Annotated in this window: 56 protein-coding genes and 1 pseudogene (2 of these 57 only partly in view); 10 read left to right on the top strand and 47 right to left on the bottom strand. The window is 68.3% G+C overall.

Annotated elements, in window-relative coordinates; translation table 11 throughout:
* The 4 genes in view from D9V41_RS10110 to D9V41_RS10095 are tightly spaced (at most 26 nt apart) and all read right to left on the bottom strand, a layout consistent with a single transcriptional unit that may run on beyond the window.
* Positions 1-427 carry the 5' portion of a DctP family TRAP transporter solute-binding subunit gene (locus tag D9V41_RS10110; RefSeq protein ID WP_121794437.1) on the bottom strand. The gene continues 587 nt to the left of window position 1, outside the view, so the window shows 427 of its 1014 coding nt (coding positions 1-427); the start codon lies at positions 425-427; the stop codon falls past the left edge of the window.
* A 26-nt stretch (positions 428-453) separates the two neighbouring features.
* The gene (locus D9V41_RS10105; protein WP_121794436.1) at positions 454-1728 is read right to left on the bottom strand and encodes a TRAP transporter large permease; all 1275 of its coding nucleotides are present in this window, start codon (positions 1726-1728) and stop codon (positions 454-456) included.
* Complete coding sequence (locus D9V41_RS10100; RefSeq protein WP_121794435.1) at positions 1725-2276, bottom strand: TRAP transporter small permease; 552 nt, start codon at positions 2274-2276, stop codon at positions 1725-1727. Before D9V41_RS10100 ends, D9V41_RS10105 begins: the two co-directional genes overlap by 4 nt.
* On the bottom strand, positions 2260-3336 hold the full coding sequence (locus D9V41_RS10095; RefSeq protein ID WP_121794434.1) for a Gfo/Idh/MocA family protein: 1077 nt from the start codon (positions 3334-3336) through the stop codon (positions 2260-2262). The genes D9V41_RS10100 and D9V41_RS10095 overlap by 17 nt, the downstream gene beginning before the upstream one ends.
* Before the next feature lie 102 nt (positions 3337-3438).
* Between D9V41_RS10095 and D9V41_RS10090 the strand changes: the two genes are divergently transcribed.
* Positions 3439-4197: an IclR family transcriptional regulator gene (locus D9V41_RS10090; protein WP_121794433.1), complete on the top strand. Its 759-nt coding sequence runs from the start codon at positions 3439-3441 to the stop codon at positions 4195-4197.
* A 6-nt stretch (positions 4198-4203) separates the two neighbouring features.
* Here D9V41_RS10090 and D9V41_RS10085 read toward each other — a convergent pair whose 3' ends face one another.
* Together D9V41_RS10085 and D9V41_RS18340 are read right to left on the bottom strand one after the other, a co-directional pair.
* The gene (locus tag D9V41_RS10085) at positions 4204-4500 is read right to left on the bottom strand and encodes a hypothetical protein (RefSeq protein WP_121794432.1); all 297 of its coding nucleotides are present in this window, start codon (positions 4498-4500) and stop codon (positions 4204-4206) included.
* A gap of 64 nt (positions 4501-4564) precedes the next feature.
* Complete coding sequence (locus D9V41_RS18340) at positions 4565-8809, bottom strand: lamin tail domain-containing protein (protein ID WP_208006817.1); 4245 nt, start codon at positions 8807-8809, stop codon at positions 4565-4567.
* A 316-nt stretch (positions 8810-9125) separates the two neighbouring features.
* On the opposite strand from D9V41_RS18340, the gene D9V41_RS10075 reads away from it, so the two are divergent.
* Entirely contained in the window at positions 9126-10706 is a 1581-nt protein-coding gene (locus D9V41_RS10075) for an ABC-F family ATP-binding cassette domain-containing protein (RefSeq protein ID WP_121794430.1), read from the top strand.
* A gap of 1 nt (position 10707) precedes the next feature.
* Here the strand turns inward: D9V41_RS10075 and D9V41_RS10070 are convergent, their stop codons facing one another.
* The 3 genes from D9V41_RS10070 to D9V41_RS10060 form a co-directional block, all read right to left on the bottom strand.
* Positions 10708-11646: a bile acid:sodium symporter family protein gene (locus D9V41_RS10070; RefSeq protein WP_121794429.1), complete on the bottom strand. Its 939-nt coding sequence runs from the start codon at positions 11644-11646 to the stop codon at positions 10708-10710.
* 494 nt (positions 11647-12140) lie between these two features.
* Positions 12141-12917, bottom strand: a complete 777-nt coding sequence (locus D9V41_RS10065) for a phosphotransferase (RefSeq protein ID WP_121794428.1) — start codon at positions 12915-12917, stop codon at positions 12141-12143.
* Between the two features lie 23 nt (positions 12918-12940).
* A complete protein-coding gene (locus D9V41_RS10060; protein WP_121794427.1) occupies positions 12941-13330 on the bottom strand; it encodes a VOC family protein in 390 nt (129 codons plus the stop codon).
* A 68-nt stretch (positions 13331-13398) separates the two neighbouring features.
* Between D9V41_RS10060 and D9V41_RS10055 the strand changes: the two genes are divergently transcribed.
* Positions 13399-14103, top strand: a complete 705-nt coding sequence (locus tag D9V41_RS10055) for a YwaF family protein (RefSeq protein WP_121794426.1) — start codon at positions 13399-13401, stop codon at positions 14101-14103.
* A gap of 47 nt (positions 14104-14150) precedes the next feature.
* Complete coding sequence (locus tag D9V41_RS10050) at positions 14151-15428, top strand: YibE/F family protein (RefSeq protein WP_121794425.1); 1278 nt, start codon at positions 14151-14153, stop codon at positions 15426-15428.
* Here D9V41_RS10050 and D9V41_RS10045 read toward each other — a convergent pair.
* Positions 15418-15825, bottom strand: a complete 408-nt coding sequence (locus D9V41_RS10045; protein WP_121794424.1) for a hypothetical protein — start codon at positions 15823-15825, stop codon at positions 15418-15420. The genes D9V41_RS10050 and D9V41_RS10045 overlap by 11 nt on opposite strands.
* Before the next feature lie 125 nt (positions 15826-15950).
* On the opposite strand from D9V41_RS10045, the gene D9V41_RS10040 reads away from it, so the two are divergent.
* Positions 15951-17345 (top strand): amino acid permease, encoded by a 1395-nt coding sequence (locus D9V41_RS10040; RefSeq protein WP_121794423.1) that lies wholly within the window; start codon positions 15951-15953, stop codon positions 17343-17345.
* A 39-nt stretch (positions 17346-17384) separates the two neighbouring features.
* Here D9V41_RS10040 and D9V41_RS10035 read toward each other — a convergent pair whose 3' ends face one another.
* The 17 genes from D9V41_RS10035 to thiO all read right to left on the bottom strand — a co-directional run bounded on the left by D9V41_RS10035 (position 17385) and on the right by thiO (position 31664).
* Complete coding sequence (locus tag D9V41_RS10035; protein WP_121794422.1) at positions 17385-18620, bottom strand: cation:proton antiporter domain-containing protein; 1236 nt, start codon at positions 18618-18620, stop codon at positions 17385-17387.
* A gap of 139 nt (positions 18621-18759) precedes the next feature.
* Positions 18760-20058 carry an MFS transporter gene (locus D9V41_RS10030; protein WP_208006816.1) on the bottom strand — a complete coding sequence of 433 codons (1299 nt, stop codon included), beginning with the start codon at positions 20056-20058 and terminating at the stop codon, positions 18760-18762.
* Between the two features lie 73 nt (positions 20059-20131).
* Complete coding sequence (locus D9V41_RS10025) at positions 20132-20734, bottom strand: TetR/AcrR family transcriptional regulator (protein ID WP_121794421.1); 603 nt, start codon at positions 20732-20734, stop codon at positions 20132-20134.
* Between the two features lie 133 nt (positions 20735-20867).
* Positions 20868-21533: a class I SAM-dependent methyltransferase gene (locus tag D9V41_RS10020; RefSeq protein WP_121794420.1), complete on the bottom strand. Its 666-nt coding sequence runs from the start codon at positions 21531-21533 to the stop codon at positions 20868-20870.
* Positions 21530-22402: an alpha/beta fold hydrolase gene (locus tag D9V41_RS10015; RefSeq protein WP_121794419.1), complete on the bottom strand. Its 873-nt coding sequence runs from the start codon at positions 22400-22402 to the stop codon at positions 21530-21532. The genes D9V41_RS10020 and D9V41_RS10015 overlap by 4 nt, the downstream gene beginning before the upstream one ends.
* 141 nt (positions 22403-22543) lie before the next feature.
* Positions 22544-23188 carry a DedA family protein gene (locus D9V41_RS10010; RefSeq protein ID WP_166375992.1) on the bottom strand — a complete coding sequence of 215 codons (645 nt, stop codon included), beginning with the start codon at positions 23186-23188 and terminating at the stop codon, positions 22544-22546.
* Positions 23189-23435: 247 nt separating this feature from the next.
* Positions 23436-24254, bottom strand: coding sequence for an ABC transporter permease (locus D9V41_RS10005; RefSeq protein WP_121794417.1), 819 nt, complete (start codon positions 24252-24254; stop codon positions 23436-23438).
* 2 nt (positions 24255-24256) lie between these two features.
* Positions 24257-25228, bottom strand: coding sequence for an ATP-binding cassette domain-containing protein (locus D9V41_RS10000; protein ID WP_121794416.1), 972 nt, complete (start codon positions 25226-25228; stop codon positions 24257-24259).
* Complete coding sequence (locus tag D9V41_RS09995; RefSeq protein ID WP_243697225.1) at positions 25225-26055, bottom strand: alpha/beta hydrolase; 831 nt, start codon at positions 26053-26055, stop codon at positions 25225-25227. The genes D9V41_RS10000 and D9V41_RS09995 overlap by 4 nt, the downstream gene beginning before the upstream one ends.
* A gap of 148 nt (positions 26056-26203) precedes the next feature.
* On the bottom strand, positions 26204-26866 hold the full coding sequence (locus D9V41_RS09990) for a response regulator (RefSeq protein WP_121794415.1): 663 nt from the start codon (positions 26864-26866) through the stop codon (positions 26204-26206).
* Complete coding sequence (locus D9V41_RS09985; RefSeq protein ID WP_121794414.1) at positions 26863-28050, bottom strand: sensor histidine kinase; 1188 nt, start codon at positions 28048-28050, stop codon at positions 26863-26865. The genes D9V41_RS09990 and D9V41_RS09985 overlap by 4 nt, the downstream gene beginning before the upstream one ends.
* A 140-nt stretch (positions 28051-28190) precedes the next feature.
* A complete protein-coding gene (locus D9V41_RS09980) occupies positions 28191-28616 on the bottom strand; it encodes a magnetosome magnetite crystal formation protein family (RefSeq protein ID WP_166375991.1) in 426 nt (141 codons plus the stop codon).
* 34 nt (positions 28617-28650) lie between these two features.
* On the bottom strand, positions 28651-28968 hold the full coding sequence (locus D9V41_RS09975; RefSeq protein ID WP_243697224.1) for a YchJ family protein: 318 nt from the start codon (positions 28966-28968) through the stop codon (positions 28651-28653).
* Positions 28969-28994: 26 nt separating this feature from the next.
* Positions 28995-29486, bottom strand: a complete 492-nt coding sequence (locus D9V41_RS09970; RefSeq protein ID WP_133434165.1) for a hypothetical protein — start codon at positions 29484-29486, stop codon at positions 28995-28997.
* Between the two features lie 12 nt (positions 29487-29498).
* Positions 29499-30287 (bottom strand): thiazole synthase, encoded by a 789-nt coding sequence (locus D9V41_RS09965; protein WP_166375990.1) that lies wholly within the window; start codon positions 30285-30287, stop codon positions 29499-29501.
* 1 nt (position 30288) lies between these two features.
* Complete coding sequence (gene thiS, locus D9V41_RS09960; protein ID WP_121794410.1) at positions 30289-30543, bottom strand: sulfur carrier protein ThiS; 255 nt, start codon at positions 30541-30543, stop codon at positions 30289-30291.
* Entirely contained in the window at positions 30540-31664 is a 1125-nt protein-coding gene (gene thiO, locus D9V41_RS09955; RefSeq protein WP_121794470.1) for a glycine oxidase ThiO, read from the bottom strand. Before thiO ends, thiS begins: the two co-directional genes overlap by 4 nt.
* 104 nt (positions 31665-31768) lie before the next feature.
* Between thiO and thiE the strand changes: the two genes are divergently transcribed.
* Complete coding sequence (gene thiE, locus D9V41_RS09950; protein WP_121794409.1) at positions 31769-32443, top strand: thiamine phosphate synthase; 675 nt, start codon at positions 31769-31771, stop codon at positions 32441-32443.
* Positions 32444-32464: 21 nt separating this feature from the next.
* Here thiE and D9V41_RS09945 read toward each other — a convergent pair whose 3' ends face one another.
* The 6 genes and pseudogenes from D9V41_RS09945 to D9V41_RS18675 form a co-directional block, all read right to left on the bottom strand.
* The gene (locus D9V41_RS09945) at positions 32465-32776 is read right to left on the bottom strand and encodes a HigA family addiction module antitoxin (protein WP_121794408.1); all 312 of its coding nucleotides are present in this window, start codon (positions 32774-32776) and stop codon (positions 32465-32467) included.
* A gap of 156 nt (positions 32777-32932) precedes the next feature.
* Positions 32933-33289 carry a type II toxin-antitoxin system PemK/MazF family toxin gene (locus D9V41_RS09935; RefSeq protein WP_121794407.1) on the bottom strand — a complete coding sequence of 119 codons (357 nt, stop codon included), beginning with the start codon at positions 33287-33289 and terminating at the stop codon, positions 32933-32935.
* The gene (locus D9V41_RS09930; RefSeq protein WP_121794406.1) at positions 33270-33497 is read right to left on the bottom strand and encodes a ribbon-helix-helix protein; all 228 of its coding nucleotides are present in this window, start codon (positions 33495-33497) and stop codon (positions 33270-33272) included. The genes D9V41_RS09935 and D9V41_RS09930 overlap by 20 nt, the downstream gene beginning before the upstream one ends.
* Before the next feature lie 207 nt (positions 33498-33704).
* Positions 33705-34406 carry a TIGR02391 family protein gene (locus D9V41_RS09925; protein ID WP_121794405.1) on the bottom strand — a complete coding sequence of 234 codons (702 nt, stop codon included), beginning with the start codon at positions 34404-34406 and terminating at the stop codon, positions 33705-33707.
* Between the two features lie 54 nt (positions 34407-34460).
* Positions 34461-35030: a DUF2314 domain-containing protein gene (locus D9V41_RS18335; protein ID WP_208006815.1), complete on the bottom strand. Its 570-nt coding sequence runs from the start codon at positions 35028-35030 to the stop codon at positions 34461-34463.
* Between the two features lie 16 nt (positions 35031-35046).
* Positions 35047-35217, bottom strand: a pseudogene (locus tag D9V41_RS18675) (hypothetical protein); the annotation flags it as partial.
* Between the two features lie 197 nt (positions 35218-35414).
* Between D9V41_RS18675 and D9V41_RS09910 the strand changes: the two are divergent.
* Positions 35415-36350: a toll/interleukin-1 receptor domain-containing protein gene (locus D9V41_RS09910; RefSeq protein ID WP_166375989.1), complete on the top strand. Its 936-nt coding sequence runs from the start codon at positions 35415-35417 to the stop codon at positions 36348-36350.
* 264 nt (positions 36351-36614) lie between these two features.
* Here D9V41_RS09910 and D9V41_RS09905 read toward each other — a convergent pair whose 3' ends face one another.
* From D9V41_RS09905 to D9V41_RS09890, 4 genes are all read right to left on the bottom strand, one after another.
* A complete protein-coding gene (locus D9V41_RS09905) occupies positions 36615-38435 on the bottom strand; it encodes a DUF4209 domain-containing protein (RefSeq protein ID WP_166375988.1) in 1821 nt (606 codons plus the stop codon).
* A gap of 121 nt (positions 38436-38556) precedes the next feature.
* On the bottom strand, positions 38557-39603 hold the full coding sequence (locus D9V41_RS09900; protein ID WP_121794402.1) for a DUF4238 domain-containing protein: 1047 nt from the start codon (positions 39601-39603) through the stop codon (positions 38557-38559).
* 586 nt (positions 39604-40189) lie between these two features.
* Positions 40190-41278 (bottom strand): redox-regulated ATPase YchF, encoded by a 1089-nt coding sequence (gene ychF, locus D9V41_RS09895; RefSeq protein ID WP_121794401.1) that lies wholly within the window; start codon positions 41276-41278, stop codon positions 40190-40192.
* Positions 41279-41289: 11 nt separating this feature from the next.
* On the bottom strand, positions 41290-41838 hold the full coding sequence (locus D9V41_RS09890; protein WP_121794400.1) for a GNAT family N-acetyltransferase: 549 nt from the start codon (positions 41836-41838) through the stop codon (positions 41290-41292).
* 18 nt (positions 41839-41856) lie between these two features.
* Between D9V41_RS09890 and D9V41_RS09885 the strand changes: the two genes are divergently transcribed.
* On the top strand, positions 41857-42606 hold the full coding sequence (locus tag D9V41_RS09885; RefSeq protein ID WP_121794399.1) for a methyltransferase domain-containing protein: 750 nt from the start codon (positions 41857-41859) through the stop codon (positions 42604-42606).
* 89 nt (positions 42607-42695) lie between these two features.
* Here D9V41_RS09885 and D9V41_RS09880 read toward each other — a convergent pair whose 3' ends face one another.
* Positions 42696-43253 carry a GNAT family N-acetyltransferase gene (locus D9V41_RS09880; protein WP_166375987.1) on the bottom strand — a complete coding sequence of 186 codons (558 nt, stop codon included), beginning with the start codon at positions 43251-43253 and terminating at the stop codon, positions 42696-42698.
* A 125-nt stretch (positions 43254-43378) separates the two neighbouring features.
* Between D9V41_RS09880 and D9V41_RS09875 the strand changes: the two genes are divergently transcribed.
* Positions 43379-43705 carry an antibiotic biosynthesis monooxygenase family protein gene (locus D9V41_RS09875; RefSeq protein ID WP_121794397.1) on the top strand — a complete coding sequence of 109 codons (327 nt, stop codon included), beginning with the start codon at positions 43379-43381 and terminating at the stop codon, positions 43703-43705.
* 30 nt (positions 43706-43735) lie between these two features.
* On the opposite strand, the gene D9V41_RS09870 is transcribed toward D9V41_RS09875, so the two are convergent.
* The 9 genes from D9V41_RS09870 to D9V41_RS09830 are packed head-to-tail and all read right to left on the bottom strand — an operon-like array spanning position 43736 to position 54759.
* Positions 43736-46675, bottom strand: a complete 2940-nt coding sequence (locus D9V41_RS09870) for a PQQ-dependent sugar dehydrogenase (protein ID WP_243697223.1) — start codon at positions 46673-46675, stop codon at positions 43736-43738.
* A gap of 37 nt (positions 46676-46712) precedes the next feature.
* The gene (locus tag D9V41_RS09865) at positions 46713-47645 is read right to left on the bottom strand and encodes a sugar phosphate isomerase/epimerase family protein (RefSeq protein ID WP_121794396.1); all 933 of its coding nucleotides are present in this window, start codon (positions 47643-47645) and stop codon (positions 46713-46715) included.
* On the bottom strand, positions 47642-48799 hold the full coding sequence (locus tag D9V41_RS09860) for a dihydrodipicolinate synthase family protein (RefSeq protein WP_121794395.1): 1158 nt from the start codon (positions 48797-48799) through the stop codon (positions 47642-47644). Before D9V41_RS09860 ends, D9V41_RS09865 begins: the two co-directional genes overlap by 4 nt.
* Positions 48796-49968, bottom strand: a complete 1173-nt coding sequence (locus D9V41_RS09855) for a Gfo/Idh/MocA family protein (protein WP_208006813.1) — start codon at positions 49966-49968, stop codon at positions 48796-48798. Before D9V41_RS09855 ends, D9V41_RS09860 begins: the two co-directional genes overlap by 4 nt.
* Positions 49961-50749 (bottom strand): ABC transporter ATP-binding protein, encoded by a 789-nt coding sequence (locus D9V41_RS09850; RefSeq protein ID WP_121794394.1) that lies wholly within the window; start codon positions 50747-50749, stop codon positions 49961-49963. The genes D9V41_RS09855 and D9V41_RS09850 overlap by 8 nt, the downstream gene beginning before the upstream one ends.
* Complete coding sequence (locus tag D9V41_RS09845) at positions 50739-51512, bottom strand: ABC transporter ATP-binding protein (RefSeq protein ID WP_121794393.1); 774 nt, start codon at positions 51510-51512, stop codon at positions 50739-50741. The genes D9V41_RS09850 and D9V41_RS09845 overlap by 11 nt, the downstream gene beginning before the upstream one ends.
* Positions 51509-52597 (bottom strand): branched-chain amino acid ABC transporter permease, encoded by a 1089-nt coding sequence (locus D9V41_RS09840; protein WP_121794392.1) that lies wholly within the window; start codon positions 52595-52597, stop codon positions 51509-51511. Before D9V41_RS09840 ends, D9V41_RS09845 begins: the two co-directional genes overlap by 4 nt.
* A 1-nt stretch (position 52598) precedes the next feature.
* A complete protein-coding gene (locus D9V41_RS09835; protein WP_121794391.1) occupies positions 52599-53483 on the bottom strand; it encodes a branched-chain amino acid ABC transporter permease in 885 nt (294 codons plus the stop codon).
* 4 nt (positions 53484-53487) lie between these two features.
* Entirely contained in the window at positions 53488-54759 is a 1272-nt protein-coding gene (locus D9V41_RS09830) for an amino acid ABC transporter substrate-binding protein (protein WP_243697222.1), read from the bottom strand.
* Between the two features lie 127 nt (positions 54760-54886).
* On the opposite strand from D9V41_RS09830, the gene D9V41_RS09825 reads away from it, so the two are divergent.
* Positions 54887-55839, top strand: the 5' portion of a protein-coding gene (locus D9V41_RS09825) for a LacI family DNA-binding transcriptional regulator (RefSeq protein ID WP_121794390.1). 76 nt of this gene lie beyond the right edge of the window; the window shows 953 of its 1029 coding nt (coding positions 1-953); it begins with the start codon at positions 54887-54889; the stop codon falls past the right edge of the window.

Raw genomic sequence — 55839 nt, 5'->3', positions numbered from 1 at the left:
CCTGCTCGAACTCCTCACGCAGCGCCTGGGCCTCCTCGGACTCGTCGAACCACGCGAAGAGGTGATCGGCGTCCTCGAACGCGTAGGCCATGTCCATGACGCCGATGGGTTCGAAGGTCCCCGCGAGCCCGGAGGCTCCCTGCAGATCGATGTCGATGTCGCCGGACATGACCGAGGTGAACCGGTCGACGTCGCCGCCGAGCTGGCTCGAGGGGAAGATCTCGATCTCGATGCCCTCGTCGGCAACGGCGTCGCGCACGACCTCCGCGCCGCACGTGTTGTGCGGATGGTTGTCGGGGTAGCTGTTGGCGAAGCTCAGCGTGGCCTCGCCGTCGCCGCCGGACTCACCTTGGGGGCCGGCGCAGGCGGCCAGCGCCATGGTCAGCGGAAGTGTGGTGGCGAGAGCGCACAGGTTGCGGATTTTCATGTTTCTCCTTCGGGGGTGACGCGGGCTCAGAGCCCGAGCAAGCGGGGAAGCGTGGTGACGATCTGGGGGAACGCGGTGATGAGCAGCTGGACGCCGAGCAGCGGGAGCAGGAAGGGCACCACGCCGCGGAAGACCTCGTCCACGCCGCGCCGGGTCACCGAGCTCATGACGTAGAGCACGCTGCCGACCGGTGGCGTGAGCAGACCGATCATGAGGTTGACGATCATGATGACGCCGAGATGCACCGGGTCGACCCCGAACTCGAGCGCGATCGGCATGATCACCGGAACGACGATCATGATCACGGCGGTGGCGTCGATGACCATGCCGAGCACGATCAGCAGCACGTTGATCATCAGCAGGAAGATCAGCTGATTGTCGGTGATCGAGGTGACGGCTTCGGCGACCGCCTGGGGCACGCGCTCGCGCGCGAGGATCCAGCCGAGCAGCACCGCCGAGGCGAGGATCAGCGAGATCGAGGCGGTCGTGTGGGCCGTCTCCCGCACCGCATCGACCAGGGATCGCCAGGTCAAGGCGCGGTAGCAGAAGCCGAGGATCGCCATGTAGGCAGCGCCCACGGCGGCGGCCTCGGTGGGCGTGAACAGTCCGGACAGGATGCCCCCGAGGATGATGACCGGGGCGACCGCCGGACCGACCATCCGCACCGCCGCGCGACGCACCCGCGGCCAGCTGAACGGCGTCGTCTCCAGGTCCTCGTTCTTGCGTGTCAGGAAGAACACCGTGAGCACGAGGCTGCCGGCCATCATCAGCGCCGGGATCACCGAGCCGGCGAACAGCGCGCCGGTGGACAGCGCCGCGACCGAGGCGTAGATGACCGCAGGGATCGACGGCGGCATGACGGCCGCGATGAGCGAGGAGCTCGCGGTCAGACCGGAGGCGAAGCGGAACGGGTAGCCGGCCTTCTCCATGGCGTTGACCTGGATCTTGCCCATCGCGGCAGCGTCGGCGAGAGCCGATCCGCTCATCCAGGAGAAGCCGACGCTGGTGCCCACGTTGACGTAGCCGAGATTGCCGCGCACCCGGCTGAGCAGCGCCAAGGCGAACTCGAAGATCCGGTCCGCGACGCCGCTTCGGTTCGCGATCGATCCGAGCAGGAAGAACAACGGGACGGCCAGGAGCGGGAAGGACGCCACGCCGTTGAAGGCCTGGCGGAACCCCAGACCCACCGAGTGCCCCTCGAGGAACATGTACAGCAGGCTCGGGCCGAGGAAGGCGAGTCCGACGGGAACGCGGATCGCGATGAGCGCCACGATGAGCGCTGCGAGCAGCCACAGGCTCATGCCTGCACCTCCGTCTCGTTGTCGTGCTGGGGATCGGGCGCGGTCGAACCGGGCCACACCACCGCCAGGACCGCGCGGACGAGCAGCAGGGCGACACCGATGAGCGGAAGCAGGTAGATCCACGTCATGGGAAGTCCCAGGGCCGGCGTGCTCTGGTTGCCCGAGGACTGGAACAGCAACCATGCCTCGTTGAGCAGCAGGATCGCGGTGAACGCGACCACCACGTGCGTGACGACGGCCAGCACGCGTGCGGCTCGCCCGCGGACGTAGCGTTCGATGACCCGCACCACGATGTGGCTGCTGCGGCCGTAGAGGAGGCCGACGAGCGCGAAGGTCACCACGGCCATGGCGAAGCGCGCCAGCTCACCGGCGCCCACCCACGTGGGGCCCGGCAGGTAGCGCTGCACGGCCTGCAACAGCACGAAGACGAAGATCACGAGGATGAGGAGTCCGCCGATGACCTCCTCCGCCAGAGCGATGTAGCGCAGCGGACCGCGTTCGGGCGGCGGCCCCTGCTGCGCCACGGCGGGTTCACTGGGCTGCGACATCGGGGCTCCTCCCTGCGGCGGAGAGACCGGCGGGCGCTCCCAGATCCACCGGCATCCCGGTCAGGGCGCTCTCCTCGACGGCCGCGACGACGCGCACGGACTCCAGTCCGTCGGCGGCCGTGACCTTCGGCTGAGCCGTGCCCGCGATGACCTCGGCGAAATGATCGAGCTGGCGGCGCAGCGGGTCATGGCGTTCCTGCGCCAGCTCCGTCACGGCGAAGGGCTCCCACCAGGAGCGCTTCTCGGGGTAGTAGCGCAAGCGCAGGGTGGGAACGGAGATCGATCCGCGGGTACCGGCGATGTGGTAGCAGTCCTCGTCCGGCGCGGAGTGGTACCGGGGGTTCTCCCCGGACGTCTGCTCCCAGGACCGGGCGGACGCCGCGACGTCCGAGAGCAGGAAGGTGCCGAGCGCGCCGTTGGCGAACTCCAGGATCACCGCGGCGGTGTCCTCGACCTCGAAGCCGCGGCGCGCCGAGCTGGTCACGGAACGTACCCGCGTGATGTCACCGCAGAGAGCTCGCAGGTTGTCGACGTCGTGGATGAGGTTGATGAGGATCGGGCCGCCGCCGGGACGGGTCGTCCGCCAGGGTCCGACGTCGAAGTAGTCGTCGGGCTTGTGGAAGAGCGCGAGGCCGTTGACGGCGACGATCTCGCCGAGCTCGCCGGCCGCGATGGTCTCGACGGCCTTGGCGAGCAGCGGCGAGTGGCGTCGGTGATGGCCCACGAGAACGGGGGTGCCTGTCCGATCGACGGCGTCGACGATCTCGCGGGCGGACTCGATGCTCTCCGCGAGCGGCTTCTCGACGAGCGCCGGGACACCGGCCTCCAGCGCGAGCAGCGCGTACTCGCGATGCAAGGCGTTCGGAGTGGCCACGAGCACGCCCTCGACGTCGTTGAGCACCGGCTCGAGTCGGTCCACGACGGCGCCGATCGGGACGTCGAGGTCCTCGGCGCGCACGAAGGGATCCACCACGTACGCGAGCTCGAGTCGGGGGTGGTCGGCGATCAGCCGGGCGTGCTGCCGGCCGATGAGCCCCGCCCCTACGACGGCTATGCGCATCACATCTCGCTTTCAAATAATGGAAACTGGTTTCTAATAGTGACAATGGAGTATGGTGACGGTCACACGCCGATGTCAACTGCGACGTGTAGAAAGGTCCTCATGGCTCCGGATTCGGCCGGCACGGTCGGCAAAGCACTCGAGCTGCTCACGTGCCTCGGGTCGTTTCCGCACGGCGCCAGCGCCTCTCAGCTCGCGCAGCGGGTCGACTATCCGTTCAGCACCGTGTACCGGCTGCTCAACACGTTGGTGAGCACCGGTTATGCGAGCTTCGAGCCGGAGACGAAGCACTACCGGCTCGGCCTGCGGGTGTTCCAGCTGAGTCACCAGGTTGCCAACGCGCGGGGGCTGAACGGGCTCGCGCTCCCCGTGCTGGAGACCCTCACGGCCGCGACCGGCGAAAGCTCGCTGTTGTCGGTGCTCGACGGTGAGCGCCACCTGACCGTTCACAAGGTCGACGGACCGCAGTTCCGCATCACCACCGACCCCGGCGATCACGGCCCTCTCCACACCACCGCCCTGGGCAAGACACTCGTCGCGTTCAGCGCCCCGGCACATCGCGAGCACCTGGTGACCACCCTGGCGCTGCCAGCGCAGACGCCTCGCTCGATCACCGACCGCGCAACGTTCGTGGCGGAGATCGAGCGGGTGAGGGAACGCGGATGGGCGACGCAGGACGAGGAGAACGACGTCGGGATGGCAGCCCTCGCCGTGCCCGTCGTCGCTCCCGGAGGACGCCTGCTCGCGGCGCTGGCGGTTGCGGCCCCGGTGTTCAGACGCAGCGCACAGGAGCTCGAGGAGTTCCTTCCGGCGCTGCGCGACGCCGCCCGCCAGCTCGCGTTGCAACTTCCGCCTCGCTGAGTCGGGTCAACGCCGTCCGCTCGGGGAGTGTCCGCGAGCGTCCTTGAGCCGTCGCGGCGCCCGTGGCAGGTCCATCGGCGCCGTCGCAGCCGGGGGTGCGACGGGCTCGGGCACCCAACCGCCATGGCTGTCCGCCAGGTACACGACGGCCTGATCGGCGGCCGGGAGCAGGACGACCCAGGCGTGGTCCTCGTCGTCTTCCTCCCCCGCGAACCCGACCCGCCGAACGTCGGCCTCGCGCTGCAGCTCCTCGAGGAACGCCTCGGCGTCGTCACGTTCGTCGAACCAGATCTCGACGCTCATGATCGGGCATCCTAATGCCGCGAGGGCGGGTGGTCTTGACCACCCGCCCTCGTATCGGGACTTCTCAGGCCCGGCGGCGCCGCCAGATCACCCATCCGGCCACCGTCGCCGCGGCTCCGGCGAGGAGCAGTAGCGGCCCGGCGTCGGAGCCGGCATCGGGCAAGTTCCCGCCCATGGCCGTCGCTCGATCCGCCGCATCCCGCGAGGGCCGTTCGGGATCCCCCGGCGTCGGGTTCGGCCCGTCCGGTCCGACTGGTCCACCGGGCCCGCCCGGTCCGCCAGGCCCGCCCGGTCCGCCAGGCCCGCCCGGTCCGCCCGGTCCGCCCGGTCCGCCCGGTCTGCCGGGGCCAGGGTCCACGGGGGGCTCGGGGTTCCCGGGGTCTCCTGGATCTGTCGGCTCGCCCGGCAGGCTCTCGGTGCCGATCATCCGGGGGAAGGTCGCCACCGTGGCACCGGTGACCGCCAGCGGCTCGACCATCGCTCGCATCTGCGGTTCCGTCGTGGGCTGCGGCGTCGGTTCCGCGGTGGGCTCGCTTTCCACCGGCTCCGCAGTCGGCTCAGCCGGCTCGACCGTCGGTTCTGCGGCCGCCTCATCTTCCGCCGGCCCCGCGGTGGGTTGATCCGGCCCGGCCGTCGGCTCGGTGCTCGATGGTTCCTCCGCAGCCGAGGGCTCGGGCGCCGGACGCTCAACCGTTCCGCTCGGGTACGGCTCCGCCTCGGCGCGTTCGATCGACTGCTGCTGGACGAGTTCCTCGAGCAAGGCGCCCTCGGCCGCACGATCCCGAACGTCCTCGGCCAACTCCTCGGCGGCCGGGGCCGCCGAGGAGATCACCGCGTACCAGTTGAGACCCTCGTCCTCCGGCGCCCAGCGATGCTCGGCGACCTCACCGGACGTCACACGCACCGCCGCAGCCTCGCTGGCCGTGCCCTGCACCGTCCAGGCATGCGTCGCGAACGATGTCGGGCGCTGGAGTGAGAGCTGGACGACGAACTCGTCGTCCTCGGGGCCGTACCGAGCGTCCGGGCCGCGGAAACCGGGCTCGTCATACTTCCACGCCTCGAAGGAGTCGAGCGTGGGCGAGTAGGCATTGACCGCCATGAGTCCCGCGTCGAGGTCGAGCTGCAACAGTCGCTGGAACCCGGTGTCGCGGTCGTGGAAATCACCGCGAGGATCGGGTTGGGTCGAGCGATAACCCTGGTAGTCGGCGAGCATCTCGACGACGCGACGACCCGAAGCACCCACGTTGTCGATCACGACGGTGCTGTCGTTCAGCTGTGTCGCGTCGACCCGCTCGCCGGTCACCGGGTCGGCGTAGTTGGTGGCCACCCCGTGGTAGTGGCCACCGAGCACGAGGAACACGTTGTCGTTCGGCGCCACCACGCGCTCCCAGATCTGTCGTCCGAGCGCGGTGTAGCGCCGGTCGACGTCCTCGACCGTGCCGTCCGTGTACAGGTACGAGTGGGCGGCGAGCACGACGTTGAACGACGGGTTCGCCTCCGCGACGGACGACGCCCACGCCATCTGCGCCTCCGACGGACGGTAGGGAAGGTTCACGACGAGGAACTTGGCGCCGTCGTGGACGAAGTAGTCGTAGTGGGCGCTGTTGTCACCCGGCTGCCAGGAGTTGCCCCACCACGGCTGGCCCTCGAACATCTCCGGACCGAAGTACTCGTTGTACATGTCGTTGTTGCGGCCCCAGAAGTTGTCGTGATTGCCCGGCAAGACCCCGTTCGGGACGCCCGCTTCATTGAGCAGATTCACGATCTTCTTCGCATCGGAGAACTCCCGGCGTGCCCGCAGCGGATCGGAGTTGCCGCCGATCCAGTTCTCGATGATGTCGCCGGTCAGCGAGTTGTAGGCGATGTTGCGGCCCTGCGCGTTGGCCACCACCCACGCCACCATGTCGGTGAAGACGCTCACGAAGCCCTCGGAGTAGAACTGCGTGTCAGTCATGTGGTTGATCGCGAAGTCGTACTCGCCCGGGTTCGCGAACGCGCCGTCGGTCATGCCGACCTCGTCGAACAGACCACCGGTGGTACGCGGTCCGTCGAGCACGAGGACGTTGACGACGCCCTCGGTGAGCATCGACGACGTGACCCGGCCGGCGAGGGTGAGCTCGCCGTCCGCCGACGGTTGCCCCGCCGCGATGGCCAGCCAGCTGCCCTGCTCGGCGTCCCAGCCGTAGAGCTGGATCTCGTTGCGAGGCTGGGTGGCGCCCGTCCACACGACCTCGACGCCTTCCTCGGGCACCTCCGCCATCGTGATCTCGTAGCGCTGGAACGGGTACGCACCCGTACCACCCTCGCTGACCAGGCTCTCGTCACCGCCGAGAAGTCGCTCGCCTTCGATGGCGAGGCTCGCCGGCGGCACCGTCGCGGTCGTACCGGACCAGATCCGCGTCGCCTCGCGGTCGATGCTGATCGGCGTCGCGGACCGGAAGCTCACGTCGAGCTCCGCGTCGCCGGCGTGCTCGGTGCGCACCTGCGTGACGAAGCTGCCGTCTTCCTCGGCCTCCTCGCCGTCACGCTCCACGATCGGCGTGCCGGGGCGGTAGGAACGCTCGACCGTCGCGGGGTCGAGTTGGCCGTCCCGCGGCGTCGCCTCGTCCCGCCAGGTGTGGGCGACGTACTGCCCGGGCGACCGGTCGGCCTTGACGAAGTCGTCGTAGCTGCTGCCCGTGGAACGGGCACGCTGATAGCTGACGCCGAGATCGCTCTTGGTGTTGTTCTGCAGCGTCAGACCGCGGCCGCAGTGATCGAGCGGAATCGTGTCGTACACGGAGACGCCGTCCACGCGGGCGCCGTCGGCGTCGAAGACCACGGCGCCGTAGCCGTCGGTCTGGTTCAAGCCGACCGGGTAGGTCGCCTGCGCGACGTTCAGCACCGCCATCGATGCGCTAGCGTGCGCCGCGACGTAGGTCGCTCCCGGGGCGAGGACTCCGCCGAGGTCCGCCACCTGGGGTTCTGCCGTTCGCCGGCCGGTCCCTTCACAGCGGTAGAGCGACCAGCCGGTCAGGTCGACAGGGGCATCGCCGAGATTGGTGATCTCGACGAACTCGTCGTTGCCGCCCGCCGGTCCGCCTCCCATGATCTCGGTGACCTGCACACTGCCAGCGAACGCCGAGTCGGTAATTTCGACCGGTTCGAGCTGATCAGCCGGCAGCCACTCGCCCGGGGTGCGCTTCGCGGCCTGGAAGTCGGCCGCGTTGTCACCCGTCCGCGAGACGCGCTGGTAGCTCTCTCCGTCGACCACCGAGAGGTCCATGACCTTCGCGTTGCCGTCGGTGCAGGGGCTGACGCGATTGGAGTACATGCTCATCCGGTCGACGATCGCGTTGTCGGGCGTGAGCACCATCGCGCCGGAGTTGATCCAGTGCACACTCGTGCGATAGCGCAGGTCGGCGGCCGTCGGCGAGGCGTTGCTGGCCAGGGTGAAGGTCTGTCCGGGCGCGAGCACGGTGCCGGCGGGCAGGCCGTTGGACTGCACGTACGTCTGCGCGTTGTCGCCGCAGCGCCAGACCTTCCAGCCGCTGATGTCGACCGGGGCGTCCCCGGCGTTCGCGAGCTCGATGAAGTCGTCGTTGTACCCGGCAGGCCCACCTGGAGCGAACTCGCTGATGACGATGTCGCCCGCCGCCGTGATGTCCTGCGGTTCGCTCGCATTCGCGGCGCCTGGGGTGCGCTCGGCCACGATCCAGTCCGCCCTGACATCGCCGGTCAGGGAAACGCGCTGGTGTGACTGGCCGTGCGCCCAGCTCGCCTGGTTCTGAAGGGTGACCGGATTCCTGCAGTCGCTGTCGACCGACTCGTGATAGAACCCGACGCGGTCGATCAGCTGGCCCTCGGCGTTCTGCAGGAAGGCGCCGAAGCCGAAGGAGTGCAGGCTCGTGGTGTACGTGGCGTCGGCGGTGCCGTCATCGAGGCCTCCCCCTTGGCGGACGGCCGTGAACTGCGCCCCCGGAGCAAGCGTCGTGCCCTCAGGCACGATCGCCTGCGGCCCGTAGCCGTCGCCGGTCTGACCACAACGGTAGATCTTCCAGCCGGAGATATCGGCCGGGTCGTCGCCGTAGTTCGTGATCTCGATGAAGTTCTCCGAGCTGCCGGCGGGACCGCCGGACGCGACCTCGCTGACGAGGACGCCGCTGAGCGGGCCGGTTGGTGCGGGCGGGGGCAGTTCGACGGCCGGAGGCGCCGGCGGTTCGAAGGGGTCGGGGGCCGCGGCGGCCGCGGCTCCCGTCACCGGCAGAAGACCGGTGAGGAGCGAGGCTGACGCGAGGGCGAGAACCGCCCGGCGACGTGAGGATGACACGAGTCGAGGACTCCGTTTCGATGAAGTAGTACGACAAAGGACGCCTCGGAGCGTCTCGATCCCTGATGACCAATCGCCTGCTTCTCGGCAGCGGCCAGGTGAACAGCAGACAACTGCCGGACTCGCCTCGTGATGCGCTACCATGGTCGCCACCGTTCCCCGATCACGAGGTATTCATCACCGTGAAGCTCTAGGTCCCGAGACCTGCGCCGCGATGCCGCCGGCGCGCTTGTGACCTCTGCTCGCGAACGGTTCGTGCACTCTGCGCAGCGTCTCCACGCGTCCTCTCCTTCTTTCTGGACCCCTGGAGGTGCCTATGCGCCCATCGACGTCGCTCACCACATCACACCTGACCTTCCGCTGGCCCGACGGCGATCTCGTCCTCGACGACCTCACGATCGGCGTCGGTCCCGGCCGGCACGGTCTCGTCGGCCGCAACGGCACGGGCAAGTCGACGTTGCTGCGCCTGCTCGCCGGCGAACTGAGCCCCACGAGCGGGAGCATCAACGTCGACGGAACCCTCGGATACCTGCCACAGGATCCGGCCGCGGACCCCGAAGCCACCGTCGCCGACGTGTTGGGCGTGAGCCCGGTGCTCGCGGCCATCGCCCGCATCGAAGCGGGTTCGGTCGATCCGCTCGACTTCGACGTCGTGGGTGACGACTGGGACGTCAGCGAACGCGTCGAAGCGGCGCTCGCCCGTGTCGGCCTGTCCGCAGTCGGCCTGGAGCGCCCAGTCGGGTCGCTGTCCGGCGGCGAGCTCGTCCTCCTGTCGCTGACCGCGTTGCTGCTGCAACGGCCGAAGGTCCTGCTGCTGGACGAGCCGACCAACAATCTCGACCACCAGGCCCGGCGACGGCTCTACGACCTCGTCACCGGCTTCGGGGGAACGCTGCTGGTCGTCAGCCATGACCGGGCGCTGCTCGACCTCATGGACGACATCGGCGACCTGCGTGAGGGCGGCATCCGGTGGTACGGCGGCGGTTTCAGTGCCTACGAGGAGGCCGTCGCGATCGAACAGGAAGCGGCAGAGCGGGCGGTCGCCGCAGCCAACGCCGACGTCAGGAAGGAGAGGCGGCAGCTCATCGCCAGCCAGCAGATCCTTGCGCGGCGAGAGCGCTACGGCCGCAAGATGTACGCCACGAAACGCGAACCCAAGATCGTCATGGGGGCGCGCAAGCGGGCGGCGCAGGAATCGGCGGGCAAGCTCCGCGGCTTGCACGAGGAACGCCTGGCCGAGGCGCGGTCCGCGTTGGCCGAGGCTGAGGAGCGTGTCCGCGACGACCGGGAGATCCGGGTGGACCTTCCGCAGACCCGGGTGCCGCCGAAACGGCAGGTACTCAGCGCGATCGGTCTTGCGGCCGCGCACGGCGAGGCGATGCTCGATCTGGACCTGCGGGGCCCGGAACGGGTCGCGCTCACCGGGCGCAACGGCATCGGCAAGACCTCGTTGCTGCGCGCGATCACGGGCAGCGAGGAGCCCAGCGGCGGGACGGTCGAGGTGTTCGTGCCGTGGCGCTATCTCCCGCAGAACCTGCGGCTACTCGAGCCGGAGCTGACCGTGGTCGAGAACGTGCGGCGGTTCGCTCCCGACGCCGACCCGACGACGATCCGGGGCCAGCTGGCGCGCTTCCTGTTCCGGGGTCGTGCGGCCGACCAGCCGGCATCGACGCTGTCGGGCGGCGAGCGATGGCGCGCCACGCTGGCGTGCCTGCTGCTGGCCGAACCGGCGCCACAGTTGCTGATCCTCGACGAGCCGACGAACAACCTCGATCTGGCGAGCATCGCGCACCTCGTCGAGGCGCTCGAGTCCTACGAGGGGGCGCTCCTGGTGGTCAGCCACGACGAGCGGTTTCTCGACGACCTCGGCCTGGATCGTCGCCTCGACCTAGGGTGAGTCAGTTCGCCCGGTGCCGCGGAGGAGCCGGTTCCGTCCCGCCGGCGGAACCGGTCTCCGCGGGCCCGGCCGCGACCCGCGTGCCGCTCGGCAGGATCCAGCGGGTCAGCAGCAGGCCCCAGAGCGCGGCCAACACGAACATGATCAGCCCGTAGACGGCTCCGGGTACCGACATCTCCACGCTGCCGAGCACTTCGACCGCGACGTAGATCGCGAGTGTGGCGTTGTGCACGCCGATCTCGAAGGACGAGGCGATCGCCTTCCGGTCCGTCACTCCGACGGCGCGCGGCACGAAGAACCCGACCGCGAGGCTGGCGATGCAGAACAGCGTCGCGACCAGACCGACCTGCGCCAGGTAGTCGAGCGCATTGTCGCGCTGATCGATCAGGACGCCCATCACCAGCACGAACAGGATGACCGCCGAGGCGATCCGTACCGGCCGATCCATCCGGGCGGCGAAGTCCTGCCGCCGGGACCGCACGAGCATGCCGAGCACGACGGGACCGAGGACGACGACGAACACCTCGACGACCTTGCGGAACTGCAGGTCGACGCTGTCGCTGAGTCCGAAGTACGCGATCGAGAGGTTGGTGATGAGCGGCAGCGTCACGATCGCCACGATCGAGTTCAGGGCGGTCAGCGAGACGTTGAGCGCGACGTCGCCGCGGAAGAGATGACTGTACAGATTGGCGCTCGTCCCACCTGGCGAGGCGGCGAGCAGCATCATGCCGACGGCGAGCAGCGGCGGGAGATCGAGCAGCAGCACGAGGCCGAAGCACAGCGCCGGCAGCAGAAGCAGCTGGCACGCCAGGGCGACGACGACGGCGCGCGGATGGCGCTGCACGTCACGGAAGTCGTCGACGGTCAGGGAGAGTCCGAGCCCGAACATGATGATGCCGAGTGCGACCGGCAGTCCGACGGTCGTCAGAGCGGAGTCCATGGCTCACCGTACCGTGACACGCCTCACAGCCGCGGCCCTTTCACCAGTGTCGCGACCACATAGCCGGTCGAGTAGCGGCGTCTTTTTTAGGTGGTCGAGTAGCGACCGAGGAACGAGGGAGCGTATCGAGACCACCCAACTCGACCGCCCCGGCTTAGGTGATCGAGTAGCGGCGAGCTCTGCGAGCCGCGTATCGAGATCGCCCCACCCAACCTGGTCTCGATACGATCGGTCGCTGAGCGCCCTCCCTACTCGACCACCAACCCCCGGCTTAGGTGGTCGAGTAGCGGCGAGCTCTGCGAGCCGCGTATCGAGATCGCCTCACGCAACCTGGTCTCGATACGATCGGTCGCTGAGCGCCCTCCCTACTCGACCGCCCCGGCTTAGGTGATCGAGTAGCGGCGAGCTCTGCGAGCCGCGTATCGAGATCGCCTCACCCAACCTGGTCTCGATACGATCGGTCGCTGAGCGACCTCCCTACTCGACCGGCTGGCTTAGTCGAGGGCGGCGAGGATGGCGGGCATCCGCTCGACGAAGGCCGCGACGCGGTTGCGGGTGCGCTCGGGTTCGCCCTTACGGGCGAGGTTCAGCATGCCCGGGTCGCCCCGTTCGATCCCTGCGGCGATGCGCTCAGTCGCCGTGGTCATGCGAGCGACGACGGCATCGAGCAGGGTTCGCGGGCCCCACTCGCCGTACGCGTCGACGACGAGGTCGATGCGGCGGGCGACGTCCTCGACCGGAATCTCGCGGTACAGAGGTATCCCGGTCCAGCAGAGGAAGGCGAGGTCGTCGATGCGCTCCCCCGGGCCCGCGAGATCCCAATCGATCATCGCCACGAAGTGCCCGCTCTGCACGATCCAGTTGTAGGCGCCGGGGTCGTTGTGGCAGATGATCTGCCCCGGTTCGAGTTCCACCTCGCCAGCCTGGCGCCAGGTGCGCGGGCCGTCGGGGCGGAAGTCCTCGACGATGTCGTGAAAGTCCCGCAACCACGTGACGGCTTCCACCAGCACCGCGTCGAGGACGACCTCGTCGTCGACCGGCACTCCCCGGCCCTCGATGTACGAGACGATCTCGCGTCCGTCCTCGTCGAGCCCGCCGACGTGCGGGATGCCGCCCAACCCCTGGTCGCTGAGCCACTCGAGGAGTTCATGCACGGCCGGCGTCCAGGGGCCGGTGGGCCTGCGGACCGTGCGGCCCACCTTCCACACGCCGCCGGAACCGCCGGGAAGGTGCTCGGGGACAAGCTCGTTCTCGCTGGGCACGCCGTTCATCGTGGCAGTCTCATGCTCGCTCCTCAACCCCGCTGATCGCGGCGCAAGGGGTGATCCTCGGGGATTTGCACCAGCACGAGGCGCACCCCGTCGGGGTCGGCGATCCACGACTCGATCAGCCCCCAGGGTTCCGTCCGCGGCTCCCTCAGCACCTCGACGCCGAGATCACGCAGGCGGGCGTACTCGGCGCGGACGTCGCGGACCTGCAACCACAGGTCGAGATTCGGCGGTCCGGCGGGCTCGCCGCGACCCGACACTTCGAGCAACCCGCTGCCGAGGAAGAAGACGACGCCGGGTCGGTCCGGCGGTCCGAACTCGCGATAGACCGCGAGTCCCAGCACGTCACGGTAGAAGCGCTGCGACCGCTCCAGATCCAGCGGGTGCAGCAGAACGCGTCCGGCGAGCACCTCCATGTCCCCTGCCTACACCGTCGGCGCCGCGACCGCATCACTGCGCGCCCGCCGCGTGGCACAGTGGCGTCATGACGGGCGGCGAGTTCGAGCCGTACGGCGTCACTCACCTCGTGATGCTGGCCATCGGCCTGGGCGGAGTCGTGCCCGTCGCGGTGCTCGGCCGACGCCACCGTGACGACCCCGTGCGAGTGAGCCGATGGTTCGCCGTGGCCCTGGTCGGCTGCACCGTCCCGCTGCAGGTGATCGACCACCTTCCGGGGAACTTCGACCTCGAGACGAGCCTGCCCATCCAGCTCTGCGACATCGCGGCGGTCGCCGCCGTCGTCGCGCTCTGGACCCATCGCCTCACGCCGGTGGCACTGACCTACTACTGGGGTCTGCTCCTCACCCCGCAAGCGCTCCTCACTCCCGCCCTGGCCAGCGACTTCCCCGATCCGAAGTTCCTCGCCTTCTGGGCGATGCACATCCTCGTCATCTGGGCCGCCGTCTTCCTCACCGTCGGTCTCGGGCTGCGGCCGACCTGGTCCGGCCTGGCCCGCACCGCCGCGCTCACCGCCGCGTGGATGGCGGTGATGTACCCCGTGAACGTCGCCCTCGGCACCAACTACGGCTTCGTCAACGCCAAGCCGAGCACCGGCTCGTTCCTCGATCTGCTGGGCCCGTGGCCGTTCTACCTCCTGTTCGAGGCACTGATCGTCGCGGCCGTCTGGGCGCTCATGACGTGGCCCTGGACACGCCGGCGACCCGCCGACGAACCAAGCAGCATGCCCTGAACGACGCAGCACGGACGCGATCGCTTCGGCCTCCTAGGCTGTTCTCCGTGGCTCACTCGCACGCGCATACCTTCGAAGCTCCGGCTCGTCCCCGCCTCGCGAAGGCATTGGCGATCGTGGTCGGCGTCATCGCCGTCGCCGCGATCGCCGGCATGGTCGCACTCTGGCCCAACAGCGGCGACGTCCCTCAGGGCGGCGGTCCGTTCTCGGACGAGAGCGTCACTCTCGTCGACGCCACGGTCGAGTCGGTGGAACCTTTCGACTGCGGCAGCACGGGTATCGGCCCGGACAACACTCCCATGGTCGAAGGCGACTGCGCGCAGGTCACCGCCGCCACCGAGGACGACGAGAGCGCGGAGTTCACTCTCGACCCGACCCGGTACGTCGGTGCCGGGATGGAACCTGGCGACGAGATCGTGCTCATCGAGATCGCGCCGCCGGGCCAGCAGGTCAGCTACGAGTTCCACGATTACCAGCGCGGCAGCCAGCTGCTGGTCATGGCGATCGTCTTCGGGGTGCTGGTGGCGCTCATCGGCCGTTGGCGCGGGCTCTTCGCGATCCTGGGCATCGGCGTCACCCTGCTCGCCCTCGTGCGCTTCGTTCTGCCCGCGCTACTCGCCGGAGGCCCGGCGCTCGCGATCGCGATCGTCGGCTCGACGGCCATCATGCTCGTCGTGCTGTACCTGGCACACGGGATCTCGATCCGCACCACGGCGGCGCTGTTCGGCACGTTGTTCGGTATCGCGTTCACCGCACTCGCCGGGGCCTTCGCGACGGGCTGGGCGCACCTCACCGGTGTCGGTTCGGAGGACGATCACCTGCTGGTGGCGAGCGCCCCCGAGATGAGCCTGTCCGGCGTGGTCGCGGCCACCATGGTGATCGCGGGACTCGGCGTCCTCAACGACGTGACCGTCACGCAGGCCTCCGCGGTGTGGGAGATGCGCGGGCTGCAGCCCACCGCCGGGCCGGGCCAGTTGTTCCGCTCCGCGATGCGCATCGGCCGTGACCACATCGCGTCGAGCGTCTACACGCTCGTGTTCGCGTACGCCGGCTCCGCGATGACGGTGCTCCTGCTCATCACCACCTACCAGCAGGAGCTGCTGCAGGTGGCCACGACAGAGCAGATCGGCCAGGAGATCGTGCGGACCCTGGTCGGCGCGGTCGGCCTCGTGCTGGCCGTTCCGGTCACCACGGCGATCGCCGTGGCGCTCGCACCTCCGGCGGCCGGCGAGCACGCGAACGAGGGCGATCTGGCGTTGCCCACGCCGGGCGGCGAGCACGCCGAGTCGGGAGCGCACACCGCTCCCGGCGACGTCAGAGGGTAGCGAGCAGGGCGACCATCAGCGCCACCAGGATCACGAAGCCGACGACGGCGACGATCGTCGCCGTCACGCCCTTGCGTTTCTGCGGTTCGTGACCGATGCTGCCGGCGCTGAACTGGTGCATGGGCGCCATGTAGAAGACGGGGACCGCTTCGCCGGGCCGCACCTCGAACTCCAGGCTCGCGCGGCCGTACTCCAAGATCCACTGGCACGAGACATCGACGCGCGCCGGGCCGGGCGGCATCGGAATGCGGTTGAAGCCGTACTGCGCACGCACCGGATAGCCGTTGATGAGCACGTTCGGCGTGAGCGCGTTCGACGTCATCATCGACCCCTGCAGGGTCAGATCGATGGTTCCGGGCGGCGGCACCGACGAGGGGTGCTCAGCGGGCGTCGTCATGGCGACATCGTACGGGTGCCGTCGGTCGGGCCGTGGCCCGCGCGCCACTCGCCAGGGTGGCGCTCCTACCCTGGTCCGGTGCGATCAGCGCACTGACCGGCGTGCCACCTCATTTCAGGACTTCGATGACCTCCGACCACTCCCCCGCCCCGGCCGACGCCACGCAACTCGGCCACGGCCTGCGGACCCGGCATCTCACGATGATGGGGCTCGGCTCCGCCATCGGCGCCGGGCTGTTTCTCGGCGCCGGTGTCGGCATCGCCGCAGCCGGCCCAGCCGTGCTCGTGTCGTACGGCGTGGCGGGGGTCGTCGTCGTGCTCGTCATGCGGATGCTCGCCGAGATGGCGAGCGCGCGGCCGGCGAGCGGCTCCTTCTCCGTCTACGCCGAGGAGGCGCTCGGCCGCTGGGCCGGCTTCCTGCTCGGATGGCTCTACTGGTTCATGCTGATCATGGTGCTCGGTGCCGAGATCACCGGTGCCGCGCAGATCGTCACCGGCTGGCTGCCCGACGTCCCGCAATGGCTGGTCGCGCTCGTCTTCGTCTCCGTCTTCGCCGTGATCAACCTGTGGGGCGTGCGGCAGTTCGGCGAGTTCGAGTTCTGGTTCGCGTTCATCAAGGTGGCGGCGATCATCGCCTTCCTGGTGGTCGGCGTGCTCCTGGTCTTCGGGCTGCTTCCCGGGACCGAGGCGGTCGGCACCAGCAACTTCCTCGGCCAGGGCGGTTTCGCACCGAACGGCATCAGCGGGGTCGCCGCCGGCCTGCTCGTGGTGGCCTTCGCCTTCGGCGGCATCGAGATCGTGACGATCGCCGCGGCCGAGGCCGAGGATCCCAAGCTGGCCGTCGCCCGCGCGACCCGCAGCATCGTGTGGCGCATCCTCGTCTTCTATCTCGGCTCGATCGCGATCATGGTGCTGGTCATGCCGTGGGACTCCCCCGACCTGCTCACCGGGCCGTTCGCCGCCGTGCTGGAACTCGCCGGTCTGCCGATCGCGGCGGTGCTGATGGAGGTCGTCGTCGTGATCGCGCTGCTGTCGGCGTTCAACGCCCAGGTCTACGGCACCTCGCGGATGGCGTACTCGCTCGCCCACCGCGGCGACGGGCCGCACGCGCTCACCCGGGTGTCGCAGCGAAGCGTGCCGTGGGTATCGGTGCTCGTGTCGATCTTCTTCGGCTTCGTAGCAGTGCTGCTCAACTGGCTGCTGCCCGACGACCTGCTGTCGATCCTGCTCAACGCCGTCGGCGCGGCGCTGCTCGTGGTGTGGGTGATCATCGCGGTCTCGCAACTCACGTTGCGACGGAGGCTCGTCGCCGAGGCCCGCGAGCGCGGTGAGTCCCTGGCACTCACGATGTGGGCGTTCCCGTGGCTGACGTGGGGCGTGCTCATCGCGCTGGCCGCGCTCGCGGCACTGATGCTCACCGACGACGCCGCCCGGGCCCAGCTGTTCTCCACGGCCGGGCTCGTCGCCGTGATCCTGGCGATCTACGCCCTCACCCGCACCCGCCGCCCCGACGGACGGTGACGTAGCGCTCCACCCGGACGCTACGCACCGGGGCCGTTCTCACGCCCGCTGCTCCTGCTTCTGCTGGTAGCGGTGGAGCAGGAAGCTGAGCGGGGCCGAGGTGACGCCGTGGAGCAGCACCGAGATCGTGATCGCCAACGACACGTAGGTGAACACGGTCGAGTCCCCGGTCTCCCGGTGCGCGAGGGTCGCGTAGAACAAGGCCGAGACCCCGATGGGGCCGAACCAGCTGAGGAACGCGGTCTCGGCCCTGTTGTGCTCGGTGCGGAGCACGGGCCGCAGCAACCAGACCGCAGCCACGCGACGCACGACGAGCGCCAGCAGCAGTGCGGCTGCCGCGCCCCAGCCCAGAGCCGCCCACTGCGGGAACGGAAGCGCCAGCCCCAGCAACATGAAGACGGGCAGGATGAAGAACCGGTTGACGCTGTCGTCCAGCCGATCCTGCTGGATCTCGTCCGTCTGAGGGATCACCTGCCCGAAGACGGCGGCCGCCAGGAACACCGCCAGCAGTGCGTCCACTCCCAGCAGCCTCCCGACTCCGAGGACGAACAACGCCAGCGGGATGACGAACCCGAGGTAGGAGCTCTCCTCGATGAGGTGGTGGCGGCGCACCCGGTTGAAGAGGAACCCGAAGCAGAAGCCGGCCGCGATACCGAGCACGACGGCGCCGACGACCTCGTGCAGCAGCACCGTGGTCAGCAGTTCCGACCACGCCCTTTCGGGGCGCACGATGAGCAGGATGGGAAGAAAGACGAAGAGGTAGGCCAAGCCGTCGTTCAGTCCGCTCTCGGACGAGATGTTGTACCGGACGCTGTCGGGAATCTTCTGCTCCGCGAGGCTGCCGGTCACGATCGGCGTGGTGACGATGGGGTCGGTGGGTGTGATGATGGCGCCCAGCAGGAGCGCCGTCAGGAAGGGCACCCCGAGCAGGGCCCAGAGCGCCCCCGTCGCCACCAGCAGCATGATCAGCATCCCGAGCCCGATCATGCAGGCCACCCAGCGGACGTGCGCCCGCCAGTAACCGTGCGGGAGACGGAGCGCCACCCCCGAAAGGCCGATCGCCAGCGTGAACCGCGACGTCTCCTCGAGCAGCGTCATCGGCGGCATGCCCACGTCGGCGATGCGAAGCAGATCGAGAGCATGAGGACCCACCAGCGCGCCGAACGCCAGCGCGAGGAGCGGCCCGGGCAAACCCATACGCTGCAACGCCGAGGAGAACGCCGAGAACAGCAGCAGTGCGCCCGAGAAGAGTGCGACCGTGAGGTCCAATGGCATCTGTCTTCACCTCCGACCGTCGAACCATGTCAGCGAGCGGTTCGCTCCATGCCGAGCCAAGCTACCGGCTTCCCCGGCGACTCGCTCTTCGTCGCTTGGCACGTTGCCCGCAACGTGGGCGCCCTGAGCGTGACGGCGATCAGGTGCACGCGGCACGCCCGCCCGGATCACCCCGCTCTGCGGTGGCCGGGCCGCTGGTGGGTCGGGCCGACGCGGCGACGAGCTCTTCTGGGAGTGACGACGTTCCGCCCCGCAGGTGCGGGTCGGCGAGCGCGGGGATGATCGTCACGAGCGCGAGGACGGCCAACGCGCACCCCAGGAGCAGTGGGGCGCGGAGCCCGTAGTGCGGGATCAGTGCGGATCCGATCGCCGAGCCGAGGATGACGCCGAGAGTGATGAAGGACGCGTGGATGGTATTGACCAACGGCGCGGTGCTGCCGGCGCGCTGCACCCGTACCGCCATCGCCGGGTTCATCGTCACGCCGACCAGACCGATGCCCAGCATGAAGACGAGTGCCAGCGGCGCAGCGCCGGCGAAGAGCGCGAATCCGGCCAGAAAGACCGCGTTGAGTGCGGTCCCGGCCAGCAAGGTCACCACGGTGCGTCGATCGGCGAGGCGAGCGACGACCGTGTTGCCCACGAGGGTCGCGGCGCCATAGCCGACCAGGAGCAGCGGGATGAGACCCGCCGGCAAGCCGGTGACGTCGGTGAGGATCGGCGTGAAGAAGCTGAACGCCGAGAAGGTCGCGCCGATGATCAGCGTGCTCGAGACGAGCGCCAGCACGAATTGCGGACGGCGCAGCACCACGAGCTCACGCCTCATCGAGCCGGCCCCGGCGTCCGCGACGTCTGCAGGGGCCGGGTTCTGCACGAACCGCAGGGTGAGCAGGGCGGCGACGACGGTGAGCGCCGAGATCGTCCAGAAGGCTGCCCGCCAACCGAGCTGCCCGCCGACGAACGTCGCCAGCGGCATCCCGAGCAGTGTCCCGAGCATCAGACCGCTCATCGCGACGCCGTTGGCGCGGCCGCGCATTCGCTCGTCCACCAGACGAGCGCTCAACGAGACGGAGATGCCGAAGAACGCCTGGGCGGCGACACCGCCGACGACTCGAGCGATGACCATGACCCAGTACGAGTTCGCCAGGGCAGCGATGACGTTGCCGGCGAGGAAGATCGCGAAGATCACCAGCAACGCGCTCCGGGGAGTTGCCCGCAGCAGAAGCACGGTCAGGGCTGGTCCTCCGATCGTCATCGCCACGGCGAAGACGGTGACGAGGTAACCGATCTGCTCGATCCCGGTATCGAGACCTGCGGCGAGCTGAGGCATGAGCCCCGCGACGGCGAACTCGCTGGTCGTCATCGCGAAGATGCCTGCGGCGAGAACGTAGACGGACCAGGGCACCGGACGCGACGACGCGGACGAACTCGATGAGGTCATGACTCCCACTTTCTGTGATAGAGAATCCAAAATCAGCGCAGGCGTGAGGGACCTTCGTTCACGCCTGCCGGCGTCAGTTCAGGAGCGCGTGCAGTCCAGCCAGCGCTATACGACGGAGGGTGTCGGGGGCCGCGTCGGATTGAGCCGTGACTCGCAGCCCCGAGATGATGGTGTTGACGAGCATGGCGCCTTCGTCCGGCTCCACACCACCGGCAACGCTGCCGTCGCGACGACCGGCTTGAATGGCGTCGGCGAGCAGCGCGGTCCGCTCCCGCAGGTCGCGGCCGAGGATGCGCGCGACCCGCCCGTCGCGCCCCCGCAGGTCGGGATCCATGAAGCTCTGCACCACCATGCAGCCGGCCGCCCGGCCGCGCTGAAAGCTGTCCCGCTCCTCGTCGATGACGACGTCGATCAAGGCACGCAGACGGTCGCCGCCGGGCCGGGCGTCGTCGGCGAGAATCGCTGTCTGACGTTCCCGTACCGCGGCGACGTAGTGCTCCAGAGCGCGCACGAAGAGCTCGTCTTTGGAGATGAACGCGTTGTAGAGACTGCTGCGCCGCACCCCCGCCGCCTCGCAGAGTTGCTCGGTGGACGTGCCGGCGAATCCATGCACGCGAAACTCGCCAGCGGCGGCGCGGAGTACGGCGGTCTCGTCAAACGTCCGAGGTCTTCCCATGGCAGCACCGTAGCAGGTATTGGACTTATGTATCCAAAATCGGTCGACCAGTGGCCGATCGCTTCTGCCGCACGGCGGTCGAGGGCGGCATCAGCGGAGGTTCAGGAGCGGCCGCGGTGGCGCGGAAGAATCCTCACCCCTGCCGCCGGGCGAGAACGATCGCGCCCGGGACATCGTCATCGGGCCGCAGGACCGTCACCGATTCGAGGCGGAAGCCGGCGTCGCGCAACCAGTCCGACACCGTGCTCGCCTGACGCAGATGGGTATCGACACTGATCGGCTCACCGGTGTAGCCGGTCGACGCATGCTCAATCCCGTCGCCCACGTGAAAACCGATGAGGACAAGGCCTCCGGGCCGAACGACGCGGTGGAACTCCGCCATCACGCTCGGCATGGCCTCATCGGGAACGTGGATGATCGACCAGAACGCGACGACGGCGGCGAGGGAGCAAGTGTCCACGTCGAGGCCCGTCATCGACCCCACCTCGAAGCGCACCCGCGGGTGATCGCGCTGGGCGATCGCGACCATCGCGGGTGAGAGGTCGATACCGAACGCCTCGACGCCCGAGTCGTGAAGATGTCGAGTGGCGTATCCGGGACCACAACCCACGTCGGCGACCGGCCCGCCGCCGCCATGCTTCACGAGATCGGCCAGGACATCCAGATGCGCCCTCAGCTGCGGATGCGTGTCGAGGAGTCCCTGGACCCGCTCCGCATACCCGGCGGCATCGACGTCGTACGAAGCACGTGTTTCCGCGAGCCAGGTGGACAGGCCAGGTTTCCCGTTCTCGTCACTCATGACAACCCTTGATTTCGAAGGCAACGTTCTCGCGAGAGCGTGTGGTCGACGAGTGCTGGCACCACGGTTCCCCACAGTTGCGGCGGTGGCGCTTCGTGCCCCATGCCGTCGACCCGCAGGAGAACGGCGTCCGGGATCAGTCGAGCGAGCGCCTCGCCGTGGGGCAACGGGAACAGCGGGTCGGTGTCACTGTGGACGACGAGGGTCGGTGCTGTGATCAGGGACGGGTCGATCGCTGCATCGGACGCCACGAGGAAATGGTTCGTGAACGACGAACCCATGTGCCGGCTGCGGCCGAACTCCACAGTGGCGATCGCACGGCAACGTTCCTCGTCGAAGCCGAGCGAGCCCGCGTAGGCGCGTTCGGCTTCAACCCGGTAGTCGATGACGGCCGAGGCATTGGCCCAGTCCCTCACCTCAGGGAGTGCGCTCTCCGCTGCGCTGAGGGCGGGGGCCGGTGGAGGCAGATCTCCACAGTCCCCTCCAGCCGGTGACGACTCGATGAGAGTCAATGTCCGCACGCGATGTGCCGCGTGGACGGCAAGATGCTGTGCGATCCCCCCGCCCATCGACAGACCCACGACGTGTGCCGCGTCGATGCCCAGTGAGTCGAGGATCCGCACGGGGTCGGTCGCCAGGTCGAGGCCTGTGTAACTCGGGTGGCCCGGCGGACTGGTTGTCGACTGCCCCGTGTCTCGTTGGTCGAACCGGACGACATGCAGTCCTTCCGCAGCGAGGACACCACAGAATTTCGGGGTCCACCAATCCATCGACTGCGTAGCACCGGCGATGAGCAACACCGACGGGTCGCTCCGGTCACCGAACTCGTCGACCGCCAAGGAGACGTGGTCGAACTCGAGAATCCTCACGACCCCGATCGTCCTCCCGTCGATTCCACGCCGTCAACGGGTTGACGGCGGCTCGGCCGGAACCGATCCAGCTCAGTTCAACGCCTGCCCTGAAGCGGAACTCGACCACATCGCTCGGCTCCTCCCCGCCGTTCTGGCGGTCTACGCTCTCACCCGCACCGGCCCTTCCGTGGACGGTGGCGCAGGGTGCGTTCTCCGCGGACGGTGGTGGATGTCCGGTCCCTTCGCGAGCGGTGAACGGACGCGACGCGACCGGCGACCCGCCCAGCGGAGCGTCATGCCCACGAGCGCGAGAATCAACAAGGACCAGAGAGCTGCGGAAAGCCCGCTGGCACCGGTGACCGCGCCGACCGACCCGCCGACGATGAGGAGGTACGTCGCCCACAGGAGAGCGCCCACCGCGCTGGCGGCAAGGAACCGCGGGAGGGGCAGCCGAGTCGCTCCTGCCGTGAAAGTGATCGCCACGCGCCACCCCGGGAGCACACGGGCTGTCACGATCAACGCCGCTCCGCGCCGCGCCAACGTGGCGCCAGTCCAGTCGATCAGGCGTGCAACCCGCGGGCGCCGCTGCCATGCGAACCGCCTGGTACCGAAACGTCGACCGACCAGGTACGTGATGATGTCACCCAGGAACGCCGCCGACGTCCCGAGCGCGATCAGTTCGATGACGCTTACGGCTCCCGCGTCGAGCGCGGACGACGCTCGGGACAGGAACGCCGCCTCCCCGGGGACGAGCGGCACGACACCGTCGAGCGTGATCAACACGAACAGCCAGGCATCACTCATGGCGGGCCCCCTGCGCAAGGCCGAAGCCATCGATGCGGCAACAGCGGGGCTGGCCGCCCATCTTCTGATCCATGTGCAGCACGCTAGGGATGAGGTTCGTCGCGCGGCGTCACCCGGCAGAGCCATCCGATCCCCTACCGGCGTAGGGGCCCAGTGTTGCTGTCGCCAGGAATGCCGAACGTCGCTGTCGTCGCGGTGCGTAACGCGCGGCGACAGCGACGGGATCAGGGGAGCGGCAACCGCGACCTCACCGGCTGAGCTGACGCAATCGGAACAGGGCGAGCATCAAGCCGACCACCGTGATGCCGACGGGCCACGCGATGGCCAGAAGCTCAGCGTGCTGGCTGACCCACGAGTCGGCGGATCCCGCCGAGGTGGCGAACAACCCGCGCGTGGCGTTGACGGTGGCCGACAGCGGATTCCATTGGGCCAGCACCGTCAACCAGCTCGGCATCAACGTCGTCGGGACGATGGTGTCCGCCACCATCGCGAGCGGGAAGACCAAGGCGAAATACTTCATCGCAGCCTCCGGGCCGCTCACCAACAATCCCAACAGGATTCCGGTCCAGGAGAGGGCCAGGCGCAACAACACAAGCAGACCGATCGCCGCCGCGACCGTCATCGCGTTGCCGTCGGGCCGCCACCCCGCCAGCATTCCCAGCGGTAGGAGGATCGCCAGTTCGACGAGCGCGGTGAGGACATCGGCCAGCGACCGTCCGGCAAGCATCGCGACCGGCCATAGGGGAAGCGTGCGCATGCGATCCACGACCCCGCTACGCATGTCCGTAGCCACGGACATGGTCGTGGTGCCGATGCCGAACGCCATGGACAGCGTGAAAAGCCCCGGCAACAGGTATGCGCGGTAGTCGCTTCCGGACATCGCCATGCCAGCGCCCAGCGCTTCGCCGAAGACGAAGCCGAACATCACCACGGCCATGACGGGAATCAACAGAGTGCCGAGTAACTCGTCTGGACGTCGAAGCAAGCGCATCAGGTGGCGTCGTGCCACCACCCACGTGTCGGAGGCCGCCCAAGCCAGAGTCGTTGGAGAAAGTGCTGTCATCATGCTCACCTCTCTCGTTGTCCCTGAGTCGTCCGGCCGGTCACGTGCAGGAAGACGTCATCGAGGTCGGGGCGGCGAAGCGCGAGCTCCTCCGTGGTGAGCCCGAGCTCGCGCAGCGCGCCGGCAAGCTGTTCGAGAATCTGCGCCTCACCGTTCATAGCGACCGAGAGTGTGCGTGCGTCGGCATCGAGCTCGGGCATGGAGCCGACGTTCATTGCGACTCGATGAGCGGCACCGAGCAGGTCGCGGCCCTCCGGCACGGAGATTTCCGCACGGGTTCTCCCCACGTACAACTTGAGCTCTGCCGAGCATCCTTCCGCGACAACACGGCCGTGGTCGATCATCGAGATTCGTTGGCAAAGTCGATCCGCTTCCTCCAGGTATTGGGTCGTGAGCAGAACAGTGGTGCCGGACGATGCCAACTCGCGGACGCTGTTCCAGACCTCGAGGCGACTTCGCGGATCCAAGCCCGTCGTGGGCTCGTCGAGGAACAGCACCTGCGGATTGCGGATGAGGCTGACCGCCAGGTCAAGACGCCGACGCATGCCTCCTGAGTAACCCCGTACGGGCCGGTCCGCCGCGGGCGCAAGGTCGAAACGTTCGAGAAGATCTGTGGCGCGTAGTCGCGCTGTCTTGGGGGGAAGATGGTGCAGCCGAGCAAAGAGTTCCAGGTTCTCGCGGCCGCTCAACAGCTCGTCCACCGTGGTGAACTGCCCGGCCACTCCGATCCGAGCCCGCACTCCGATCGGGTCCTTCACGACATCGCGACCAGCGACCCAGGCGCTGCCGGCATCGAAGCGCAGCAACGTGGTGAGGATCCGTACCGTCGTGGTCTTGCCTGCGCCGTTGGGGCCCAGCAGTCCGTGCACTGTACCGGGCCCCACGACCAAGTCGAGACCATCGAGAACCGCCCCGCGACCCCGGTAGCGTTTCGATACCCCCTCCAGGAGAATCGCGGGTTGCACGTCCGTGCTCATACTGCAGTCACCTCCATCATCCGGTGTGGGTGCCTCGTGACCGGACCCGCGCCAGGACGGGTGACCTCGTCATGGCGACCGACAGCAATACGTGCGATGTTGCGGAGCGACTCGCTGTTCTCGCGGTAGTACCCGCAGTGACCCGTGGCGGACCCGGTGTCGAAGCGAATCGCGCCTAGCTCTGGGTGCAAGGGTGAGCGTCCCAAACCCAGGCTCCCGAGTCGCACTCGCGGGAAAAAACGGATCCAGTCGGATGTGGCGTGGCCGGCCCAGAGTCGTGTCCGGTCATTCAGTTCGTCGCGCCGCCAAACGCCCATCCCCGGACTTCCCAGGGCCACCACGTCCTCGGCGCGCGCGGAGCTGAGGGCGAGACCACATACCGTCGCGCCATAGCTGTGGCCGATCAGCGTGATGTGAGCTGTCGACGGCAGGTAATGGGTCAGGCGTGCTAAGTCAGCGGCACCGGCGTGGGCGGGAGCGTTACTGGCCGCACGGATCAGATCCTGGGGCGTGTGGTAGCCGATCCACACCACCACTGCGGCACGCGCACCAGGATCCACCCGCTGCATCTCGCGGAGCACGCGTTGCCCGCGGGCTCGCGGGCCGACTGGCCCACGTTCGGTGTAGTAGTTGCTCAAGTGGTGCCCGTTGCCGGGAACGATCACGGCGATGTGATCGGCCATGGCAAGGTCGCCGAACGCTTCGACGATGCGCCGTCCACCGGGCCCCCCGTCGGAGGCCAGGACTGAACACCCGCCGCCGGGCTCGAGGCTGTAGCGAAGCGGAGCTGGGGTCGACGCGGGGTGCGAGGCGGTCACGATCGTCACGTCGTCTCCTCCCCCGCCCAGGGAGAGCACAGCCGCTGGCCGGCCGTACGTGGCATGCGAGTCTTCGTCATGGCTCAGACGCTAGGAAGCAGTGGTTCTCCCGCGCGTCACTCTGGCGAGCCATGTGGCCCCCTACCGAGGTACTGCCTCACGCACGAGGTTCGACGAACCCACTCTCGTAGGCGAACACCACCGCCTGTGCCCGGTCCCGAAGCCCGAGCTTGGTCAGAATGCGACTTACGTGAGTCTTGACCGTTTGCTCGGCAAGAAACAGCGTCGCGGCGATCTCACTGTTCGACCTGCCGCGCGCAAGATGCTCGAGGACATCGCGTTCCCGGTCGGTGAGTCCGCGCAGGCGAGGGTCAGGCTGGCGGCGTAGCGGCGTCTGGGCGAAGTGCTTGATCACCTGTCGCGTGATCGACGGCGAGAGCAGTGCCTCGCCGGCATGGGCCACACGGATCGCGGAAGCGAGTTCCTGCGGGGACGCGTCCTTGAGCAGAAAGCCGCTCGCACCCAACCGCAGCGACTCGTGCACATATTCGTCGGCGTCGAACGTCGTCAGCATGACGACGCGTACCGCACTCGTCGCAGGCTGCGCAATGAGCCTGCGCAGAGCCTCGATGCCGTCCATCACCGGCATGCGAACGTCCATCAGCACGACGTCGGGTCGGGAGCGTCGCGCGATCTGTACCGCCTCTGCGCCGTCGGCTGCCGTGGCCACGACGTCGATGTCGGGCTCGCGAGCGAGAAGCGCGACAAATCCCGATCGCACCATTTCCTGGTCGTCGACGACAACAACTCTGATGGTCATTCGTCCTCCCCGGTGCGCGGAGCATTTCCGAGAAGCGGCAATCGAGCGACGAGCCGGTACTCGTTCGCCGAGGAGTCGAACGTCACGCTCCCTCCGACCGCACTGGCCCGTTCACGCATGCCCACGATTCCGTGGCCTTCGACAGCGGTGCCGCGTGGATCATCGAGTGCGTTCCACATGTGAATCTCCCACTCCGTTTCGTTCACCTCGAGTTCGATGTGAACGAGCGCTCCCGAAGCATGCCGCCGCGCGTTGCTGAGCGACTCCTGGACGATGCGGTACGCCGCGGCCCCTACGTCGTCGGAAACCAACTGCGGCGCGGGCAGCGACCCGTCGACAAGGATCTCCTGACCGGTCGCTCGAGCTGCCGCGAACAGGTCCTCGAGGTCGATGAGACCGGGGATCGGAATTCGCCCGGACTGGCCAGGCTCGGTGCGCAGTACATCCAACACTCCCCGCATCTGCCGCAGCGCCTCGGCCGCGCGGTCGGCGATATCGCTGAACTCGGCTTCAGCGGCCTTGCTCACACCCTCGACTCGGTGCGGTGCCGATCGAGCCTGCACCGTGATGAGCGACATGTTGTGGGCGATGACGTCGTGCAGCTCACGAGCTATCCGAGACTTTTCCTCCACGAGCGTGCGGCGCGCGTGTTCCTCGGCGCTGACCGCCTGCTCGCGGCGCAGCGCTTCACGGCTCTCACGAAGGTGTGAGCCGACTACTCCGAGGGCAACCAGGGTTAGCGCGAGGCCGGCGAAGATCGCGAGAGAGCTGAGAGAGGAAAGGAAGCCGTTCCACGCGAATCCCATCACCGCGAGCACCGCGCCGATGACGAGATGAATGAGCACCACCATCGCGCCGAAGCGCCCGTCCGTCATGAGGGTCAGGACGAGCACGACCAACAACTGCGTCAGCACCTGAGGTGCAACTGTCCAGGGCCAGCCCAGCACTCCTTGCGTCATCATCAACAACGCCTGAACCGTGAACGCCAGCAACGACAGGCCCAATGCCGGTATCGGGTGCCACAGCGCAAGGGGGGCACTCAGGACGTGAGCGGCAGCCAACAGCAGGGCCACCCCCACCACCGCGTCGTGACGCGTCACGAGCAGCGGCGCTTGAACGAGGAAGAGAATGCCGACGAGAATCATCAACGCGATACGGCCGCGCCTCTGCCACTTCGTCAGCATGCGGCCAGCTTCCCACACGGCGGTAACGACACATGCGGTGCTCGAAGCTGCCCACGGCCCCGACGGCGTCTATCAAACCGGCCTGCACGAGGCGCTGCGGCGGACGCGCTAGTCGCGGTCCTCATGGTCCTTCACGTCGCTCAGCGGAGGAACGGGATGCCGTTGATCCGGACGGGCCGACGACTGCTGGCCTGGATCAGGCCGATGATCGTGAAGACGATGTGCAGCACTGTCGCGGCGATCCAGGTCAGGATGATGAAGCCGAACGGGAAGAACCCGTCGATCTGCCGGAGCGCGAACAGGATGCCGAAGTGCGCGCCGATCAGGACGACGGTGGCGAGCAGATAGGTCAGGCCCCAGTTGGCGGCGCGCTGCGCGTTGTGGCGGGCGAGGCCGCCCAGCTCCCGCTGCGACGCACCGACGATGGTCATCGTGACAGCCGCGGCCAGCGAACCGACGAACGGGATCGGGAAGAAGACCAGCAGGCCGAGGCCCCACGGCAGGGCACCGGTTGGCGCGGACGGGTGATAGCCGGACGGTCCCGGCGGTGCAGGTTGCGCTGCCATAGACACTCCTCGGCGCTCAGCGTGCGACGACCGGTCACCGCAGCTCGCCGTCAACATACCGCCAGCGCCCGTCCTCTCGCGCGAACCGCGAGCGCTCGTGCAGGATGCCGAGCTCCTCGCCGACGAGGTACGTGGCTCGGAACTCCACGACGCCCGTGTCGTCGTCAATGCCGCCGTCGACGGTGTCGAGGATCTGCAGTCCGCGCCACCGCGGATTGTCGGACAGGTCGATCTCAGGCGGCCGTGTCGAGGAATGCCAGCTCTCGAGCAACCAGTCGGCGTCACCGCGCTGGAACGCGGCGAAACGCGACCGCATGAGCGCCTCGGCGGTCGCGGGCCAGTCCTCGGTCACGCTTGCTCCTTGGGTGGGTCCGGGGTTCATAACGGGGGAAAGATCTTGCCTTCCCAGCCTGCTGGCTTCAGGGGGATGCGGCCCTGCTCCACCTCGTGATCGATCTGCGCAGAGACGTCGCTCAGGACGGTATTGCGCTCCTGGAGCCGACGGGCCTTGCGATTGGACTTCCCTTTGCTCCACGCCAGCAGCACGGTGACCGAGCCGAAGATGGACAAGGTCAGGATGATCTCCAGCGCACCGGCGCTCGAGGACGGTCCGGCGATGACCATCCACAGACCACCGAGCGTCATGAAACCGGTGGCCATGGCGGCCGCCCCGCGGAGCCCCAGCGCTGGGTAGTACGCCCCGTTCGCCGGCGGACGCACCGTCCAGGCCTTCCACGCCTCCTGCCGATACTCCGCGGCGGAGGTCAGCGGGAGGTGCGCCAGGTCCTCGGGAAGCTGTGCTCGCAGCGCGGCGACGACGTCGGGGTCCGCGCGTAGCGGCACGTTCCCTGTAGCCCGATCGTCATCCATGCGTTGATGATGTCAGTCCGCGAGCGCGGGGCCCGCGTCGATCCGGCCTTCGTCCGGCGAGGAGGCCCGAGCCAGCGAGCGCCGCGGAATGCGGCCGGCCCGATAGGCGTCGCGGCCTGCCTGGACGGCGGCGCGCATCGCCCTGGCCATGAGGGGCGCGTCGTGCGCGCGGGTGACGGCACTCGCCAACAGCACCGCGTCGCACCCCAACTCCATCGCCAGCGCGGCGTCCGACGCGGTACCGACCCCGGCATCGAGCACCACGGGGACCTCGGCGGCCGCAGCGATCATCGCGATGTGATGCGGGTTGAGGATGCCGAGTCCCGTGCCGATCGGTGCGCCGGCGGGCATCACCGCCGCGACGCCGACGTCCTGCAACCTCCGAGCGAGGATCGGGTCGTCGTTCGTGTACGCGAACACGGAGAAGCCGTCCGCGACGAGTTGGTCGGCGGCGGTCAGCAGTTCGACCGGGTCGGGCAGCAGCGTGTCCTCGTCGGCGACGACCTCGAGCTTGATCCAGTCGGTCTCCAGCGCCTCGCGCGCGAGCTGAGCGGTGAGCACCGCGTCGCGGGCCGTGAAGCAGCCGGCGGTGTTGGGCAGCGCTCGCACGCCGAGACGCTCCAGCATGGCGAAGACCGAGTTGCCGCCCGCTGCGGCGTAGCGCCGGATCGCCACCGTGGTCACCTCGGTCCCGGACGCGACGAGCGACTCCTCCAGCGTGGCGAGCGAGGAGGCGCCGCCGGTTCCCATGATGAGCCGGCTGGTCAGCCGCTCTCCCCCGATGACCAGTGCGTCGTCCATGTCAGCCTCCCTGGGTCGCGGTAACGACATCGATGGTGGAGCCGGCGGCGATCACGTGCGCGTGCCACTCACGGCGCGGGACGACGGCGCCGTCCACGGCGACCGCGACACCCAAACGCCCGCCGTCGGCGGGAGTTCCGTCGGGGCCGAGCTCTCGGCCGATGTGGCGGGCCACGGTCTCGCGCAGCGTGATGCCCTGCGCCAGTCGGGTTGTCTCCCCGTCGAGGACGACGGTGATCTCGGGCGATGACGTCATGGTGCTCCAGGAGTCGAATGCGGTCGGTCGAAACGGTGCGGATCGAGTGCTGCGAGAACCTCGTCGTCGACCTCGCGGGACTCGACGAGGTCGGCGGTGATGTCGCTGCCGAGCGGGGCGAGCAGGATGCCGTGGCGGAAGTAGCCGGTGGAGATGACACGTCCGGGGTCGAGGCGTCCGACGATCGGGACGTCGTCCGGTGTGCCAGGGCGGGCGCGTGCCGACACCTCGAGAATCCGGGTGTCCAGCACGCCTGGCACGATGCGCCGGGCGTCGTCGAGCAGCCGGTGGACGCCTTCGGTGCTGGGCAGCGGGTCATCGTCTTCGCGGACGGTGGCGCCGAGAACGAGGCCGCCGTCCGCGCGCGGGACGAGGTAGACCGCGCGGCCGTGCACCAGCCCGCGGACGGTCCTCCCGAGCAACGGCGGGGCTCCGGTGGCCGGGGCGAGCCGCAGAATGTCGCCGAACACGGGCCGCAGCGGTAGCCCCTCGAGACCGGGCAGGACACCCAATCCCGTGCAGACCACCGTCTGGTCTGAGTGCTTCTCTTCGCCGCCGGCCAGGACGACACCGTGGGTGACGCCTCCACGTTCGACGAATCCGGTCACTTCCTGGCGTACGACGCGGTGTCCGAGCCGGTCGAGCAGCACCGCGCACAGCGCGCGGGGGTCGATCTGGTGATCGTCGGGCAGGTGCACGCCACCGACGACCGCCGGCCCGAGGCCCGGTTCGAGTCGCCGGGCGTCCAGCGAGGTGATCCGGTACGCCTTCAGCCCGAGCGAGGTCTGGAGCGAGGTGAGTTCGTCGAGGGCGGTCCGGTCGGCGTGATCCGCGGCGACGACGAGCGTCTCGCTCGGGAGGTACCCGACCTCCTGCGGGCGACCAGCGGAGAGGCGGTCGATCAGCGCGGGGTAGCGGCGGGCGGACTCGACCATCAGCGGGTAGAGCGACGGTTGGCCCCAGACGACCTCGGAGGCGGGAGCCAGCATGCCGGCCGCGACATGACTGGCACCGGAGACCGGCGCTGGGTCGAACACGGTGACGTCCCAGCCCCGTTCCACCAGCCGCCAGGCGGTGGTGAGGCCGATGATTCCGGCTCCGACGACGATGGCGCTCGCCACGTTGTTCCTTCCTCCGGCGGCATGACCCGCATCAGGTATGGCGGTCGGCACGTAGCCCTCTCAGCCCGTCTTGGGCTCCCGCGAACGCCACTAGTCTAGGCGACATGAGCGCCCCCTCCTTCCCCGTATCCGCGGACCTCGACCGAACGGCCCGCCGCCGGCGTCTGGCCGACTCCCGGCTGTACGTCTGCACCGATGCGCGTCCTGAGGGCGATCTCGCCGGCTTCCTGAATGCGGCGTTCTCCGGCGGCGTCGACATCATCCAGGTGCGGGACAAGACGATCGAGGCCGCCGACGAGGTGAGTGCGCTCGAAACTCTCGCTACGGTCGCCCGCCGCCACGGCGCGCTCTTCGCGGTCAACGACCGTGCGGACGTGGCAGCGCTCGTGCGTGCCGACATCCTCCATCTCGGGCAAGGTGATCTCTCGCCCCGGCAGGCACATTCACTGCTCGGCTCGGAGGTCCTGATCGGGCGCTCGACGCACTCGGTCGACCAGCTCGAGGCGGCCAACGAGGACGAGGACGTCGACTACTTCTGCGTCGGCCCGGTCTGGGAGACGCCGACCAAACCCGGCCGCGCCGCTGTCGGCCTCGATCTGCTGCGCCACGCGGCAGCCGTCGCGACGAAGCCGTGGTTCGCCATCGGCGGCATCGCCCCGGGCGATCGCCTCGACGCGGTGCTGAACGCCGGCGCCGAACGCGTCGTGGTGGTCCGCGCCGTCACTCAAGCCCCCGACCCCGCGGCCGCGGCCACCGAGATCCGCGGTCGTCTCGGCTGAAGTTCTCGCGCACGCGAGGCGTCAGGCCGAGCGGAGAGGCTCGATGGCGTCGATCGCCGGCCAGTTACGCTGCTCGATGCGAAGGTCGTAGTGGCTCTGCAGGTTCATCCACATCTCCGGCGAGGTGCCGAAGTACTTGGCGAGCCGCAGGGCGGTGTCGGCGGTGATGCGCCGCTTTCCGTGAACGATCTCGTTGATCCGTCGGGGCGGCACGCCGATCGCCACGGCCAGCTTGTGTTGGGTGATCTCGAAGCCCTTGATGAAGTCCTCCATCAGGACCTCGCCGGGGTGGATGGGGTCGATCAGATCAGTGGTAGTCGACGAGTTCGACATCCTCCGCACCTCCGTCCTTCCATACGAAGCAGATCCGCCATTGGTCGTTCACAACGTAAGGCACAGGTTTTGCCGCGCCCATGGCTCAATGTCGGTGGGCGACGTGCGCGTCGGCCGCGTTAGGTAATACGGCTGCAGCACCGAGAGCCGTGCGCCTCACGGGAGCGCCAGGAAGTCCCGGAGCCAGCGGTCCACGTCATTCATGGTCGCGGTATCGACGACGCCGGCGTCAGCGACGAACCGGTCACGTGTGACAGTGCGCGGCTGTTCGGTCATCGCGAACGTCGCTTCCGTTAGGCCGAGAGCTGGCCCGCGCAACCGGACGTGGTTCGGCCACCCCCGGTCGTGCGTGGTGGCGGGCAGGATGATCGCGAGAGTGTCGGCCTGTTCGAGGTACAGGTCGCTGGCGATCACGAGCACGGGGCGACGGCCGGCCTGCTCACGCCCGCGAACCGGATCCAGCTCCGCCCAGAGAACCGACCCACGACGGATCTCACTCACTCCGTCGGCCATCGTCGAGCGTCACGTCCCAGGACCGGAACTCGTCCCAGTAGCTCGCGTCAGCCTCCCGGAAAGCCCGCCCGAACGCCTCCATGCGCTGCCTGCGCTCATGCGCATCGAGAAGCTTCTCGATGAGCCCGGCGGCAGTCATGCCGTGCTCCTGGGCATCTCGGTTGATCCGGTCGCGGAGCTCGACAGGGACCTTGATCGTCGTCGCCATGCATCCAAAATACCAAGGGGTATACCGATTGAGCTACCTCTTCATGTGAACACCGCTCGACCGCAGGGTGCGGTGCGAGCCCACCCTGCTCTGACGAGGAGAATAAGGTCAGACGTTGAACCGGAACTCCACCACGTCGCCGCGCCTAGGGCAGTCTGTGTTGGGCTCCCGACTCACGCTGCGGCAACGAGGCCCGCACCGCATCTGCTACTCGATTGAAGCGGCGTCGAGCTGGCGGTGGAGCAAGCTGGCGAAGCCAAGATATTCCAGCGCCTGCTGGGGGTCGCGCGGCTTGAAAAGGTCGTGCGCACGAGGGTTGCGGACGCCGAGCATCGCGCCGCGGAAGAGCGCAGCGAACCCCTCCTGCTCATCTTTGCCGCTCTGGCCAGCCGACGTCGCAACCGGCACTTGTGGATCGGATCCGCCGAAGGCCTCGCCCATCAGCTTGACACCCGACTGCGTGGAGCCGATCAGATTCCGCACGCGGACCTCGATCGACTTGAACGCCTCGCTGACTGCAGCCTCGTAGTGTCCGTCGGCGAACAGCTCGCTCGAGGAGCTGATGACTTCGGCGTGGAGGTTCTCGATCGAGAGCCGGCGCACCGGGGCGACGCGGCTCGGCGGAGCGGCTCCCCAGGTCACATGGATGTGTTCCATACCGCGGAACGAGGACCCCGTCGGATTGTTCACGTCGACGGTCGCTGCAACCTTCCGCGTCGTGCCGCCGCGCGGGTCCGGGAACTCGACGACGTCGCCTTCGTAGATCGGCGTGTCGACGGCGAAGAATCCGGTCTTGGCCTGGATGTGCGCTTCCGTCTCGAAGCGCTCCTCGTTGTCGGTGCCGGGATCGTGGACGACGGTGACCTTCGTGATCCCGAAGGTGCGGAAATGCGACGGAAGCGGTGCCATGACCCAATGTTGCCAGTAGTCACCGACACTGGCTCGAAGGATGCGAGCGTGCGGTCAGGCGGCGATGGCTCCGGGGGCGTCATCCTCGTCAACGAACTCGTAGTCGATGATGTCATCGATGCGGAACCGGACGATGGCGTCAGGATCGAGGTGGACGTAAACCGGCCAGTTGCTCAACCGGCCGAGGACTTCATCGTCATCGCGGTGGAGGATCTTCACCCACATCCGCTCCCCCGGTGAGCGCTTCACTGCCCATGTGAGCTTCACCAGGTCGCCGGGACGGAGCATCGCCTTCTCCCCGGCGTCGGGCGTGTCCTGGTACTTCTTGTGCATCTCCTGTCCGGACTCAACCTTGGCCCGGTGCCAGACGAAGCGGCCCCAGTACCAGGCGATCTCGGGTGCGAGACCCTGGTGTAGTGCGACTTCGAGCTGCTGAGCGACCCAGAACGGTCTCTCCCAGCGGGGGACGGCGTAGAGCTCCGCCTGCAGTTCACGACGCCGTGAGGAGTCCTCGCGGAAGAGTCTGACGATGAGCGCCAGCACCAGTCCAGGCAGGAACCCGAAGATGAGCAGAGCGATCACGAACGCGCCGAGCGCGCCGGGTACCAGCATCACCGAACTCATCAGGCGAACCTCACCTTCATCGCTGCAAAGCGCTGCTCCTCCGCGACCTTTCGTGCCACCGCGCCGATGCCGGTGCGGCCGCATCGGTGAGTTTGTAGTAGCGACGCGGCGGGCGCTTCTTGCCCTCTGCGCGCTCCTCCCAGTGGTCCTCGAGCCAGCCCTCACCCATCATCCGATCGAGGATCGGATAGAGGACACCGGATCAGACGCCGGACTTCTTCGACAGGGCGTAGCCCCAGATCCGACCGTCCATCTGCAAGACAGCGCTCGCAATGACCTACGGATGCCGTCCGGCTTCACTCGTGTCGTTCTCAGTGTGTCCGCAGCCGGCCGTAGTCTCGTGGCGACAGCTGCTCACGCGTGAGCAGTTCTGAGCGAATCGACGTGAGGAAGCCCGTGGGCGCAGACCTGTTCATCTCGTACGCGTGGACGTCGGAGGGACACCGGAAATGGGTGCGCCTGCTCGCGGCGCAGCTCAAGACGCTGGGGTTCGACGTCCTCATCGATGCCGACGTCGACTACGGCGACGACCTCAACGGCTTCATGCGCCGAGTCGCGGACTGCAAGCGCGTGCTGCTTATTGTCGACCAGAACTACGTCGCGAGAGCCGACACCATGCCTGAGTCGGGCGTAGGCAAAGAGAGCCGCTGGATAGCCGAGGTCTATGAGGACCGTGATCCTGCGTGGCTGTCCACCCTCTTCGTCGACAACGCCCACTGCGTCCGGCCGGCGTGGCTCGGGGACCGGATGCCCAAGGGCTTCGACTTCAATCACTCCCCCGGCAGCCAGCAGGAGTTCCCCGGGGTCGAGCAGATCGAAGACCTGTGGCGCTGGGCTGCGGGGCTCCCTGCCAATCGCGACAGCGCAACGTCGATCGCTACTCTTCGAGAGCGGGCGACGCGACTCGAGCAACAAGATCTGCGCAGCGACCCCGCGCAGTGGAGGAGCCCGGACCTCGTCGGCGAGACGCACTTCGTGTACGAAGACGCGCCGCAGAAGATCTTCCGTTGGGGCGTCGGCGCGTCCGAGTTCGCACTCCAGGTCAGCGGATGCTCTTACAACTCGGTGTACGTCTATAAGGATCCCATCAAGGCCGTCGGCCTGATCAGGGGCGAAGACGTCGACGACACCGACCTCGCACAGCACCTCGCGCCCGGACGATCCGTCACTCCGCAGGTTGGTCAGAGTGTCGTGCTCATGAACACGCATGGGCGACTGGCCGTCGTCGACATCCTTGACGTCCAGCGCGAGGACACCAGCAGTAGCCGGTACGTCCCACCCTTCGTCAACTTCCGTTGGAGAGTCGTCGAGTCATCCTGACGATGGCTCCGTGTACGAAGAGAAACACGGAGAACTTCCGTGCCGGCGAAGCTGATCATTGCTTCCGCAACCCCTGGGCGCATTCGCGGATCTCGCCACGATTCAAGCGGTCGTTAGGCCAGGGCACTCCACGTTTATCTCGCCGCCAGATGTCAGTTCGAAAATCTGAACTCCACCGCATTCAGGCACCTAGAGACTTCTGGGTCACGAGACACCTGCGCCCGACGGAACGAGGTCGCCGCCAGTGCCCTTCGCCATCGGGTCTCAGCCAGACTCTGCTGACTGGGTCCGAGCGCGGCTAATCATCTCGATGACCGGCCACGTAACCAGCCGCAGACAGAACCACCACATGTAGAGCGCCCAGTAGCTCCACGCCGAGTTGTCATCGAGAAGGCCGTGCGCGACGTCGTTGCGTAGGTTCGGACCACCTTGGACGACCAGCATTGCCTTCATCTCCATGACCATCCCTGCACCAAAGACGTCCTCGGTCTCGGTCATGTCGAGAAGCGCGTTCAAGCTCTTCTCACTCTCCACGCCCTGCTCATCGACGAACAACGTGTACACGTCGTGCCGCCTCAACATGACCCGCACGACCTGCTCCAACTGCGGGACCAGAACAGAGACCGCAGCGCCGAAGTTTCCGCCCAAGCCGAGCGCCAGCCCGTCGCCCCACAACGTCTCGTGCCCCTCGGGCACTGTCGGCGACTCCACGCACAGCGACACCATGTACTGCCGACTGAACCGGTGCTCAGTAGTCAGGACCTCTTGCGCAGGCTGGATGATGCCCTTTCCGAGCAACTGGGAATGAAAAAACACCGTGCGGACCATCTCGGCCCACACCGCGTCCTCATCGGCTTGACCAGAAGACCCGGGCCTCGATGCGATCTTCCGGAAGTCAGAGGAAAACGTGGATGATCCAAAGAGGTGGCTGATGGTGCCCTCCAGCATCTTCGCGGCGTTCTCGCGCGTACTGACTTCGTCTAGCGGCGGTGCGAGCATGGCAAATGCAGCGAGCGCGTCGAACTTGTCCGCGTGACCCGAGACTTGTGACCGTGCGTAGGACACTGCGTCAGTCAGATCGACCGTGTCCGACTGGATACGCATCATCTGCTCCATCGACGACTCCCGGCTCTCACGCAACCGAATGCGGAGGTCGTCGATGAGTTCGTCGAGTCCGTTCTCGAGCCGGTAGGAGCGCGGGAGGGTTCGGAGGACTGCGATGGCCTTCTCCAAGAAATGGCCCTCGGCCAGCGCGCCCGCCTCTGGGTCCGTCTGAATGCGGGAATCGGCTTCTGTGATGTAAGTCCGCGCAACGCGCTCGGTCGCAGAGTTCGTCGCTGCCGAGTCCGACCCACTAAGCCACGCGAGCGCCTCACGCTCGAGATGGCGCGACAGGCGAGGGGTTTCCGACGACGCCTGTGCCGCGAGCGCGAACAGCGCTTCGCGCACCTCAGCGCGCCCGGCAGCGTCGACACGACCGTGCTGGCGCAATGTCTCCGCGAACCCCACTGTTCTAAAGCTGTCCGTGACCTCGCCGGCCACGACCTGGGCCTTCAGCGCGTCCGACATTTCCTCCACACGCGCCTGGCCGTCCGGGCCGCGCCGTGCTGCAAGCTCGAACGCTCGAACCCACGCGTCCTTCCCCACGCTGAACCACACATCGTCCGTCAGCGGCGCGGCCCGATAAGCGTCGATGGCCCGGTCCAACATCGCAACGTCCGATCGCTCCCCGTAGACCCAGGCGACATCAGCGACCCGAGCCCGCAGATCATCACGTTCGACGAGAGGAGCGATACGTGCCAGTAATGCCACCTGGTCGGCATCGAAGTCCGCCGGTACCACAGTCCGCTTGCCACTGATCTGCATCGCGGGTGTGAACGGCTCCAGCCAGTCCTCAGCGTTCAGCATCGCCGACGACACCATCGCCAACACCCGCAGCACTAGTGCGTGAAGCCCCGTGACGGCCGGATCGGCAGCCGCCCGCTCGAGATGCGATGACAACAACTCTGGCGGTTCATAGCGGTCGTCAAGCGACGCCGCCGCCAGCACGTCCTCCCACCACGTCGGGTCGATCGCGTCGCTCACCGAATCTCCCATGCTCATACGCCACACTTCCGCTACCGGAACATCATCGCCGCCGACGACGCTAGCCCGAGCCGTCTGAGGTCGTCATGTCTTGGTGCTCCGCGCTTCCCCTCGTGTCCCGTCAGCCCTCGCGTCCGTTGGGCGCGAACAGCGGCTCACCGTCGAAGTCCATGTCGACGAGTCCTCCGATCGGTTTGATGTTGATCAGGTCCGGCTCGGGCAGATTGACAGGGACATACCGCTCGTCCTCGGGGTGGTGAAAGACGTACTCCCTAGCCGACTCCGCGGTGTGCAGATTGAACAGTTTCTCCATTGCTGTGGTCCCGGCCTGGATTTGGTCTATCCGTCCGGCAAGCACCATCTCGCGGAGCTGTTGGACACGCGGATCGTCCGCTCCGGCACCCTCCAACATCGCCATGGGATCGCTCATGAGGAGCCCCAACTTGCGCGTGAGCGGGAACGTGACGCCCCATGCCGTCGCGAAGCCGACTCCCTCCCACGGCTCGTCGTCCGGTCGGCGCACCAGACTGACCGGAGCATCCGATGTGATGAGGGAGCGTCGGTCGAAGCGAACGAGTGCCCAGGGGCGGGTCGCAAGGTAGGGCGTCAGTTCGATCGCGGTCTCGACTGCGTTCTGGATGTGAGCCAGGTTGGAGAATCCGATCGGCGGCCCACCGGGCTGGGTGGCCTCGTTCCAGATTCGATCCTCTTGCTCCGGCGTCGGGTCGAATCCGAGATTGTCACGGATCCACGCACCGACATTCTTGCGACCACCGGCACCCACCTCCAGCCGGACCATGGTCGCGCGGAGATGCTCGGTCGTCCTCCGGGTATCCGGCCCGCGCACGCTCTGCAACGCCGTGTAGTGGGCGAAGGCCCACCTGTTCTCCTCGGAGGGAGGAAACTCGCCGTTGGCGAAGCCCTTGATGATGCCGAGGGCCTGGCCCTCGACCTCGCTCAGCGCCTTCTCGAACGCATCCGGCTCATCGAACTCACCGACCGTGTGGAAGTGGTTCTGCGCAGCCACGTTCTTCACGCTCGGCGTGTATGGCTGCCGGGAGCGGTCGAGGGGTACGACCCTGATGCGCTCTTGGCCCGTCGCGAAGCCTCGAAGGTACCCCTGCGGCACATAGTGATGCAGCTTCGCCGTGCTCTTCTTGCCAGTCATGTGCGCACCATCTCTGCGGTCGCACTTGAATCGCCCTCACCCATGCAGCTCCCCCTACGTCGCGCATCTGCGCACCTCTTCGATTCAAACTGCAGACCCCTTCTTCATGGCGACAGTCTTCCCTACGGGACCGACAGTCTGAGCGACAAGGGGAAGGAACAGCTCTTCGCAGTCGTGTACAGCGGCGACAGATCCACCACCTACATCTGGCACATCAAAATGTCCTGCGGTCATACGACCACGACCTCTACAGGCGACGAACGCCCCTATCAGCCGAGCACGCATCGCTGCCCGGAGCGCCGCATCCGGCGCGCCGTCGTCATGGTCGCCCGCGGCATACCCGAAGTCGATGACGACAGCACCGGCGGAGAACCACAATGAGTCAGCATCGCGCCGAATGACCGAGGAGGCCGGACGCGCTCGCAGCCGCGTCCAACCGGGCTGCGCGCCTGCCGTGACGCCGATCGCGGATGCTCAGACGCGAGACTGGGACCCAAAGCAGATGTCAGACGGGCACGTGAGTCGCATTTCGCCACCTACGGACCTCATACTGTTCTCGCAGGTCAGCAGGCACTTTTGGCGGTTTCTAGACATTAAACCTAAATTCCACGACGTCGCCGTCGGCCATGACGTAGTCCTTGCCCTCTATGCGGACCTTGCCCGCGGCCTTCGCGGCGGTCATGGAACCAGCCTCGACGAGGTCGTCGAAGGAGACGATCTCGGCCTTGATGAAGCCACGCTGGAAATCGGTGTGGATGACGCCGGCGGCCTCGGGAGCCGTCGCGCCCTTCTTGATCGTCCAGGCGCGAGCCTCCTTGGGCCCCGCGGTCAGGTACGTCTGCAGGCCGAGGGTGTCGAACCCGACGCGAGCCAGCGCGTCCAGGCCCGGCTCCTCCACGCCCATGTCGGCGAGCATCTCAGCGCGCATCTGCTCGGCCTCCTCGTCGTCGCCGAGCTCGACGAGCTCCGCCTCGGCCTTGGCGTCGAGGAAGATCGCCTCGGACGGCGCCACGAGGTCGCGCATCCGCGCCTTGAGCTCCTCGTCCTGCAGCTCCTCGGCGTCGCAGTTGAAGACGTAGAGGAAACGCTTGGCGGTCAGTAGGTGCAGGTCGCGCAGCAGCTCGAGATCGAGGCCGGCCTTGAGCACGCCGGCGCCCTCCTCGAGGACCTCCTTGGCCTTCTGCACCTCGGAGAGCTGGGCCGCGAGCGACTTGTCCTTGCGCGAGTCCTTCTCCAGCCGCGGGATCGCCTTCTCCACCGTCTGGAGGTCCGCGAGGATCAGCTCGGTCGAGATCGTCTCGATGTCGCTGCTCGGGTTGACCTCACCGTCGACGTGGGTGACGTCCTCGTCGCGGAAGACGCGCGTCACCTGGCAGATCGCGTCGGACTCGCGGATGTGGGAGAGGAAGGCGTTGCCCATCCCCTCGCCCTCCGACGCACCGCGCACGATGCCGGCGATGTCGACGAACTGCACCGTCGCGGGCAGAATCTTCTGCGATTCGAAGATCTCCGCGAGCTTCGCCAACCGTGCGTCGGGAACCCCGACGACGCCGACGTTGGGCTCGATCGTCGCGAACGGATAGTTCGCCGCGAGGACGTCGTTCTTGGTCAGAGCGTTGAAAAGGGTCGACTTGCCCGCGTTGGGGAGTCCGACGATGCCGATGGTGAGTGCCACGGGGCTCAAGCCTACTGGTCGGCCGCGATGTCCTGGCGGTCGAGCCGAAACGCGCGCAGCGACCGGTCGTACCAGTCGTCGCGCAGGCCGAGATCGGTCATCCCCAGACGCCGGCACACCGCTTGGGAGCGCACGTTGTCCGGGTCGGTGACGGCGTAGAGCGCGGGGAACCCGGCGGCGAAGCCCCGCTCGACGAGCGCACGACCCGCCTCGGTCCCGTACCCGTTCCCCCAGACGTCGGGATGGAAGTGCCACCCGATCTCGATCTCACCCTCGCTCTCGTGCCCCGCACTGGCTGGGATCGGCACGAGCAGAGCCATCCCCACGAGCTCGCTGTCCGCCTCGACGGCGAAGACGCCGCACGCCGGATGATCACCGGCACGCGCCGGCTGGCGGCGGATGCGCTCGACCGCCTCCTCACGCCGGTCCATCGGCGTGCCTGACCCACTCCACCGCGCGACCTCGGCACGGGAGAAGAGATCGAAAAGGAAGTCCGCGTCATCGAGTGTGAAGCGCCGCAGGATCAGCCGATCCGTGATGATCACGGGGTTCTCGTCCATTCCTCGTAGCCTACGGTCGTGAGCGACTCCCTCGTGGAACGACTGCGCGCGGCAGGCTGCGTCTTCGCCGAGGACGAGGCAGCCGCGTTGCGCGCCGTCTTCTCGGGCGCTCCGCTCGGGGCAGCGGTGGCCCGACGCGTCGCAGGGGTGCCGCTGGAGCAGGTGCTCGGTTTCGCCGAAGTCGCCGGTGCTCGCGTCGATGTGGGCGCCGGCGTTTTCGTGCCGCGCGCCCGCGCCACCGTCATCGTGGACGCGGTCGCGGGGATGGAACCCGCTGTCGCCGTGGACCTCGGGTGCGGCGCCGGCACCCTCGCCGCGCTGCTCGCGCGCCACTGGCCGGATGCGCGTGTGGTCGGTGTCGACATCGACGAGCAGGCGCTGGCCAGCGCGCGCCGCACCGCCTCGCGCTACGGGTTCGAGGTGCGACACGGCAGCTGGTGGGATGCGCTTCCGGACGAGCTTCGCGGTCGGGTCGACCTCGCCGTCGCCTATCTGCCGCACGTGCCGAGCGACGAGGTCGAGCGCATCCATCCGGACTTCCGTGCCCACGAGCCGAGGCACAGCGTCGACGGCGGACCGGACGGGCTCGACCACTGGCGATCAGTCATCGAGAGTGCCGCGGACTGGCTCGCACCCCGCGGCGTCTTCGCCACCCTCCTCGCCCCCGAGCAGGTGGACGCAGCCCGGGCGGCGGCACCGCAGTGGCACCTCGACGTCGTGCCCGCCGACGACGACGTCGTGCTGCTCGCCTCGCCGCCCGAGCGGTAGGTGTAGTCCCATCGCGAGGCCTGTCGTGGGACTACACCTACCGCCCCGACGGGGGCGTGGGACTACACCTACCGCCCCCGGTGCGCGTGCTAACTCACCGCGCGGGGCGGGCGGAGGCGGAACATCAGGGAGTCGCCGCCGTACCAGGGGTCGTCCCGGACACCGAGTTCCTCGGCACCGAGCCGACGGGCCACGGCGGCCGACGGCGCGTTGTCGGGGTACATGTCGATGACGAGCTCGTCCATGCCGATCGCGAACGCCGCGAGCGCCAGTGCCCGCGCCGCCTCGGTGGCGTAGCCCGCGCCGGTCGCAGCGGGGCGCAGCTTCCACCCGATCTCGTACTCGCCGACGAAGCCACCGTCCTGACGGACGAGGCGCTGAATGCTGACCGAGCCGGCCGTCTCCCCGGTCGCCTTCACTTCGATCGCACGCTGCAGTTGCCGGAAGTCCTCGGCCTCGATCTCGGCGCGCCGTTCGATCCAGGCGCGAGCCTCCTCGTGGTCGGCCATCAGGACGAACGGCGGGTTGTCGAGCCAACGGACGATCTCGAGGTCGCTGTGGATCTCGTAGACGGCCTCGACGTCCGGCTGGTGATCGACGCGGAACGGCCGCAGGGTCAAACGCTCGGTCTCGATGAGGTCGCTCACTCCCCCAGCTTCCCATCCGCCGCGCGGTAGGTGTGATCCCACGCGCCGGGCCGCGCTGGGACCTCACCTACCGCTCCGCGGCGAGGGTGGGACCTCACCTACCGCCCTGGTGGGAGGATGAGGCCATGAGCGTCATCAAGATCAACGCCATCACCGTGCCCAAGGACAGCGGCGACGAGCTCGCCCACCGCTTCGCCAAGCGCGCCGGTGCCGTGGACGGCGCCGACGGCTTCGAAGGGTTCGAGCTCCTCAAGCCCACCGACGACCGCGAGCAGTGGCTCGTCGTGACGCGGTGGCGTGACGAGGAGTCGTTCCAGGCGTGGGTGTCCTCCCCCGCGTTCGGGCACGGGCATCGGTCCGAGGGCGAACGCGCCGGTGGCGACGCGCCGAAGCCCGTCGCCACCCACAGCGAGTTGTGGTCCTACGAGGTGGCCGGCGGCTCCGGACGCTGATCCCGCCCGGCACCGCCGGCCGCCCTCCTGTCAGTCCCGCACGAACGAGCGGTACTGCCGGGCCACGTCCTGCGTGCTGGCGGCCGTGTCGAGGATCATCAACCCGTCCATCCGGCAGTCGCAGGGGTTCTGCTCGCGGGTGTTCTGCGGGTAGGACCCGCCGATCTTGATCCCGCGCGGCAGCGTCGGCGACGTTCCCGTGCCGTCGACCTGCCACGGGTCGCCCTCGTTGACGTAGAACCCGTCGATCGGCTTGCCGTTGCGGTACAACGCCATGTCGCCGGTTGTGAAGTCGAACGTCGCGGCCAGGTGGACCCACTCGTCGCGCGGCAGCAGCTCCTGCCAGTCCTGGGACGCGGCGAACGTCTGCGACGCTCCCTCGTCCAGGCGCCGGCCCAACGCGACGAGCCGCAGCTCACCGTTCACGTTGATGAGCTCGAGCAGTGCCCGCACGCCGTGGCCGTCGCTGTTGCCGGCCAGCACCCCGGCCAACCCGACGGCGTTGTACCGGTCCGCGGGATCGGGCGTGTTGCTGTTCGGCGCCGGGTGGTCGCCCGTCATCTTGAACCAGCCCATGACGGTGATGCCCTCGGCCCCCGCGAGCCGCTCCAGGCCCTTGACGCCGTTCGCGTCCCACAGGCCGGCCTTCCAGTCGTCATTGCCCGGGGTCTCCGGGTTGACCTGGCGGGTCTGCAAGGAGTTGATGCTGCCCGGGTAGGCCCCGTCACGCACGCGCATGTCCTTGCCGCCGTTGACGAGGGACAACAGCAGATTCGCATCGCCCTGGTCCTCCTCCAGGGCGCCGTTCTGCGCGAAGCCCCGGTCGAAGTCGTAGAACGACACGAGGTGGTCGCGCAGCTTCTTATCGACGACCTCGCGTGGCTTGACCCGCTCGGCGTCGACGACCTTCCAGATCGTGCCGTTCGACTTCGCCAGCAGGTACAGGTTGCGGTCGGCGTCCGTGCCGAACCGCAGATCCACCCGCACGTCGTCGACGAAGTCGGTCATCCGCAGCTGGTTGCCGTCGGTGTCGCGCAACTGCAGCTCGGTGATGGGCGCCTCGTGCTTGGCCTCGCGGCGCATCTGCTTGACCTCGGTCGAGAACACCGACCCGTTGACGAGGTCACCGAACACGTAGCGGCCGCGCAGTGCCTTGATCGGACCGCGATACACCTGGCCACCGCTGATGGCGTGGCCGGAGTCCGCGTTGCAGTCCCAGTTCGTCGGAGCGTCGTGGTCGTAGGACGCGACCGGGTAGACGTAGTCCTTCTGCTGCTGCTCCGGAGTCAGCGGGAACAGCACACACTGGCGGTCGTTCTCGTACCGGTAACGGCCCTCGATGTCGCTCCACCCGAAGTTGTCGCCCTTGCGCACCTCGTACACCGCTTCGACGGCGCGCTGGCCGATGTGGCCGAGGAACATCTGGTGCGAGCCCTCCGGGTCCCACGTGAACCGGTGCGGGTCGCGCATGCCGATCGCATAGATCTCGCCCAGGGCGCCCTCGGTTCCGACGAAGGGGTTGGACGCGGGGATTCCGTAGGCCCCGTTCGGCCCGTCCGTGCCCAGGGGGTCGATCCGCAAAATCTTGCCGTCCGGAGTGTCCAGGCGCTGCGGGATGTCGGTGTTCAGTCCGATGCCGCCGTCACCGACGGCGAGGTAGAGCAGCCCGTAGTCCTCGTCGCCGGGCTGCGCGGTGGGGTTGAAGTCGATCTGCTGGATCGCGTGGATCTGCGTCGCGAACCCGAAGCGGAAGACCTCTCGCCGCGTGCCGGCGAAGACCGGCGCCGCCGGATCGTCCGCGGTCCATTCGGTGACGACCGACTGCACCGTGGCGTTCGGCTGGTTCGGGTACGTCGGCTCGTTCGCCGCGATGCCCTCGGCGCCGACGGTGTGCACGGTGTAGAACTTGCCGTTGCTCGCGAACTCGGGGTGGAACGTCACGAAGCCGAAGCCGCTGCCCATCCCCCGGCCGGAGAAGAAGTGCGGGTCCTGTTCGCGTACGTTGAGGTAGACCTGCGCCTGCCCGGTCTCCTTGTCCAGAAGGTACATCGGCCCGTTGAGGTCGGGCACGTACAGCCGTCCCGAGCCGTCCGGCACCTCGCCCACGTAGTTGATCCGGTTGTGCCGCATGATGCGCGGATCGGTCGGCGCCGGGGTCGGATCGGACTCCGGCAGCTGTGCGACCTCCTCGAGCACGAGCGCAAGGTCGGCGGGCGCCGGGCCCTCGGGCACCGGATCGGTGATCGGCGTGTTCGGATCCGGCTGGTCGCTCGCCGCGACCCCCGAGACCTTGACGTCGCGGATGCGCCCGTAGTTGTCGAACGATCCGAACCCGACCCGGCCGCCGGAGAACGTCGTGTCCGTCGCGGTCATGAGCGGTTCGCTCGCACCGTCCATCCGCACCTGGACGGCGCCGGAGGGCGCGTCGTACGTCAGCCGCACGTCGTGCCAGTCGGTGTCGTCGATGGCCGGTGCCGCACCCGTCGTGCCGTTCCACTGGTCGTCGATCCGGCGGCGATCGGCGTCGTCGACGACGAAGATGCCGTTGTGCGCGTAGATCCCGTTGTCCTGCGACAGGTGGGCGTAGTAGAAGCGCGTCGGTGACTGGTAGTTCCAGATCAGCACGACGTCGCGGTCGTTGCGCTCCACCGGTTCGTCGATGCGCACCGAGGCTCGGTAGTCGATCGACGCGAGCGCGGGGCCGTGGTTGACGATGGCGTACTCGAACGGGCGCCGCGGTCCCTCAGGAGGCGTGCCCGCCTCCTTCATCGCCACCTGGCCGTCGGCGAACTCCCACTTCTCGGGCGTCAGCGGATCCCAGTGCTGGGGCGTCGGGCCTGGATGGACCCGCACCTCGCGTGGTCCCTTGTCCCGGTCGGCCGAAGCCGACCCCGGCGCCAGTCCCGCGACGAGGAGCGCGGCCGTCAGGACCGCCCCCCACCTCGCGAGACGTGATCGTGTGATGTGCATGTGCCGTTCCTCTCCCCCGAACGAGAAACGATCGGGTTTATGGGGTGATGCGGGGGGACAAGTGCGGTTCCACCAGTTCGATGTAGCGGCGCGCCATGGTGGCGACGGTCTCGTCACCGGGCGCGGCCCAGACGTCGGCGTTGAAGATCTCCACCTCGACGTCGCCGTCGTAGCCGGTCGCGGCGACGGCGGCGGTCAGCGTGGCGAAGTCGATGTGGCCGTCGCCCACCATCCCGCGCGACAACAGCGCGTCCGGCGGCAGCGGGGTGATCCAGTCGCAGATCTGATAGCTGTGGATGCGGTCGGCGGCGCGAGCGATCTGGTCCAGCACCCCGGGCTCCCACCACACGTGGAACGTGTCGACGACGACGCCGACCACATCCGGGTCGTGCGGCTCGGCGATGTCGAGCGCCTGCTCGAGCGTCGAGACGACGCCGCGGTCGGCCGCGTAGATCGGGTGCATCGGCTCGATCGCCAGCCGCACGCCGCGCGCGGCGGCGTGCGGCGCCAGGTCGGCGATCGCCTCGGCGGCACGCGAGCGGGCGCCCCGGATGTCGCGATCGCCCTCGGGCAGACCTCCGGGAACGAGGACCAGCGCGGCGGCGTCGAGCGCGGCCGTCTCGTCGAGTGCCCGCAGGTTCTCCTCGTGGGCGCGGCGACGCTCATCCGGATCGGCTGAGGTGAAGAAGCCACCGCGGCACACCGACGACACCCGCAGGCCCGCCTCCTGGATCCACCGGGCGCCGACGTCGACTCCGACCTCAGCCAAGGGCTCGCGCCAGACGCCGAGCGCCGGGATGCCGGCGGCGACACAGCCGTCGATCGCCTCCCGGAGCGACCAGTTCGCCGTCGTGCGCTGGTTCAGAGCGAGCCGGGCGAGCCGCGGATCGCCGGGCTCAGGCGTGGGGACGCGAGCCGGCAGCCCCGACGGGACGTCCGCGACACCCGTCGGCGCGTTCACCGCGGTCATCGGGCGAGTCCTGCCGACGCGAGCCACAGCTGCATGCGATGGGCCGCGAGGTCCGGATCGGGCAAGAGACGCGCCTCGTCGGCCAGTTCGAGCACCCGCGCGAGGTGGACGACGCTGCGACCGGTCTGCAGACCGCCCACCATCGTGAACCCCGGCTGGTGGCCGCTGAGCCAGGCCAGAAACGCGATGCCGGTCTTGTAGAACCACGTCGGTCGCGCGAACACGTGCCGGGACAGCTCCAGGGTCGGGTTCATCGCCGCGTCGTACGCGGCGACATCGCCGCGATCGAGGGCGGCGAGTGCCGTTCCGGCGGCCGGGGCGATCGCCGCGAACGCGCCGAGCAGGGCGTCCGAGTGATGCGTGCCGTCACCGCGGATCAGCTCCGGGTAGTGGTAGTCGTCGCCCGTGTAGAGGCGCACCCCTTCGGGCAGCCGGGCGCGCAAGCTGCGCTCGTGCTCGGCGGACAGCAGCGACACCTTGACGCCGTCCACGACGGCGGCGTGATCGCGCACCAGGCCGAGGAACGTCTCGGTCGCGGCGTCCACGTCCGCCGACCCCCAGTACCCCGCGAGCTGGGGGTCGAACATCTCCCCCAGCCAGTGCAGGATCACCGGGCGGCTGACCTGCCCGAGGATCGCGTCGTAAACCTTGCGGTACTCCTCGGCGTGCCGGGCCGTGGCGGCGAGCTGCCGCGACGCCATGACGATGACCTGCGCGCCCGTCGACTCCACGAACTCGACCTGCTCGAGGTACGCGGCGGTGACCTCGTCGAGCGAGCTCAGATCGGTGCGGTGATCGGTGCCGGCGCCCGCAGCGATGCGTGCCCCGGCTGCCTTCGCCTCGGCAGCGCTGCGCCGGATCAGTTCCTGGATCGCCGCCCAGTCCAGCCCCATGTTGCGCTGGGCGGTGTCCATCGCCTCCGCGACCCCGAGGCCGTGAGCGAACAGGTGGCGCCGGAACGCGAGTGTCGAGTCCCAGTCCACGACGGCCGGGGCCCCGGGCACGTTCTCCCCGAGCGGATCGGCCACGACGTGAGCTGCGGCGAACGCGATCCGGGAGGTGGAACCGTCCGGATGCCGCTCCCACTCGAGCGGCTCGGCGAGCGTCCGGGTGCGCCAGGTTCCGTCGGCCGCGGGCAGGTGCACCGTCGTCATGCGGTCTGTCCCGTCGCGCCGGCCCGCACCTCGTCCATCGTCACCCGTCGGCCCTCCCGCGAGGAGGCGTAACCGGCGTCGACGAGTTCGAGACCGCGCACGCCCGCCGCGAAGTCGTAGGCATGCTGACGACCTGCGTGCACGTCGAGAAGGAACTGCTCCCACTGCGCGCGGAACCCGTTGTCGAACGTCGCGTTGTCGGGCACCTCGTCCCACTGGGAGCGGAAGTCCTGATCGGTCGGCAGGTCGGGGTTCCACACCGGCATGGGCGTGCGGACGCGCGGCTGCACCCGGCAGCCGAACAGTCCGGCCACGGCCGAGCCGTGGGTGCCGTCGACCTGGAACTCCACGAGCTCCTTGCGCTCGACCCGCACCGCCCACGACGAGTTGACCTGGGCGATGACGTCGCCCTCGAGCTCGAAGATCGCGTACGCGGCGTCGTCGGCGGTGGCCGTGTACGGCTGACCCTGCTCGTCCCAGCGCTGCGGGATGTGCGTGACCGCCTTCGCCGTCACGGCCTCCACCCGGCCGAACAGATTCTCCAGCACGTAGTTCCAGTGGCAGAACATGTCGAGGACCATGCCGCCGCCGTCCTCAGCGCGGTAGTTCCAGCTCGGCCGCTGTGCCGGCAGGTAGTCGCCCTCGAACACCCAGTAGCCGAACTCCCCGCGCACCGAGAGCAGCCGGCCGAAGAAGCCGGAGTCGAGCAGGCGCCGCAGTTTGCGCAGTCCCGGCAGGTAGAGCTTGTCGTGCACGACGCCGTTGATGATCCCGGCCTCGCGGGCCGCGTCCGCGAGGCACTGACCGTCCGCAACGCTCTCGGCAGTCGGCTTCTCGGTGTAGACGTGCTTGCCCGCCTCCACGGCCTTGAGGATCGCCCCGACGCGCTCGCTGGTGACCTGCGCGTCGAAGTAGATGGTCGCGGAGGGATCGGCGAGTGCGGCGTCCAGATCGGTCGTCCAGTCCGCGACGTCGTGCCGCTTGGCGAGCTCTTGCAACTTCTCGGCGTTGCGGCCCACCAGAATCGGCTCCACCCGGATGCGCGAACCGTCCGGCAGCACGATGCCCCCGTCGTCGCGGATCGCCAGGATCGACCGGACGAGGTGCTGCCGGTAGCCCATGCGCCCGGTGACGCCGTTCATGATGATGCGGTAGGTGGTCTCAGACATGAGTCGCCTTTGCGGAGTCGTTGTGAGGGCGGCCGCCGAGGTACAGCTCCGCCAGCTGGGGATCGGCCAGCAGTTCGTGCGCCGGGCCGGAGATGTGGACGCGGCCGAGATCGAGGACGCAGCCGAGGTCGGCGGTCTCGAGCGCCCGGCGGGCGTTCTGCTCGACCATGAGCACGGCGAGCCCGGCATCGCGCATCCGCACGACCTGCTCGAAGACCGTCGCCGTCGCCTTCGGGTCGAGACCCATCGACGGCTCGTCCAGCAGCACGACCTTCGGGTCGACCATGAGCGACCGGGCGAACTCGACCTGCTTCTGCTGGCCACCGGAGAGCGCACCCGCGAGGGCGTCCCAGCGGTCGCCGACGACCGGGAACAGCGACTTGACGAAGTCCACCCGCTCGGCGATGAACTGCTTGTCGCGCACGGTGTAGGCACCGAGCATCACGTTCTCGCCGACCGTCATCTCACGGAACACGCTGTGCCCCTGCAGGACGTGCGACAGTCCCGCCGCGAGCATGTCCTGCGGGCCGTTGCGGGTCACGTCCTGGCCCAGCACCCGGACGCTGCCGGCGCGCGGGGTCAGCATGCCGCTCGCGACCTTCAGCACCGTGGACTTGCCGGCGCCGTTCGGCCCGACGAGACACACCACGCTGGCCGGCGGCACCTTGACGGTCAGTCCTCGCAGCACGAGCGCCGCCCGGCCGTACCCGGCCTGCACGTCGTCGAGCTCGAGCAGATACTCCTGACGCCCCTGGGGAGCGTCGTGCTGTTCAGATGCCAAGGTAGGCCTCCAGGACTCGGGGGTCGTTCTGCACGAGCGACGGGGGCCCCTCGCAGATGGGGCGCCCGCGGTCGAACACGACCACGTGGTCGGACAGGCTCATGACGAGCTCCATGTTGTGCTCGACGACGATGAAGGTCTTGCCCTCGGCGTTGAGCGAGCGGATCAGATTGGCGATGCGGTCGATCAGCGCGGGGTTCACGCCGCCGGCCGGCTCGTCGAGCATGATCGTGTCGGGGTCGGCCATGAGGACGCCGGCGAGTTCGAGCAGCTTCTGCTGCCCGTAGGAGAGATCGCGCGCCTCCGCATGCTCGAGGTGATCGATGCCCACCCGGGCGAGCAGCTCGCGGGCGCGCTCCTGGTCGCCGGCGTCGCGCGCGGAGCCGATCATCCGCCACACGGACGTCGGACGGACCGCGGCCAGCATGTTCTCCATGACCGTCATGCGCGGGAAGATCCGGCACAGCTGGAAGCTGCGGCCGATCCCCTGCCGAGCGATGCGGTGCGGCGAGGCCGTGGTGATGTCGGTGCCGCGGAAGGTCGTGGTGCCCTCGTCGGCGCGGATCATGCCGGTCACGCAGTTGAAGAACGTGGTCTTACCCGACCCGTTCGGGCCGATGAGAGCGTTGACCTTGCCGTCCTGGAACGACACCGAGGCGCCGTCGAGTGCCGTCACCCCGCCGTACGACTTGCGCAGGCCGTTCGTCTCGAGGCTGCGACCGGTCGAGACCGGCGCGCTGCTCTCGTGCTGAGTCTGAGTCATCGACGTGCTTCCTCTCCTGAGACGGCCATCGCGTCGTCGGGCTCGGCTTCGGCCGCCTCGCCGCGACGCTGCGCGGCCAGTTCGGCCTGCGTCTGCTCACGGATCGACGCCGCCTGCGGACGGAACCGGGCGAACAGCTGCCCGACCGCCGGGATGATGCCGTCGGGCATGAACAGCACGACGAGCGCCAGCAGCAGACCGAGCGCGACGAGGTGGAACTGGGTGTCGCCGTACTGGGCCTTGAAGAACTCGAGCGCGTAGCCAACGATGACCGCGCCGAGCAGCGGCCCGAACAGGCTGCGGATGCCGCCGAGCAGGCTCATCAGGACCATGTAGGAACCGACGAGGATCGAGAACTGGAAGATCGGATCGAGGAACCCGAACCACAGGGCGTAGAGACCGCCGCCCAGCGCCGTGAAGAACGCCGAGACGACGAACACGACGAGCTTGTAGGAGAACGTCGGGACACCGAGCGCCTCGGCCTTGTCCTCGTCCTCGCGGATCGCCTTGAGCCCGATGCCGAACCGCGACCGGTCGATCGCCCACCAGACGAAGAGCGCGACGGCCAACAGCGCCACGTGCAGGTAGAAGAAGCGCTCGTGCTGCTCGGGTCGCAGCACGTCGGGACCGAACGGACGCGGGACCCGCAGGCCGTTCGACCCGCCGGTGAACGAACCCCAACTCTGGAAGACCAGCAGCATGATGAGCACCAGCGCGATGGAGACGATGACGAACGAGGCACCGCGCACTCGCAGGCTCGCGATACCGATCGGCACGGCGAGCACCGCGACGACCGCTGCGCCGAGGAACATCGCGACCCACGGGTTGAGCCCGGCGTCGAGGATCAGCAGGGCGGTGGCGTAACCGCCGAGCCCGGAGTAGGCGGCGTGGCCGAGCGAGATGTACCCGGTGAAACCGCCGACGAAGTTCCACGACGTCGCGAGGACGGCGTAGCTCATGATGACGACGCCGACCGACAGGATGAAGGGGTCGGGTGCCAGGCTGGGGAACGCCAGGGCCAGCGCGAGCAGCGCCAGGAGCCCGGCGATCTTGACACCGCGGTTCACGGTGCGTGACGCGGTCATGTCAGAACCTCTGGGCAAGACGACCTCCGATGAATCCTTGGGGACGCAGCATCAGCGTCGCGAAGAGTGCGACGTAGAAGACGGTCTGCGCCCAGGTGGTGCCGAGTGGCAGTTGCAGCAGCGCCTGACCGATGCCGAGGACCATCGCCGCGATCGCGGCACCGGGGATGGAGCCGAGGCCGCCGACGACGATGATCGCCATGAGCGGGCCGATCCAGTGCCAGTGCAGCGAGGGGTAGATGGTGGAGTCCAGCGCGAGCGCGGTTCCGCCGACGGCCGCCGTGGCGAGGCCGAGACCGAAGCCGTACCCCGCCACCCGGTCGGTGTTGACCCCCACGAGACGCGCGGCCTCCGGGTGCTGGATCGTCGCTCGCAGCGCCTGTCCGAACCGCGTGCGCTTCATGATCAGGTACAGCGCCAGCAGGGACGCGGCGGCGAGCACGAACGCGATGAGCTTCACCACCGCGACGTTCGCCCCGAAGATCTCGAAGCTGGTGCCCGAGTACGGCAGCCGGATGCGGCGCTGGGTGCCGGTGAAGACGAACCCGAGCATCCCCTCGATGATGAGCGCGATCGAGAAGGTCAGCAGCACCGACATCATCGTCAGGGTCGCCGGGCGCAATCGGGAGATCAGCAAGCGCTGCATCAGCACGCCCGCGATGAAGAACAAGGGCACGGTGATGATGAGCGAGAACAGCGGGTCGAGCCCGGTCTGGCTGGTGAAGTACCAGGCGAGGTAGGCGGCGAGGATCAGGAACGCCGAGTGGGCGATCATCACGACGCGCATGACCCCGAAGTACAGCGTGAGTCCGGCGGCCAGGAGGGCGTAGAGCCCGCCCAGCAACACGCCGAGCACGACGCTCTGGAGGATCAGGGAACCACTCATCGGATCACCAGGCCGGCTTCTCGGCGATGAAGTCGGCCTCGGCCGCTTCCTCGGGCAGGACGATCTTGATCTCGCCGTCGACGTACTGCTGGATCAGGTGGGCGCCCTGGGGGCGTCCGGCCTCGTCCCAGGACAGCGGGCCGACGACGGTCTGCACCTCGTTCTCGCGCAGCCAGTCGATGAGCGACTGCTGGCATTCGGGTGAGGCGTCGGCGCATTCGACCGCCTCGACCGCTGCCGCGACGACCTGACCGGTGGTCCAGGCGTTCGCTTCGTCCTCGTTCGGCGGGGTGCCGTGCATCTCGGTGTAGAACTCGACGAACTCGGCATTCGTCTCCCACGACGCCTCGGGCGTGTAGCCCGTCGGCGAGATGATGCCCTCGGTCTGATCGCCGATCGCCTCGGGGAACTCCGGGTTCGTCGGCGCGGTCGAGAACGCCGCCATGCGCGGCTGGTATCCGAGTTGGCGCACGGCGACGATGAGGTTGACCGCGTCCTGGTACTGCGTGCCGCCCACCAGGATGTCGGCGTTCGAGTCCGAGATCTTGTTGGCGATCGAGCTGAAGTCCGTCGTGTTCGGCGGGTAGACCTCGTCGACGACGGTCTCGACGCCCATCTGTTCGAGGCGGTCCTTCAGGCCGTACGCGGTGCCCTGAGCGAAGGGGTCGTCCATCGCGGCGTAGGCCGCGGTCTTCGGACGCTCGTCCTCGGGCATCTGTTCGATGTAGTCCGCGAGATAGTCGTAGTGGTCCTGCGCCACCGCCGGCGCGGCGTAGAAGAGGTTGTCGAACCCCTGGGTGAAGATCTCCTCGGCGGCACCCGCGGGCTCGACGAACAGGAAGCCGTAGTCCTGGGCGACCTGCGCGGCCGGGACCACGAGGCGGGTCGAGAACGGCCCGAAGACGAGGTCGACGCCGTCCTGGTTGATGAGCTTCTCGTAGTCGGAGGCGACGCGATCGGCGTTGGACTGGTCGTCGAGGATCTTGAGCTCGACGTCGCGTCCGAGCAGGCCGCCGTTCTCGTTCACGTACGCGGCCCACGCCTCGTACCCGCGCTGCACGCCCTTGCCGGGCTCGGAGAAGTCACCGGTCAGCGGCAGTGAGATGCCGATCTGGATCGGTCCGTCCTCGTCGGACTCCCCTCCGCCCGCGTTGCCGCTGCTCAGACAGCCGGCGAGCGTCAGCGCGGCCACGCCGGCGACGACCGCCGACGCCCCTCGCCTCCAGGCTCCGCCGACGCGGAGGTCGCGCCCTTCTCGCCGCTCGTGACCCATCATGTCTACTCCTCGCGCATCGTCGCTGCTGTGCTCGAAAGCGCTTTCGTAAGCGCTTGCGCTAAAGTAGTCCCGGACCCCGGGAGTGTGTCAAGGGTCACAGTGGAATCGAACGGGATGAGGTGAGCCGATGCGAGCTCAGCGCGCGTTGCGCCTGCAGGACGTCGCCGAGCGCGCCGGCGTGTCACTCGCCACGGCCTCGCGGGCCCTCTCCGGACGCGACGGCGTCAGCAGCGGCCTCGCCGAACGCGTCCGCGAGGTCGCCCGTGAGATGGGCTACGTCGCGAACCCGCACGCCCGCTCCCTCGCCGGTGGTTCCACCCCGTCGGTCGGCCTCGTCGTCCACGAGATCAGCGACCCCTACTTCGCCGAGATCGCCACCGGCGTCATGCGCATCGGCGACCGGGAGGGGCTCACGGTGCAGGTCTGCCACACCGGCCGCGATCCGGACCGCGAAGTCGCGCAGATCCGGGCGCTTGCGGCCAACCGCGTCGGTCGCATCATCATCGCCGGCTCCGGTTTCGTCGACGCCGCATTCCAGCGGGAGACCCGCCGTGCGCTCGACGACTACCGCGCGACCGGAGGACGGGTGGCCGTCATCGGTCGCCACCACCTGAGCGCGGACGCCGTGCTGCCCGACAACCGCGATGGCGCACGCTCGGTCGTCGACCACCTGCTGACCTTGGGCCACCGGCGACTGGCGATCGTCGCCGGTTCGCGGCTGCTCACCACCGTGGCCGATCGCCTTGCCGGTGCCATGGAGACCCTCACCGAGCACGGGCTGGACCCGTCCTCGGTTCCGGTCATCGAGGCCGAGTTCACCCGCCGCGGCGGCAAGGAGGCCGCCCGACGCGTCCTCGACGAGCATCCGGACGTGACGGCGATCCTCGCGCTCAACGACGACATGGCGATCGGCGTTCTCTCCTCCCTGCGGGCCGCCGGCGTCGACGTTCCCGGGGACGTCTCCGTCGCGGGCTTCGACGACATCGGCGTCGCGCAGGATCTCGCACCGTCGCTGACGACGGTGCGTCTTCCGATGACCACCCTCGGTGAGATCGCGCTGTCGCTCACCCTGCAGGAGCC

Origin of the sequence: Aeromicrobium phragmitis (assembly GCF_003674095.1) — a bacterium.
GTDB lineage: Bacteria > Actinomycetota > Actinomycetes > Propionibacteriales > Nocardioidaceae > Aeromicrobium > Aeromicrobium phragmitis.
Note: the sequence above shows the minus strand (reverse complement) of the source record. Positions and strands in the feature narration are given on the sequence as shown.

Bases quoted from the DNA above. Each gene is read 5' to 3' on its own strand.
- D9V41_RS09980 (WP_166375991.1), bottom strand. From the start codon at position 28,616: ATGGCAGCGCAACCTGCACCGCCGGGACCGTCCGGCTATCACCCGTCC.
- D9V41_RS10040 (WP_121794423.1), top strand. From the start codon at position 15,951: ATGACCTCCGACCACTCCCCCGCCCCGGCCGACGCCACGCAACTCGGC.
- D9V41_RS10010 (WP_166375992.1), bottom strand. From the start codon at position 23,188: ATGAGTGATGCCTGGCTGTTCGTGTTGATCACGCTCGACGGTGTCGTG.
- D9V41_RS09855 (WP_208006813.1), bottom strand. From the start codon at position 49,968: ATGTCTGAGACCACCTACCGCATCATCATGAACGGCGTCACCGGGCGC.
- D9V41_RS09990 (WP_121794415.1), bottom strand. From the start codon at position 26,866: ATGACCATCAGAGTTGTTGTCGTCGACGACCAGGAAATGGTGCGATCG.
- D9V41_RS09970 (WP_133434165.1), bottom strand. From the start codon at position 29,486: ATGGATGACGATCGGGCTACAGGGAACGTGCCGCTACGCGCGGACCCC.
- D9V41_RS09965 (WP_166375990.1), bottom strand. From the start codon at position 30,287: ATGGACGACGCACTGGTCATCGGGGGAGAGCGGCTGACCAGCCGGCTC.
- D9V41_RS09835 (WP_121794391.1), bottom strand. From the start codon at position 53,483: ATGAGTGGTTCCCTGATCCTCCAGAGCGTCGTGCTCGGCGTGTTGCTG.
- D9V41_RS10085 (WP_121794432.1), bottom strand. From the start codon at position 4,500: ATGAGCGTCGAGATCTGGTTCGACGAACGTGACGACGCCGAGGCGTTC.
- D9V41_RS10030 (WP_208006816.1), bottom strand. From the start codon at position 20,058: ATGACCTCATCGAGTTCGTCCGCGTCGTCGCGTCCGGTGCCCTGGTCC.
- D9V41_RS09865 (WP_121794396.1), bottom strand. From the start codon at position 47,645: ATGACCGCGGTGAACGCGCCGACGGGTGTCGCGGACGTCCCGTCGGGG.
- D9V41_RS09945 (WP_121794408.1), bottom strand. From the start codon at position 32,776: ATGTCGAACTCGTCGACTACCACTGATCTGATCGACCCCATCCACCCC.
- D9V41_RS10095 (WP_121794434.1), bottom strand. From the start codon at position 3,336: ATGCGCATAGCCGTCGTAGGGGCGGGGCTCATCGGCCGGCAGCACGCC.
- D9V41_RS10060 (WP_121794427.1), bottom strand. From the start codon at position 13,330: ATGGAGGTGCTCGCCGGACGCGTTCTGCTGCACCCGCTGGATCTGGAG.
- D9V41_RS10025 (WP_121794421.1), bottom strand. From the start codon at position 20,734: ATGGGAAGACCTCGGACGTTTGACGAGACCGCCGTACTCCGCGCCGCC.
- D9V41_RS09935 (WP_121794407.1), bottom strand. From the start codon at position 33,289: ATGGCCGACGGAGTGAGTGAGATCCGTCGTGGGTCGGTTCTCTGGGCG.
- D9V41_RS09875 (WP_121794397.1), top strand. From the start codon at position 43,379: ATGAGCGTCATCAAGATCAACGCCATCACCGTGCCCAAGGACAGCGGC.
- D9V41_RS10105 (WP_121794436.1), bottom strand. From the start codon at position 1,728: ATGAGCCTGTGGCTGCTCGCAGCGCTCATCGTGGCGCTCATCGCGATC.
- D9V41_RS10055 (WP_121794426.1), top strand. From the start codon at position 13,399: ATGACGGGCGGCGAGTTCGAGCCGTACGGCGTCACTCACCTCGTGATG.
- D9V41_RS09925 (WP_121794405.1), bottom strand. From the start codon at position 34,406: ATGGCACCGCTTCCGTCGCATTTCCGCACCTTCGGGATCACGAAGGTC.
- D9V41_RS10020 (WP_121794420.1), bottom strand. From the start codon at position 21,533: ATGAGTGACGAGAACGGGAAACCTGGCCTGTCCACCTGGCTCGCGGAA.
- D9V41_RS10100 (WP_121794435.1), bottom strand. From the start codon at position 2,276: ATGTCGCAGCCCAGTGAACCCGCCGTGGCGCAGCAGGGGCCGCCGCCC.
- thiE (WP_121794409.1), top strand. From the start codon at position 31,769: ATGAGCGCCCCCTCCTTCCCCGTATCCGCGGACCTCGACCGAACGGCC.
- D9V41_RS09985 (WP_121794414.1), bottom strand. From the start codon at position 28,050: ATGCTGACGAAGTGGCAGAGGCGCGGCCGTATCGCGTTGATGATTCTC.
- D9V41_RS10000 (WP_121794416.1), bottom strand. From the start codon at position 25,228: ATGAGCACGGACGTGCAACCCGCGATTCTCCTGGAGGGGGTATCGAAA.
- D9V41_RS10075 (WP_121794430.1), top strand. From the start codon at position 9,126: ATGCGCCCATCGACGTCGCTCACCACATCACACCTGACCTTCCGCTGG.
- D9V41_RS09845 (WP_121794393.1), bottom strand. From the start codon at position 51,512: ATGACTCAGACTCAGCACGAGAGCAGCGCGCCGGTCTCGACCGGTCGC.
- D9V41_RS09890 (WP_121794400.1), bottom strand. From the start codon at position 41,838: ATGGACGAGAACCCCGTGATCATCACGGATCGGCTGATCCTGCGGCGC.
- D9V41_RS09870 (WP_243697223.1), bottom strand. From the start codon at position 46,675: ATGCACATCACACGATCACGTCTCGCGAGGTGGGGGGCGGTCCTGACG.
- D9V41_RS09830 (WP_243697222.1), bottom strand. From the start codon at position 54,759: ATGATGGGTCACGAGCGGCGAGAAGGGCGCGACCTCCGCGTCGGCGGA.
- D9V41_RS10065 (WP_121794428.1), bottom strand. From the start codon at position 12,917: ATGAACGGCGTGCCCAGCGAGAACGAGCTTGTCCCCGAGCACCTTCCC.
- thiS (WP_121794410.1), bottom strand. From the start codon at position 30,543: ATGACGTCATCGCCCGAGATCACCGTCGTCCTCGACGGGGAGACAACC.
- D9V41_RS09860 (WP_121794395.1), bottom strand. From the start codon at position 48,799: ATGACGACGGTGCACCTGCCCGCGGCCGACGGAACCTGGCGCACCCGG.
- D9V41_RS10090 (WP_121794433.1), top strand. From the start codon at position 3,439: ATGGCTCCGGATTCGGCCGGCACGGTCGGCAAAGCACTCGAGCTGCTC.
- D9V41_RS10035 (WP_121794422.1), bottom strand. From the start codon at position 18,620: ATGCCATTGGACCTCACGGTCGCACTCTTCTCGGGCGCACTGCTGCTG.
- D9V41_RS10070 (WP_121794429.1), bottom strand. From the start codon at position 11,646: ATGGACTCCGCTCTGACGACCGTCGGACTGCCGGTCGCACTCGGCATC.
- D9V41_RS10005 (WP_121794417.1), bottom strand. From the start codon at position 24,254: ATGATGACAGCACTTTCTCCAACGACTCTGGCTTGGGCGGCCTCCGAC.
- D9V41_RS09900 (WP_121794402.1), bottom strand. From the start codon at position 39,603: ATGACTGGCAAGAAGAGCACGGCGAAGCTGCATCACTATGTGCCGCAG.
- D9V41_RS09840 (WP_121794392.1), bottom strand. From the start codon at position 52,597: ATGACCGCGTCACGCACCGTGAACCGCGGTGTCAAGATCGCCGGGCTC.
- D9V41_RS09930 (WP_121794406.1), bottom strand. From the start codon at position 33,497: ATGGCGACGACGATCAAGGTCCCTGTCGAGCTCCGCGACCGGATCAAC.
- D9V41_RS10045 (WP_121794424.1), bottom strand. From the start codon at position 15,825: ATGACGACGCCCGCTGAGCACCCCTCGTCGGTGCCGCCGCCCGGAACC.
- D9V41_RS18335 (WP_208006815.1), bottom strand. From the start codon at position 35,030: ATGAGTTCGGTGATGCTGGTACCCGGCGCGCTCGGCGCGTTCGTGATC.